The sequence below is a fragment of the Psychrobacter sp. CCUG 69069 genome (assembly GCF_021023115.1).
GTDB classification, from domain to species: Bacteria; Pseudomonadota; Gammaproteobacteria; order Pseudomonadales; family Moraxellaceae; genus Psychrobacter; species Psychrobacter namhaensis.
Genome location: NZ_QQAI01000018.1, coordinates 1 through 50,581 on the forward strand (window position 1 = coordinate 1; position 50,581 = coordinate 50,581).

The following is a 50,581-nucleotide window of genomic DNA, read 5'->3' on the forward strand; positions in this document are numbered from 1 at the left end:
TAAAGTGTGAGACCATTTACCTTGAGAAGCCTCAAAACATTGAGCAGTTAGAGCAACAAATCCATGAGTACATTCATTATTACAACCATGAGCGTATTCAATTGAAACTAAAAGGACTGAGCCCTGTGCAATACAGAACTCAGTCCTTGGGTTAAACTAAACCGTCCAAGTTTTGGGGGTCAGTTCACCGTGCCAGCACAGTTAGGGCTTTCTTTTTTTCAAGATTGACTGTACATATCAAGGATTCACGCATCAGTGGTTTGCTCAACCATGCGACTGAGCTTAAGCGGATTATTGCTCGATACGCTGTAAAAATGCCTGCGTTCTTGGGTGTTTTGAGTCCTCAAACAATTGCTTAGCACTGCCTTCTTCAACCACATGCCCGTCTTCGATTAACACCACATGGTCCGCCACGTCACGGGCAAAGTTGATTTCGTGAGTCACCACCACCATCGTCCAGCCTTCAGAGGCCAGCTGCTTCATGGTTTCAAGGACATCTTGTACCAGCTCTGGATCAAGTGCAGATGTCGGCTCATCAAACAGTAATAACGACGGTTCGATAGCCAGCGCACGGGCAATCCCAATACGCTGCTGCTGACCACCAGACAACTGAAACGGATAGAGATCCGCTTTATCCGACAACCCCACTTTATCCAGCAGCACTAATGCCTGCTCACGGGCTTGCGCTTTGCTCTGCCCTTGTACCACCGTAGGACCAAGCATTAAGTTTTCGATTGCTGTTTTGTGCGGAAACAAATTATAAGACTGAAAAACCATACCCGACTTACGTTGCAGCGCCAGTAAGGTTTTTTTCTTAGGTTTGGTGGCAAAATCAACGGTTAAGCTGCCATCATCAAAGGCAATAACGCCTTGATCCGGAATCTCAAGCGCATTGAGACAACGCAAAAAAGTGGTTTTACCCGAACCTGATGGCCCTAATATGACGACCACCTTCCCTTTATGAATCGTCAAGTCGATGCCTTTGAGCACTTGATTGCTCCCAAAGGCTTTGTGGATATTAGTGACTTTGATCATAAAGGTTCCTGTGCTACAAAGGATACTGAAACTATGGAATAATTAAAATATTGAAAGGTGAGCCATCCGCTATTTTGCCACGTAACGATCAAGACGGGTTTCAAGCTTACCTTGGATAAAGGTTAAGAACAGACAGATACCCCAGTAAATAATCGCCGCTTCGGTATAAACCAGCATAAACTCGTAGTTACGCGCCGTGATTATCTGCGCTTGCTTAAACAGCTCAGTCACCAACACCAATGACGCCAATGAGGTGTCTTTTACCAGACTAATAAACGTATTGGATAAAGGCGGCACCGAGACCCGAAGCGCTTGTGGCAAAATGACATGACGAAAGGTTTGTAGGTACGTCAAACCAACGGTCGAGCCTGCCTCCCATTGACCTTTTGGAATAGACAAAATTGAGGCACGCACTGTCTCTGACGCATAAGCGCCAATATTGAGCGAAAAGGCAATAATCGCCGAAGGAAAGGGGTCAAGCTTGACGCCAACACTTGGCAGCCCATAAAAGATAATAAACAGTTGAACCAGCATGGGCGTCCCGCGAATGGCGGACACATAAATACGCGCCAGTCTGTAAACAATCTCATGAAACCAGCCTGCCCGCGGAACGATACGAATCAGCGCCACTGTCAGCGCAATCACCATACCAATGACAAACGAGATCAATGCCAGTGGTATCGAATAATAGATACCACCTTTGAGCATGGGCCAAAAAGACGAGATAACAATCTGCGCCCGATCAGGGCTCATGAACGGCAATAATGCCAATAAATCCGCAAACCACGACACAGACATAATAGAAGCTGGCATGATAGACCCTGACATTATTTTTGTTGACTTACATCAGCACCAAAGAACTCTTCACTAAGTTTGGTGAGCGTACCATCAGCCGCCAACTCTGCCATCGCTTCATCCAGTTTTGCTACAACGGCATCGTCCCCTTTTATGAGCACCAAACCTGAACCACGCTGCTCACTCGCAGGCGCTGTCAACTTAATCTCAAGCGCCGCAGCTGGGAATTTTTTTAGATAATCCAATACAGCAAGATTGTCGTTCATGGTAAAGTCAGCACGGTCTTGTTTGACCAATTGGATTGCTTGTGCCATACCATCGACAGGGACGATTTCTGCACCATAGCGTTCTGCCAGCTCACCATAGTTACTGCTGAGTGATTGCGCAGTGCGTAGACCTTTTAAGTCCTCCCAAGAGCCATAACGATTGTCATCAGTTGGGGCTAAGACCACCGCGCCGGACCAGCTATAAGCCATGGCTTTGTCATACTTCGCTTTACGCTCAGGCGTGGTCAAGCTGACTTGGTTGGCCACCATATCAAAGCGTTTTGAATCCAAACCTGCCAGCATGGCATCCCACTGGGTTTCTTTGAACTCGACTTCTACGCCTAGCTTATCAGCAACGGCACGTGTCACTTCGACGTCATAGCCTGTGAGTTTTCCACTCTTATCATGATAAGTGAACGGTGGATAAGTCCCTTCTGTACCAACGTTGATGGTGCCACCATTATTGATACGTTGCAGCAAGTCCGAACCGCCTGTCGCAGCACTGTCCGTCGTATTGTTATCGGTATCACTAGTAGACTGGCCACAAGCAGCAAGTAACAGTGTACTGGCAGCTAGGGCTAAAAGAGTACGACGTTTCATAAGACGTCCTTATAAGAGTGAATGAGTAAATCGGCGTGTATAAATACCAGCTAATAAGGAGAAAACCCGCCCAGACAGATATTAAAACACATATTTGTCCCACAATATTTGGCTTTGGCTGCCCGATTTGAGGATACACAGCCTATTTTTCAATGCTATTTTTACATTAATTGTGAACTTTTAGACTGCTTTAGGCAGTCTTTTACCTTTAGCGCCAGTGAATTAGAACGTCCTAAACACTCGGCCAAACAGAGGCTGCGAACCATTCGTCTCAGATGCACGGTATTGTTCTTCACTTAAAACGACTATAGCGCACTTAAGTGAGAATAAACGTACAAAAACCGTGAGCGTGCGTCAGGTGCTTACAGTTCGCCTGAGAATTGATAACGATCACCAGCATGCCACATTTTGACAAAGGTCAACACTTGACCTGCCGAGTAGGTTTGGCGACGCAACACTAGGGTCGGCGACTGCGGTGCGATTTGTAAAAAACGGGCGATCTCGTCAGGTGCTGCTATTGCTCGAATGGTATAGCTGCCCCGCTCTAATGGACTTTTGGCAATTAAATACTCACTGGTATTGACCACGCTAAAATCTTGCGCCATAAATTCTGGGACTTTATGGGCGTCGACCCAGCGCTCTTCGAACTGGATGGGCTGACCATCCGCAAAATGGATGATTTTTACCTCATATAGCACCGGCGCATGACTGCTGTTATCTACGCCATGATCTTTATCTATATCAAATTTACGTCGCAGCTCCTCATCGAGCATATCAGCCGTCACCGCACGCTTGCTCACAACCTTCGCTTCGTAGTCACGATTGGCCGACTTTAAGTCTTGCGCGATATTACGCACCTCCACAAAGGTGTGATTGAACTGTTGCTGTGCGACAAATGTCCCCGACCCTTGCCGACGCTCCAGCACCCGCTCCTCACTCAGCTCTTTTAAGGCGCGGTTGACCGTCATCCGCGACACCCCGAACTCCTCAGCCAGAGCCATTTCTGTAGAAATCGCATTGCCCGCTTGCCACTTACCAGAGTGGATATTGTCTAGTATGGCGTTTTTTATTCGTTGATACGCCGGTATCGTTTTTTTCATATCCGTCTTTAACCGTCAGTTCTGCTAATAAGAATAGCGCCATAATATCATGAGACTACGCCACAAGCCTCAGCCAATACCCCAAAGCGCTCGGTATTTGCTAAATCGATCACAAAAATAATGAGGGTATCAATAAAAAAATCCTTGCATGAAAAAATAATCTTTGATAATTTGTATATACAACTTATTCATTGTACCAAATAACCTTCCTAAAAACTGTGTAAACAACCCCTATATAAACAATCACAAGGACCGAGCATGACTACCAAAAACGGAATGAGTAACAACGCTGAATTCACCCGCCGTGATGAGAGTCGTGATATTGCCGCCCCCACTGGCAGTACACTTCACTGCAAGAGCTGGCTGACCGAAGCCCCTTATCGCATGCTACAAAATAACTTGCATCCTGATGTCGCTGAAAACCCAAAAAGTCTGGTGGTTTATGGCGGTATCGGACGTGCTGCGCGTAACTGGGAAAGCTATGACCAAATTTTAGCGTCTCTCAAAGAGCTAGAAGACGACGAGACATTATTGGTACAGTCAGGCAAACCGGTTGGTGTCTTCCAGACTCATGAAAACGCGCCGCGTGTCTTGATTGCCAACTCCAACCTTGTACCGCGCTGGGCGACGTGGGCGCACTTCAACGAGCTCGATCGCAAAGACTTATTTATGTACGGTCAGATGACTGCTGGCAGCTGGATCTATATCGGTACGCAAGGCATCGTTCAAGGTACTTATGAAACCTTTGTTGAAGCGGGTCGTCAGCACTATGATGGCAGCTGGGAAGGACGTTGGATTTTGACCGCGGGTCTTGGTGGCATGGGCGGCGCGCAGCCACTAGCCGCGACCTTTGCTGGTGCGACTTCTCTAAACATCGAATGCCAACAATCTAGTATCGATTTTCGTTTGCGCACCGGTTACGTCGATAAGCAAGCGGATGATCTTGACCACGCCTATGAGTTGATTAAACAGCATACGGCTGCTGGTGAATCCATATCCATCGCGCTACTTGGTAATGCCGCAGATATATTGCCTGAGATGGTCAAACGCGCCCGCGCAGGTGAAATCAAGCCTGATTTGGTCACCGATCAGACCTCAGCCCATGACCTGATCAATGGCTATCTGCCAAGTGGTTGGACGGTTGAAGAATGGAAAGCCGCTCAAGAAGACCCTGAGCAACACGCAGCCCTCACCAAAGCAGCCGCGGCCTCTTGTGCCACACACGTACAGGCGATTTTAGATCTGCAAGCGATGGGGGTTCCTGCAACCGACTATGGCAACAACATCCGTCAGGTGGCGTTTGATGAAGGGGTTAAAGACGCCTTTAATTTCCCCGGTTTTGTCCCCGCTTATATTCGCCCGCTGTTTTGCCAAGGCAAAGGCCCGTTCCGCTGGGTGGCGCTGTCAGGTGATCCAGAAGACATTTATAAAACCGATCAAAAAATCAAAGAGCTGTTCCCTGAAAACACCCATGTCCATCGTTGGCTTGACATGGCAAAAGAGCGTATTCAATTCCAAGGTTTGCCTGCGCGTATTTGCTGGTTGGGTCTAGGTGAGCGTGACAAAGCAGGCCTCGCCTTTAACGAGATGGTCAAAAATGGTGAGCTAAAAGGCCCTATCGTCATCGGTCGTGACCATTTAGACACAGGCTCGGTTGCTAGCCCCAACCGCGAAACAGAAAGCATGAAAGATGGCTCAGATGCAGTATCTGACTGGGCGCTATTGAACGGCATGCTTAATGTCGCAGGCGGTGCGACTTGGGTATCATTGCATCATGGTGGCGGCGTTGGGATGGGTTACTCGCAGCACTCTGGCATGGTCATCGTCGCTGATGGTACGGACGCCGCCGCCAAACGCTTAGCACGCGTACTGGTCAATGACTGCGGCTCAGGGGTCATGCGTCATGCAGATGCAGGTTATGAGCTCGCCATCAAAACCGCTAAAGAGTATGGTCTAAACCTGCCGATGATTAAGTAGATCATCTAAAACCGTTTATCAAGGAGGATAACATGATCGAGCAAAATACGGCTACCACGATCGGCGCTGCGGCAGCGCCACCCCCACCAGAAAAACTACTGTCCAAACCTGTGGCGCTGATACAGCTCGTTGTGTTTAGTGCCATTGGCTTAATTATGTTTTTCGTGCCGTTTACCATTGGTGAAAAAAGCACGATCTTGTTCGATCATGGCGCGACCTACTTAGTGACTCAGCAGCATACATTATCTGTCACCTTGCTATTTTTATTGATGCTTTATGGGGTCAGTAAACCATTTATAGATGGCTCATGGCACAAAAACATCACCCATATGATTATGACTGTGTTCAAAGTCATCGGTCTCATACTAGCAGTGATGTATATTACCGGTACCGCGCCTGCCGTTATGATGGAAACCGACATGCTGCCGTTTTTATTTGAAAAACTGGCCTTACCCGTCGGCATGATTGTGCCGCTTGGGGCGTTAATTTTGGCCTTTCTCGTCGGTTTTGGCTTGTTAGAGATGGTTGGCGTTCTTATGCAGCCCATTATGAAACCTATCTGGAAAACGCCAGGGTCATCGGCAATCGATGCGGTGGCGTCTTTTGTGGGTAGCTACTCTATTGGTCTACTGATCACCAATCGCGTGTATCTGCAAAAGCAGTATTCAGCGCGTGAAGCCATTATCATTGCAACGGGGTTTTCGACCGTCTCAGCCGCGTTTATGGTGATTGTGGCAAAAACGCTCGGTCTGATGGAATTTTGGAATGTGTTCTTTTGGTCGACATTGGTGATTACATTTATTGTCACTGCCATTACCGCCCGTATTCCGCCGATCAGCCTTTTTGATGACGAGGTTGAGCGTCCCGACCTCGATCATACACGTGGCACACGGCTGGCAGCAGCGTTTGATTTGGGTTTATCGACGTCGCGTCGCGCAACAGATCTCAAACAGATTTTATGGTCGAACTTTCGTGACGGTCTCACCATGGCAGCGGCGATTGTGCCTTCCATTATCGCTGTGGGTTTAACAGGACTATTATTAGCCAAGTACACGCCAGTGTTTGACGCATTAGGTTTGCTACTCTACCCCTTTACATGGCTTGGCGGGTTACCAGAGCCGCTGGTGGCTGCCAAAGGTATGTCAGCAGGGTTGGCGGAGATGTTCTTGCCGGCCTTATTACTCAGTGAGGCCGATATATTGACACGCTACGTGGCAGGCGTTATCTCCATTAGCAGTGTGCTGTTTTTTTCTGCCATGATTCCGTGTGTACTGGCAACCGAAATCCCAGTCTCTGTTGGCAAAATGGTCATCATTTGGTTTGAGCGCGTGGTTCTCAGTATCTTACTGGCTGCCGCATTTGGACAGCTGGCCATGTACCTAAATTGGATTGGATAAGAAACACCAGATTGGACAAAAAACTGAGATCCCATACCTGCAACCACTTTATAGATAGCAAATCACTACTATCGCTTATAAAATTAGGATTACCCCCATGACTGATATCAAAAAATTCACACTACACCCGCGTAGGCTTAGCTTTGAGATGCTACGCGATATCTATGAGCAGCCTGTGGTACTGACCCTACCTGATAGCGCTTATGAGGCGATAGATGCGTCCCATGCAGATGTACAGACCATCATTGCGCGTGACAAAAGCGCGTATGGTATCAATACTGGTTTTGGCCTGTTAGCAAAGACCCGTATTAGTGATGACCAGCTTGAGCTGCTGCAACGTAACCTGATCGTGTCGCACTCAGTGGGTACGGGCGAGGCGCTGCCAGACAGTGTGGTTCGCCTCATTATGGTGATGAAAGTTGCCAGCCTAGCGCAAGGGGTGTCTGGCGTACGACGCGCGGTGGTCGATAGCTTACTTGGCTTAATTAATAACCAAATCACCCCCAACATCCCTGCCAAAGGCTCAGTCGGTGCGTCTGGTGATTTGGCGCCTCTATCACATATGACGCTTGCCATGATGGGTGAAGGCCATGTTTACGTTGATGGTAAAAAAGTCCTCGCAGCCGACGCCTTGGCCCAGCACGGACTTGAACCAATCACTCTAGCGGCCAAAGAAGGTCTTGCCCTCATCAATGGTACACAAGTCTCAACGGCGCTCGCACTACGTGGCTACTTCTTAGCGCGCGACCTGCTTGAGACAGCGACCATCGTCGGCTCCATGTCTATTGACGCGGCCAAAGGCTCAGACTCGCCATTTGATGCCCGTATTCATGAAGTACGTGGTCATCATGGTCAAATTGAAATCGCCAAAGCACACCGCCAGCTCATCAAAGGCAGTGCCATTCGTGCCTCGCATGATGGCGAGCAAGACGATAGAGTACAAGATCCTTACTGTTTGCGCTGTCAGCCGCAGGTGATGGGCGCTTGCCTTGATATCATCAATCAAGCCGGCAAAACCTTACTCATTGAATCCAATGCCGTGACCGATAACCCACTCATTTTTAATAATGAAGACGGCCCTGTTGCCATCTCAGGGGGTAACTTTCATGCTGAACCCGTTGCCTTTGCCGCGGATACTTTAGCCTTAGCAATCGCCGAGATTGGTTCTATGTCTGAGCGCCGTGTGGCCTTGCTGATTGATGCAACTTTATCCGGTGGACTACCGCCATTCTTGGTTGATAATGCTGGGGTGAACTCAGGCTTTATGATTGCCCATGTCACAGCAGCCGCGCTGGCCTCAGAAAATAAATCCATCGCGCACCCCGGCAGTGTCGATAGTATCCCAACCTCGGCCAACCAAGAAGACCATGTATCGATGGCGACCTATTGCGCGCGCCGCCTATACGAAATGGCGCAAAACACCGCCACTATTATCGGTATTGAGCTATTGGCGGCTGGACAAGGGATCGACTTTCATCGCGGCCTAGAAACTTCAGAGATGTTGACGACCGCGCATCAAAAACTGCGCGCGCAAGTGGCTTTTTATGATAAAGACCGCTACCTAGCGCCTGATATCGAAGCGGCCAAACAGCTGGTATTAGATGGCACGCTGACTGAGCACTGGCAAGCACTACGCAGTAATTGGTATGAGTCAAAATAAAGGCTCATTGAGCTTATGCTAAGGAGATCGACAATGACCATCGCAACTGTTAGCCACACTGTCGCCGATATGACTCGCTGGACAGGGCGCGCAGAGCCGTTTGAGACGGCGCGCGCCCGCTACTGGTATCAGCTAGCTCAGCCTTATGAGCAGCAACCTGTTGGGCTGATTGGTTTCGCTTGTGACCAAGGTGTCAGACGCAATCAAGGGCGCGTGGGTGCAAGAGCAGCTCCGCCTTTGATTCGTCAAGCATTTGCTGCGCTACCTGTCATCAAAGAGTTACAACAACGCTTTGATGGTCAATTGCCAACCTTACTGGGTGATGCAGGCGATATCCACTGCCTTGACAATGATGATTTTGCGGCGAGCATCCTTGAGGCGGCTCAAACCACGTATGCCGATAAGGTCAGCCACATTATTAAGCAAGGCGGCCTACCCATCGGACTTGGCGGTGGTCACGCCATCGCTTATGGCAGTTTTTTAGGGTTGTGGCAGGCGTTAACGAAAACGCATGATGACACGAATGTTAGCGTCATAAATAGTAAAACCGTCACGAGGACAACACCTACGATCGGAGTTATTAATTTTGATGCGCATCTCGATATTCGCCAGTCGGATGTAGCCACCTCTGGAACGCCGTTTCGCCAAATTGCTGAGCACCTGGATACCCATGATCAGCCGTTTCATTATTGCTGCATTGGCGTTAGTCGGTTTTCGAATACCGCCGCCCTCTTTGATCGCGCCGAGCAACTAGGCGTACAGGTCATCAGTGACGAGGACTGCCATTACCAGCCTTGGGAGAGCTTGGCTAAGCAGATTGATACTTTTATCAGTCAGGTAGATGTGCTTTATATAACTATTGATATGGATTGTCTCCCCTCCAGCGTCGTCCCGGGTGTCAGTGCGCCAGCCGCTTATGGTATTGAGCTCAGTTTCGTTGAGCGCATGGTCAAACGTATCATGGCATCAAACAAAGTAAAAATGGCAGACATTGCCGAGATTAACCCTACCTTTGATGTTGATAACCGCAGCTGTAAAGTCGCTGCTCGTTTATTGGCAACTATTGTAGAACAGCACTTACTTGTCAGCTAAACGCACTGGCAAAATAATCAGGAGCATAGTATGACGAATACGACAAACCCAATGACGCCACACACAATGGAACACACACCTATCGACGACATCAGTGTCGCATCGTTTGATCACATCATTATCAATGCCAATATCGCAACCTTTTCAGCACAGTATGGTTTCGATATTTATGCAAATGATCGCACTGATAGCAGTCCATACGGTCAGCTAGAGAATGCAGCCCTCGGCATCAAAAACGGCAAGATTGCGTGGATTGGCGCACATGAGCAGATCACTCCTCACCTGTCTCAATACCAAGACCAGCAAATCACAGATGGCAATGGTAAATGGCTAACACCAGGGCTTATCGACTGTCACACTCACATCGTCTATGGCGGCAACCGCAGCAATGAGTTCGAAGCACGTCTGCAAGGGGTCAGCTACCAAGATATTGCTGCACAAGGCGGCGGTATTGTGGCAACCGTTAGCGCCACACGTGAGGCGAGCATCGAGACACTGTTTGCCCAAAGTGAAAAACGTCTGCTCGCGCTCATACAAGAAGGCGTCACCAGCATCGAAGTCAAATCCGGTTATGGCTTGGATTTAGACACTGAACGCAAAATGCTCACGGTCGCTCGTAAGCTTGGTGACAAACACGGGATTCATGTGAGCACCACCTATCTGGCCGCACATGCTCTACCGCCTGAATATAAGTCTCACATGCAGGACCGTGCGGATGAGTATATCGAACAAGTCTGCGCGTGGCTGCCAATACTACATTCAGAAGGTTTAGTCGATGCGGTCGATGGCTTTTGTGAAAACATTGCCTTTAACACCGCTCAGATCAAGCGAGTGTTTGAGGTTGCACGCTTATTGGATTTGCCAGTCAAACTGCACTCTGAGCAGTTGTCTGATATAGGCGGTAGCGCCTTGGTCGCCGAGTACCAAGGTCTATCAAGTGACCATCTAGAGCACTTATCAGAAGCAGACATCAAAAAAATGGCCGCAAGCAATACCGTGGCGGTACTATTACCGGGCGCTTTTTATACCTTACGTGATACCAAATTGCCACCGATTGACGCCTTGCGTAAGTACCAAGTCCCGATGGCGATTTCAACCGATTGCAATCCTGGCACTTCACCACTCACGTCATTATTATTGGCGATGAACATGGGCTGTACGTTATTTTACTTAACGCCTGAGGAAGTATTGGCGGGGACAACGCTACATGCCGCACAAGCATTAGGGTTGTCAAATAAAGGTAAAATAGAGGTGGGCTGCGATGCGGATTTGGCCCTATGGGATATTACTCGCCCTGCCGATCTGGCCTATCAGATAGGGCTTAATCCTATTGAAGGTATTATGTCGCAAGGACAATGGCGTAAGGCCGTATAGACCAAGCAAAAAAGGCAGGCAAGCAAAAAAATAGGCAAAGCAAAAAAGCCCCAATCATCATAGGATTGGGGCTTTGCTATTGGTAAGCATAAAAGACTTTGTCGCCGCTAAGCACATAGTTTGCGATTAGGAACTTAAGCCGCGTATTTTTGATGGACGGTATGCGTCATCTCGACCATGTTGCGTAGCTATAAGCGTACCTTATTCCAATGACGTGTTTTTAGACACCATCTGGGTTGATCCATCAACGCTCAATCGGACAGTATTAAAAATACCGCGCCTACTCATTTTAGTAGACGCGGTATGATGTCGTGGTAGTTATATCATGCTCAAGATTATATGCTGCTTAGTTTAAAATACCATAAGCGACCAGTGCATCGGCCACGCGTTTAAAACCTACAATGTTTGCACCCGCCATATAGTTGATATAGCCATTCTCGGTTTGACCATACTGTTCTGAGGCGTCGGCAGCACTATCATGAATATTTTTCATAATGTTTTTGAGGCGCAAGTCTATCTGCTCAAAGGTTTTATATTGGCGTACTGAGTTTTGTGACATCTCAAGCGCAGATACAGCCACCCCGCCTGCATTGGCGGCTTTGCCTGGCGCATAGTGAACGCGGTGCAAACGAATGTAGTCAATCGCTTCAGCAGTCAGGGGCATATTAGCGCCTTCGACCACGTATTTGATGCCATTTTTGACCATGAGCTGAGCATCGTCTTCATTGACTTCATTTTGCGTCGCTGATGGGATGGCAATATCCCCTTTAATTTGCCACGGTTTTTGTTTAGCAAGCCACTCACCGCCATAGACATCCACATAATCAGCCAATGGTTTACTTTTTGCTTTTTGCGCTTTAAGCCAATCAATTTTCTCTTGGTTCAGCCCTGCTTCATCGTACAAGGTACCTTGTGAGTCTGAAACAGTGACGACTATGCCGCCAAGCATGTGAGCTTTTTCCGCTGCGTGTAAGGAGACGTTACCCGCCCCTGAGATTAGTACTCTTTTGCCTTTAATGTCTTCGTTTTGCACGGCTAGCATGTTCTCTAGGAAATACACAGCACCATAGCCTGTCGCTTCCGTACGCATCAAACTACCACCGAAACCAACGCCTTTACCCGTTAATACACCGCCGTATTCGCGTGTTAAATTTTTGTACATCGCAAACATGTAGCTGACTTCACGTCCACCCACACCAATGTCACCTGCGGGCACATCAATGTCTTTATTCACGTAGTGATGCAGCTCACGCATAAACGCATAACAAAAACGGCGGATTTCACTGTCCGTTTTGCCTTTTGGATCAAAGTCAGAGCCGCCTTTACCGCCGCCCATTGGCAAGCCAGTCAAAGCATTTTTGAATATTTGCTCAAAACCTAAGAACTTGAGAACAGATTGATTGACGGTAGGGTGAAATCTAACCCCGCCTTTATAAGGACCTAAGGCATTACTGAACTGTACGCGCCAGCCACGGTTGACTTGAACTTCGCCTTTATCATCCTCCCAGTTAATACGGAAGCAAATAATACGGTCAGGCTCAACGAGGCGCTCGAATATTTTAAAAGTATCGTATTCTGGATGTGCGTCATATAGCGGCGCTATAGTAATGGCAACTTCTTTTACCGCTTGCACAAACTCAGGTTGATGGGCATAACGTGCTTCGACTTTTTCGATGGCCTGACTGATACTCATATATCTTCCTTAAGGTAAAAATGGTGAACATGTTTACTTACATCAACGTCGTCTCGTCTAACAGACAACGAGAGGATTGTGGACGCCAATATAAGACTGGATTTGCCTCTACACGCTATTTAGTACAGAGACGATGGGATTGATAAAGCTGATTGGTGCTGGGTCTTATAACTCTAAAGCGATGATGGATTGGCTTGTATCCATTTAGCCTGACGGTACTGTAGAGCTCTTTTTAATCATTGAGCCTGTTTGAACGTATACATAGCATCTACCTTTATACATGAAAAACGGACGAGCGGTCAATAATCCAACTCGAACGGTATAAAAATCCAAAAACTTAGCTTTTTGTCTGTCTCAATCTATATCAATATTAACAGTAAGGGTTTATAATAACGAACTTAGTCAACATTATTTCCACCCTTATTAACAGTTATTTTATCAACTGAATAACCCGTCATAGAGAAATCGATATGCGTACAGATTCGTTCCAGCAAATTTTGGAAGACCTAAACAGCTCATCAGCGGATGTAGAAGCATCTGCCCTCATTTCTAACGATGGCCTTATGATTGCCTCAGCACTACCGACCGGCGTTGATGAAGATCGCGTTGGTGCTATGTCAGCGGCTTTATTGTCATTGGGTGACCGTGCAGGTCGTGAGCTGGCACGTGGTGGTATCGATCGTATTATGATTCAAGGTGAAAAAGGCTATGTGATCATGACCTCATCGGGAGATGAAGCGGTGCTCACTATTATGGCGAAGCCAAATGCGAAGCTTGGTTTGATATTTTTGGACATCAAACGTGCCTCAGAAGCCCTTGCCAAACTTATCTGATTGGTAACGTCAGATTTTTGTCGATAGCACACTAGTATTAGGCGCTATGTCACCTGACTGAATCCGTACTACTTTAAATCAAAACTGTGTGACTGTCTTATAAAAACTATTTAAGGTAACGCACACTATTTATGTCAGATGAACAGCGAATGTGTGCTGAGGGCTGCTAGTCACTAAACACCCGATTCACAATAAGTGATGTTATCGACGAGTACCATACCAGATTGGTTTTTTAATCATTGTGAATATAACGATAAATGAAGGAGATTACGATGGGTTCTCCAATCCCTGATGCACATAAACCTGAGTTGCCAGCTGAACAGATTACCTTGACTTACCATGATGGTACGTCACGGACTGTCTACGACACTGGTATTGAACGCGCCTATCCTGATGGCAAGCTGATTGTGTCACGTACCGACTTGAACGGTGTCATCACACACGTCAACGATGCGTTTGTCGAGATTAGCGGCTACCATGTTGATGAGCTGATCGGTCAACAGCACTATATCTTGCGTCATCCTGACATGCCCAAAGCCGCTTATAAAGATTTGTGGGACACTGCCGCCGCTGGACAAAAATGGCACGGCTATGTCAAAAACTTGTGCAAAGATGGTAGCCATTATTGGGTCTATGCGACCGTCGTACCAAATATTCGTCGCGGCGAAACAGTAGGTTATACCTCTGTACGCCGCAAGCCATCACGCAGTAAAATTGAAGCTGCGATGGCTCAGTATGCCCAAATGAAACAAAATGAGGAAGGCTAAATCATGACGACACACAATATGTTAATCGCCCCAGATTTTTCGCCTGAGCGTTTTGCAGGCTGGCACATGTTTAATACGTTGATTCAGAAACGCGCTAATCTAAATATGCACCTGAACATCCCAGCATCACATGCCGAACAAGAGCAAGTCATTAATGCAGGCGATATTCAGGTCATTTACGCCAATCCGTTTGATGCCGCAACCCTGATCCGTGAGCAAGGATACCGCGCCGTTGCACGCCCCATCGGAAAATCAGATGAGATGGTCATTGCAGCGGGGGCAAACAGCGAGATCAATCGCCTAGAAGATATTCAGGCTGGTGCGACCGTAGCAATGGCAGATAACCGTGATGTTAAGCTGATCGGTTTGCGTCTATTAGAAGCCGTCGACATAGAAGAAGCCGACCTGCAGTGGGACGTCACTGAAACTTATCAAGCCGCCGCCCGTAAAGTCATCAAAGGTGACGCCCAAGCCGCCTTTTTCTTGGCAGAGATTTTCCACAGCTTCTCCCGTCTCACCAAAACCCAGCTAACCGTCCTCATCGAAAGTGATTTGGCTGATATCAGCCACGTGCTTTTGATCAAAGATGGGTTTTCTGATACACAGATTTTTATGGATGCCATTCTTAATTTGCACAACGATGACGAAGGCAAAGAAGCCTTGGCTGAACTTGGTATGCCTCAAGGGTTTGAAGCAATGACGGAAGAAGATGCTGAATTTATGATAGATTTGATGCAGACCTTACTTGATTAGCCATCAGTTAACATTTTGCCGCATCTTGTTTAGTTAGGTCATACCCTACAGCAGCTCAATAGTGGCTATATAATATTAGCGATAGCATAGCCACTGTGACTTAAAGGACACTATTATGTCTGATTTGGACCTCATCAAAGAAAATGAGATGGAAGCGCGCCGAGTGTTTCGCTTGTACTCGCGTAAAGTGTTTTTGGCACCCAATAACCGTCATTTTCATGAGCAACGTATCAATGCAGCCTTACTGTTAACAGAAAAAGAGCCACTGCAAGGGGCTGTCGCAGACTTTTTTTATGGCTGCTGGTATGATATTCCTTATGATGTAAACAATCTGTTTACCCGTATCAAGGATCGCCTGTTTCCTCATGTTCAGCAAGGGTTTCGCGATTGTATTGCTAAAAAAAGGTATATCCAGCGCAACAGTATGCTGGCAACTCGCTGGAGTGTATTGGTATCCCCTTCGCTCAATGAACAAAAACAGCGCCTACGGATCAGTAGTGACGATGCCAAAGAAATTTCTAAAGATATCGCCACCGAGCTGATGCAAGCGCGTGATGATAAAGACTGGGGCACGATTGAGCATATCGAAAATGAGTTCTTTGCTCACTGTATCGCTCGTAATGATCGACTGGCCTTCTCCTTAGTATGGTTTCGCTTGGGCAAAAGCGACTGGCAATTCGATGAGCGTTGGAACAACTGTCAACAAAGCCTTGATCAAACCGTCAAACCTTAATTTATCGCCTATTTATAACTTTCATCACAATGGTAGCCGCTATGTCCTCTTACTTAAATGCTGATAAAACGTATTTGACCCTAACTCCAGCCGGTATTTTTGAGGCATTTTCACAAAGTGAACCCACTGATGAACAGCTGTCCTTACAAGACTTATTGTCCTATGAGCAGACACTGCTTGCCGCCAACTGGCTTGAGCGTTATTCTGACGAATGGCTACAGAGCTTTATAGAAAAAGGCTGGGTTGAAAAGCTGTCTTTATTTTTACCTGCCCCCAACCTGCCCCTAGACCAGTTTTTGCCTTATGTAGTAGCCAGTCTGTCTGGTAAGCGCCGTGCCGCCATCGGCTCTGATGAAGGGTTCTGCCTCGCACGGATTGGCTACAGCCAAGAAGAAGCGGACATGCTAAGTGTGGCGGCTGCCGATTTTTCAGGCTTTATGCTCCGCCAAAAACAACGGGGCTGGGCAGTAGAAAGCCAAGCGATTTCGTTTTTTCAGCAAGTCGATTTGCTCATTCCTGAGACCAGTTTTGTATTTTTATGGATTGACGGTTCAGGTTACGTATTGATCATCGATGGTGAGCCTTTGACCAACAGTCGTGCCTTTGTGGAATTGGTATGGGCACTAAAAACGTCTGGCTTAAGATTTCTCAATTAAACCAAGCGAGGGCTTTACGCGCGCTTCAATGTCACCTCACCCCCTTTATCAATCACCATAGCAAGTGCGCCTAACTTTAAAATAGGCGCATAACCCTCCTTACCCTCCTTTAAAATCCTGTGCTCTATCGTCTATCCTATTTAAAACCGATACAGTGGGCGACTGACTCACAGTAATAAGAATACCCTGAGAATTAACAACAACTTATCACATGTTAGGTCATACTGTTATGACCGTGTAAAACCCACCCCTTCCCTTGCATTAAATTTTCAACGTTACATGACTTTATTTAGAAACAAACCTTTTTGAAAGTGGCAACTCTTGCCAGACCTTGCACTCTTGCTTCTTTTTTAGGACAGTTTATGACTTCGCTGACCACTGTGCGCGTGCGTTATCAAACGATTGAAATTGGTAACACTGATATCCACCTCTGTACCCTGCGTGACAATCAACAATTTAGTGACCCTGATGATGAGGCATTAAAGCTGGGTATTTGCTCGGCTTCTTGGCCGATGTTTGGGGTCATATGGCCATCAAGCTTGGTGCTGGCCAATCATATGCTTGATTATGACATTGCAGGCAAACGTATTTTGGAAGTGGGCTGCGGTATGGCGTTATCGAGTCTGCTCCTTAACCACCGACATGCTGATATCACAGCGACCGACTATCATCCAACGGTTGAATACTTTCTCGATCGTAACACCACGCTAAACAATAATAAAGAGATCAGTTTTGAGCGCCTAGATTGGGCAGAAGACAACAGCCACCTTGGTCAATTTGATATCATTATCGGCAGCGACTTGCTCTATGAAGACCAACATATCGATATCTTGGCCGAATTCATCGCGCGTCATGCGCGGCCAACCTGTGAGGTCATCGTGGTAGATCCTGGCCGCGGACGCAAAAACAAGCTGACCAGTAAGATGATAGAATTTGGTTTTAGCAGCATGCACGTCAAACCTGAAAATACCACGTATCTTGATTTACCGTTTAAGGGGCACATTTTGACATTTTCGCGGGATCATACTAACTAAATACCGTAAAAGGCACGTGTGAGTAAGTTTACATTGCGGCAGCGTCTTGCCACTCTTGCCGCGTTATTTTATATAGCACATGCGCAGCAAGCGGATGCTTGGCATCAAGCAGAGGGTGGTAAAAGTTGCCCTGTGTGTTGGTCATACCAATACGCTGCATAATCAATTGTGAACGCTTATTGATGACGGCGGTAAATGAGACAACCTCATCAAGTGCCAGCTCGGTAAAAGCAAAACATAACGCCGCGCGTGCCGCTTCGGTCGCGTAGCCTTGTCCCCAATAAGCTTTATGGAGTCGCCAAGCGATCTCAACCGCAGGGGCAAAAGCCATATCCGCATGCGTTTCATTCAAGCCCACAAAACCAATAAAAGCATCACGTGGCTCTGTACCGTCTTTTAAGCTGACCGCCCAAAATCCCCAGCCCTTGTCTTTAATAAGCTGCTGACACTTTTTGGCAATGGTGTTGCTCACAGTAGTCGGTAGTACCTTAGGAAAGTAGTGCATCACCTCAGGGTCGGCATTCATCTCAGCGAATATCGCAAAGTCGCTTGTGTGCCATTGTCTAAGATAAAGGCGATCGGTTTCTATCACAGGCATTGTTTTCCCTTAAGGGTTGATATTGCTTTGATACAGGTAGGGCTGTTTATCTAGCCAGCCTTTTTGCTGCGCATAAGCAAGCTGTGCTGGCGTATCAATATCATAGCTCAGCTGCGCATTGGTCACTGTATTTATTTGACTGGGCGGCAAGCTTCTAATCAAATGACGCAAACCCTTATCTCCTATCAGTGCTGGCTGCCATTTTTTTAGTAGCTCATTATCAATTACTAAAGGCAATCCGATGATGTCTTTTTTAAGTATGTCGCTAACACCTGCCTCATCTGCATGAGGCCAATTGTGATAACCGCTCGCCACTACAGATGTTTTACCTGCCAGCAACTTCATTAGATGGCGCGCATCGAGCAATATTTGATCGACACCCATGATTAATACTCGATCAATGGCTGAGCTTGTGTCCATTATCGCCGCAATACCCAGAGACAAGCTGTGTGCCATGCCAGTTTGGGGTATTTTATTTACCAATATTTGACTTGCTGGATGCTGAAGCATCAAGTCAGCAATGGCATGAGTAATAGCGGGATGGTCATCAGGAATGACGACAAAGACTCCTTGCGGATTTGTGGTCACTGCCAGTTTGGTCATATAACGTATTAATGGCTCACCATCTTTGTAGAGGAGCTGTTTAGGTTGACCAAGACGCTGGCTGAGACCACTCGCCAAAACAATAACAGCGTGATTTGATGCTGGTTGTTTGTCAGGTATCTGCATAGAAGGGTTACTAATCATGCGAGACTTGTTGCCGTATCACTGCTAGTAGCTGCCCTACTAGCAGTGGTTGCATTTGCGACCTTTTCACTGATAGGGTCAGTGTCTAAAAACTCTGCGGGTGCCGTCTGCTGATACATGACTGCGTTTATCTGTGCCATGATGCCAAGTGCCAGTGCTTCAGGCCCGTCTCCACCTAACTTATAGCCTATAGGATAATGCAGTTTATTAATACCCTCAGCCAAAGTGGTCGGATCGGCTTTGCTCGCGCTGATCTCATTAATCAAGCGTTCCGTGCGATAGCGGGGGCCCAATTGTCCCATATATCTATAATGCTCAGGATGCTCTAGCAGTACGGCGAGACGAGCACGGTCTTGACTCAGACTGTGCGACATCAAAGCGACGGCAGCATTACGACTCAGTTTAAGTAGTTGTTCCGTACTCGGCAGCGGTAGATGTATCACCCTATCTGCTTGCGGAAAACGCGCGCGCGTCGCGTATTGTATGCGACTATCTACTACCGTCACGTGCCAGTCTTGCAGCCTTGCCATGGTGACGAGTGGTACTACGTCATTGCCAGCACCGCAAACCAACAAGCGGGGTTGTGGGCGCAGTCGTTGTATTAGCCACTCGGTAGATACAGCCGCGTCGCTTAAGACAACATACTCAGCGTTGTTATCAAACAGCTCACATTCCAGCAGTTTTGCCCCCACATTATTCAGATTGGTGGGAGTATCAGACTCCGCTGGAGTGAGAGCATTGTCAGACGTAAACGCCGCTATCTTTCCTGAATGACGATAGTCGTCTAGATTGATACGCGTGCCAACTTCTAACTCAGAAGTCTGATCTTGACTACCATTAGAACGAATTAAAGTGGCTATTGTGACTGGCTGCTGCGTTTGACGAACTTGGGTGATGGTATCCAACAGTGGCTGTGCAGTCGCCAACCGCTCGAATAATACATGAACCCGTCCATTACAGCCTAGCCCAAAATTCAACTCGTCTAACTCGCTATCCCTGTTATCCCCTAAGCCATCATATAATTCTGTCTCTTCATGCTCATTTTTATGTTTTTCATTGTCCTGAGCAGCTTCTTTTGGGTCGCCATTTTCCGTGTACTCAATGTCCTCGCCCGTTTGGTAGACTTGTACATTAGCGCCATGACAAGTGAGCCAAAAAGCACGCTTAATGATATGTGGCTCCAAGCATCCCCCACTAATCATCCCAACTGAGCGGCCATCTTCACAGATAAGCATCATGGCACCAGCACGACGATACGCTGACCCGTCCGTACGCACGACAGTCGCCAGTACCGCATCAACGTTTTGTTGCTGCGCTTCACTGGCCAGCTTAAGAATGTCAGCTACTTGGTTCATAACGCCTCTCATTTTAATGATGGGTGACAAATATTTAGGCTATAAAAACCCGCCAAGTAAGCGGGTTTTTATAAAATAACAGGGATCGAAAATCACTCTGGCATCTCGTAAAGCAGCTTGTCGAGGGTAATAGGAAAGTCATAGACCCGAACACCCACAGCATTGTAGACTGCATTCGCAATAGCAGCGGCAGCACCCGAAATCGCCGTCTCCCCAATGCCTTTAATATGCATTGGGTTGGTATAAGGATCGTCTTCTTCTACTAAGATCACTTCTAGTTGCGGCACATCGGCATTAACTGGGACATGATATTCAGCAAGATCATGGTTACATATGCGGCCGTCACGCTTGTCATGAATGATCTCCTCCATCAAGGCTGAACCAATCCCAAACACCATACCACCGTAGCACTGCGAAGTCGCTGTTTTGTGATTGAGAATACGTCCTGCTGCAAAGGCACCTGTCATACGTTTAATACGTATTTCACCAGTGACTTTGTGTACCGCAACTTCAGCAAAGTTGGCACCAAAAGACGATTGGCGATGGCTCTTGCCATTTTTGCCCGGTTTGATTTGTCCTTTAGCACTGAGCTTTTGCTCATCATATTCAGCGACGATATCTGCTAAGGCATAGGATTGAAAATTGCTAAAGTCGTATACTCTTGTGGCAGGCTCTGGTAACGCGATGCCCGTTTTTTTATTGACCTTCTGCTTGAACCCTTCTGTCTTATCTTTAACCGCCTCAACAGCCGCTTCTGTGTTACTCAGATGGTGCTCACCTGATCGTTTAATCTGGCCTTTATCAAGCTGAATGGTATCGGGGTAAAGACCGACTTTTTCTGCCAGCATGTCACGCAGCTGCTCACACGCAAGATAAACCCCACTACCTGCACTGGCAGCGCCCACACTACCGCCCGAGCCTGAAGCAGGAGGAAAACTACTATCACCCAGTTTCATCTCGATATGGTCTATCGGTAGGCCCAATATCTCAGCCGCTACCTGCGAAAACACGGTATAAGAGCCGGTACCAATATCAGTCATGTCCGTTTCAATAACGGCTTTGACACCCAGATCTTTTGTTTCATCGACTTGTAAGGTTGCTCGCGCCTCTGAAGGTTTTAATTGGTTACCGCGCGCAGATGCTGCCATCCCCGTCCCTATCCACCAATCGCCCTCTAGCTGACTGGCGGGCTTAGGATTGCGTTTCTCCCAACCAAACTGCTTGGCCCCTTGCTCCATACAGGCAATAAGCTGCCGGGTCGAAAAAGGAATATCTTGAGTTGGGTCTTTTTCAGGCTCGTTACGGCGGCGCAGCTCAATGGGGTCGATATTCAACTGTGAGGCCAATTCATCCATCGCACACTCAACCGCAATCATACCTACCGCTTCACCGGGGGCGCGCATAGAGCCTGATAGCACTTGGTTGACATCAACTTGTTTGTAGTTTACTCGGCGATTTTCACCGCGGTATAAATACTTAGTCGATAAGGCAGTGGGTTCAAAAAAAGCCTCCCCTGGCAAGTTGCTGCTAACAGTATCGTGAATCATAGTGTTGATAATACCGTCTTTATCACAGCCAATCGCGATACGCTGACGAGTGTTTGAACGTCTGACGGTTGCTTCCATGACTTGCGAGCGAGCCATACAAATCAGTACAGGACGGTCCAGCTCTTTCGCAGCAATAGCCGCTGCAATCGATTCAGGCGCAATGCCCAGTTTACTGCCAAAGCCGCCACCAACATAATACGATATCAGTTGCACCTGATCTTTATTTAAGTCTAAAGCGTCCATGACTTGTTGCTTACAAGAAGCAATCATTTGATTGGACGTATACATGATGAGCTTGTCTTCTTCCCAGTAGGCTAAGGTCGCATGCGGCTCCATAGGAGAGTTGCTCTGGCTTGGGGTATGATAGAAGCGATCGAGCGTCACCTCAGAGTCTGCCAGTCCTTGCTCTGGATCGCCATTTACGGCGTTTTTATCCGAGCCTTTTTTTTCATTGACCTCATGCGCATTAGGCAACTCTTTGGTAAAGTTTAATGCCGCTTGCTCTGTCTCGTCTTTATAGCTGACCTTGAGAGCGTGCGCCCCCTCTGTTGCCGCCTCAAAAGTCTCCGCGATGACCACGGCGATCGGCTGACCATGATAAAAAATTTCGCTAACACCTTGCGTTGGCGCTTTGGTTTCGCCGCCCTGCTGGGGGTTACGCAAAAACTGTTTTGGATCCGTCACAACTTTTATGATGCCAGGAATATCCTCTAAAGCACTGCTATCGATATTTTCAACTTGCCCTTTGGCAATCTTGGCACTCACCAAAACGCCATAAACTTGATTGTCTCGATGAATCTCTGCTGAATAAGGCGCTTGACCACTGACCTTTAGGGAGCCGTCCACACGATTAATGGGTTTGCCAACCAAATTGCTTGCCGTCTCGCTAAACAAGGAGCCAACAGGCTCATTCATCATCATTTTTTTGGTAGGTTCTGATGGAAGTACTGAGTCCAATAATGACATGATTATGCTCCTTCGCCGGCTAATGCGCGCTGAATGACTTGCTTTAATAAACGTCGCGTCAGTGGTATTTTAAAATCATTTTGGCCATTACCTTTGGCCTCTTTTAATAGCAAATCTGCTGCCTGTCTAATAACATCAGTGTTGCCATCTGTATCCGTTAGTAGTGCCTCAACCTTTTCATTACGCCACGGCTCCGTACCAATGCCGCCAAATGCCAAACGGATGGTGGTTAGCTTGCCACTGTCATCCACGTCTATTACGGCAGCACAAGACACTAGCGCAAAGGCATAAGACGCGCGGTCTCGGACTTTGTCATAAGTGTGTATCCCTTTGATAGGCGCTGGGAGTACCACATGAGTAATGAGCTCGCCGCTCTCCAGGACGTTTTCGATATGCGGGGTGTCTTTTGGGAGACAATAAAAATCTTTAATAGGAATGGTGCGAGTACTGCCATCTGTTTTAACAGTCTCAATCTTCGCATCGAGTAACCGCATGGCGACAGCCATATCAGAGGGGTGCTGGGCGATACACGCCTCACTCGTACCTAAAATAGCCAGAGTTCGGTTCTCGCCGTTGATTGCGGGGCACCCGGTTCCCGGTTCCCGTTTGTTACAGGGACTGTCTGTCTGATAAAAATAATAGCAACGAGTGCGCTGTAAGAAGTTACCGCCGGTAGTCGCTTTATTACGCAGCTGCCCTGTGGCACCAGCCAAAATCGCTCTTGATAACACCGGATAGTTGGCCACAATATCAGGGTGGGCCGCCAAATCACTGTTGGTCACCAGCGTACCGATACGCAAACCACCGTCAGCAGTAGGCTCTATCTGCTCTAGTTCTAAGCGTGTCACATCCACCAGCTTGATAGGCGTCTCAATCTCATACTTCATTAAATCTAACAGATTGGTACCACCAGCGATAAATGCGGCTTCCTTTGGACTCGCTGAAGTGGCAGCTTGTATTGGTGTGTCAGCACGGCTGTATTCAAAGCGTTTCATGAGCGGCCTCCTGCTACCTTCGTGTGGGCGGTATTCTGCGATGAACTGCTTAGCTGCGCTTCACTAGGCGGCGGTGACCAAATGCCCGTGACTTCTGACTCTTGCATTGAGCGAGTCTCAGAGCTTGTAGACTGATCGTTGACTTGGTTTTCAAGCACTTGTGAGATGGCCTTGATAATATTGGGATAAGCGGAGCAGCGACAAATATTGCCACTCATACGCTCAGCGATTTCTTGCACCAGCAACCCATTAGGATTTTGCAGATCAGTGGTCACATAGCTTGGCCAGTTTTGCTTGACCTCTTCTATCAACGCGGTCGCTGAACAAATTTGCCCAGGCGTACAGTAACCACATTGGAAAGCATCATGATCTTTAAAGGCTTGCTGCAACTCCGATAACGACTCCGGCATACCAATACCTTCAATGGTCGTAATCTCATCGCCCTCATGCATGACCGCGAGTGTCAAACACGAATTGACCCGTCGTCCATTGATGAGAATGGTACAGGCCCCACATTGGCCGTGGTCACACCCTTTTTTGGGTCCAGTGATTTGTAGGCGCTGACGACAGACATCGAGCAGTGTCGTGCGCGTGTCGAGATTATCGAGCTGATAATCTTGCTTATTAATGGTTAACGTCAAAGTAGACATGCTGGCTTCTCGCTGGCAGATAAACATAAAAGAATGGTGATAAACGCACCTCAACAGATGCGCTGATCCATTTATTATGACTGAACAAAAAGGGGGTTTTGTTTTTACTTTGTAGTCCTTAAGGTGTAGTTTTTAATCTAAAACGTCCCTAAAACAGGAGACTTTTTGTCCGCTGATTTATTATTAGGCAGACTTTCAATGAGTGAGTACGCCTATTAATGGCGGCTTAAAGCATCGCTATTTTCACAAATAAAAACTTTGGAGACGCGGCTTATCAGCGTCTCTTTACTGGTTACATTTGCACTACTTAAGTCGTAACTTAGAGGGCATTGTAATAGTCTGCACATTCTCTTAGGATGGCTTAATAACACTTTAAATAGAGATCACTTTAGACAGAAGTACTAGACAAAAAACAAATAACAACACCTGCGAGGAATTATGAAACAGTCAGAAAAGCCACTCCGCATAGACATTGTCTCAGATGTCGTTTGCCCATGGTGCGTCATTGGTTATCGTCAACTGGCAAAAGCACTTGAGCAAACCAATACGGCTCATACCATTCATTGGCATCCGTTTGAATTAAATCCTAATATGCCAAGCGAGGGTCAAAATCTGCGTGAACACATCATTGAGAAGTATGGTTCAACCAAGCAAGAATCAGACGCCAGCCGAGAGAGAATGACTGAAGCCGGTCAAGAGGTTGGTTTTGAGTTCAACTTCACTGACGACACGCGTATGCACAACACCTTTAATTTGCATCAGCTTCTACATTTCGCTGATCAGCAAGGACGCATGCATGATTTGAAACAAGCGTTATTTGCGGCGCATTTTACCAATAATAGAGATATCTCCGACATCAACGTGCTTGCCGATATTGCAGCAGAGAACGGCCTTGATCGTAGTGAAGCGCTGGCAGTGTTAGAAGGTCAGTTTTTTGCTAAGGAAGTACGAGCGGCGGAGCAGCATTGGCAACAGCAAGGCATTCAAAGCGTACCAGCAATCATTTTTAATGAGCGCCATTTGGTCAGCGGGGCGCAAGGGGTCGATAATTACATTAATATTTTAGAGCAGCTGGCCAACATGTCTGACTAAAACATCATTTATGATAAAAAGGATTTTTTATGGCCTCTGACCACTCTCCCTCTATTCACGCCCCATCGATTATTGTGTTCGATGTTAATGAAACGCTACTTGATATCAATACGCTTGCGCCTTTATTTACACGTGTCTTTGGTACTCAGACTGTTCTTAGAGAATGGTTTGCGCAGATGGTGCTTTATTCACAAACCATGACCCTATCCGGTTTTTATACCCCTTTTGGTGAGCTTGGCGTCGGCGCATTACGCATGACGGCTGACATTCATCAGACGATGCTGACAGAGGACGACATTGCTGAGCTAAAAGAGCGCATGAGCAGTATGCCCGCTCATCCCGACGTAATACCAGCACTGACTCGCTTGCGTGATGCGGGGTTTCGCTTGGTGACGTTGACCAACTCAGCAAGCAGTCCCTCCCCAACGCCTCTGGAAAAAGCGGGACTGAGTGAGTTTTTCGAGCAGTCTTTTAGCGTTGAGACGGTCGGTAAGTTTAAACCTGCAGCTGACACGTACCAACTGGTCGCCAAAGCGTTGTCTGCTGAAATGTCCGATTTGTGTCTTGTGGCCTGTCATCTATGGGACACCATCGGCGCACAAGCGGCTGGCTGCTCTGCCGCTTTTCTGACGCGGCCGCATAATGCCATGCTTCCGGCAACCAATGTGCCAGTGCCTGACTTTACGGCAGCAACTTTGACCGCACTTGCCGATGAGATCATTGCTAAAAAGCAAGGTTCAGCATCAGCCAGCGTTAGAGACTGACTAAAAAGGTCTGTAAAACGCGCCGCTGTACTCTCACAACAACACAACAACGTTCTCTTAAAACAAAAAAATGCTACCCCAATGATAGGCGTAGCATTTTTATTTTATGGCGTTGATGCTGTAGTGAGCGCTTACTCTGTAAAATGAACCACAGAGCGAATACTCTCACCTTTGTGCATGAGTTCAAACGCTTCGTTGATGTCTTCTAATGGCATGGTGTGGGTAATAAAATCTTGAAGTGGAATTTCACCCGCTAAATAGCGCTCAACATAGCCCGGTAATTCGGTGCGACCTTTGACACCGCCAAATGCTGAACCTTTCCAGACGCGACCTGTGACCAGCTGGAATGGACGAGTAGAGATTTCTTGCCCCGCACCTGCGACCCCGATGATGATCGACTCGCCCCAGCCTTTATGACAGCACTCAAGCGCTGAGCGCATGACATCGACGTTACCGATACATTCAAATGAATAATCAACACCGCCATCGGTTAGATCCACGATGACTTCTTGAATCGGCTTGTCATAATCTTTCGGATTGATGCAATCAGTGGCGCCCAGTTTTCTGGCCAGCTCAAATTTGCTTTCGTTAATGTCAATCGCAATAATACGGCGCGCTTTTGCCATCGCAGAACCAATCACTGCTGATAGTCCAATACCGCCTAGTCCGAAGATGGCAACCGTTGCGCCCTCTTCAACTTTCGCTGTATTCATGACCGCGCCCATGCCTGTGGTGACCCCGCACCCTAGCAAGCACACTTCTTCTAACGGCGCTTCTTTGTTGACTTTGGCCAAAGAAATCTCTGGTAAAACGGTGTACTCTGAGAAAGTTGAGCAACCCATGTAGTGATAGATTGGCTCACCGTCTTTATAAAAACGCGTGGTGCCATCTGGCATGAGTCCTTTACCTTGCGTCTCACGTACCGCAGAGCACAGGTTGGTTTTACCTGAGCGGCACATTTTGCAGACGCCGCATTCAGCTGTGTACAAAGGAATGACATGATCACCGACTTCAACGCTGGTCACGCCTTCGCCGATTTGCTCAACGATACCGCCGCCTTCATGACCCAAGATCGCTGGGAATACGCCTTCTGGATCTTCGCCAGATAAGGTAAAGGCATCCGTGTGACAAACGCCACTGGCTACGATTTTTACCAATACTTCGCCTTTTTTGGGCAGCATGACATCCACTTCTTCGATCGATAGTGGTTGCTTTGGGCCCCATGCAATAGCGGCTTTGGATTTAATAAATTTATCTGACATATCAATGCTCTCTTTTTTTAATGGATTGTTTTTATGGGATATAGTCGTGTCACTTTAAAAGGGCTACAAAGCGACTGGCTCAATTGATAATAATGCTAGCTTATCTTGCTTACCAAGCACAGGCAAGTGTAGGCAAGCTGCCAGGCAGTAGCGTTTTGTGCTTTGCTTTAATAGTGACCATTATAGTTTTTTCTGTGAGGATAACAATATGCTATATTTGCAAATATCTTTTACATAATGGTAATAATCATGCGCTGGGATGGTATTAGCGAGTTCGTTTATGTCGCGGAGTACGAAAGCTTTACCCGCGCGGCAAAAGAGTTGGGGGTGTCTACGGCGCAAGTCAGTCGGCAGATAAGTGCGTTAGAGAAGCGACTCAATATTAAACTGCTATATCGGACAACGCGCAAAGTCTCACTCACAGAAGAAGGCCGCGTGTTTTATCAACACTGCCGCGGGGTGCTCGATGGCTTAGACGCGGCCGAGCAAGCCGTCGGTCACTTACAATCAAAACCTCAAGGTCGGATTAAACTGACCGCGCCTGTGACGTATGGTGAGCAGCAATTACTGCCGCTGATAAATGACTTCATGAGGCAATATCACGATATCGAAGTGACGGCTTTTTTAAGCAATCAAAAGATTGATTTGGTTGAGGGCGGCTACGACTTAGCGGTTCGCATCGGCAGATTAAGCGATTCGACCCTGATGGCCAAAAAGCTCAGTCATCGCACCAACTTTGTCTGCGCAGCGCCTGCTTACCTTGAAAAACATGGTACTCCGCATACGCTAAGCGCACTGAGTCAGCATAACTGTTTGTTGGGTACTCGTGACTATTGGCATTTTATCGACACAGCTAAAGGCACAAGTCAAAAAACAGATAAAGAAAGGAACCTACGGGTGACTGGAACCGTGCAATATAACAGCGGTCATAGTCTGGTTGATGCGGCGCTAAAAGGTTTGGGGATTGTGCAACTACCTGATTACTATGTGCAAAAGTATATCGCATCCGGCGAGCTGGTGAGTGTGTTGGATCGCTATAGGGAGCCCGAGGAAAGTATTTGGGCCGTTTATCCGCACAACCGTCATCTATCGCCAAAGATTAGAGTACTCGTTGACTATTTAGCAGAACATTTAGATTAGACATTTTTAGGAAAATCTTTAGACAATAATTAGACAATCGTTAAAGCTGATTGCCAATTTAAGCGAAGCCGTATTACCGATGTCTCGCAGAATAGCTGCCCTCAGAAAGCTCGGATAGCCCTGTTTAACCCTTTAATTCTACCTTTAGCTTCTTGGCACACTCGATGATCTTGTGTCTATCGGCTGGGATAGCACCGTGCGCAATCGCTATTTCGCGCATTTGTACCGTAATATCATAATGTGGATAACTGGCATTGCGATGAAACAAACGCTTATCGACGTCAATCCATGCCGCAAAGTCATGCAGTTCTTGTAACGTATCGGCCAGCATATGACACCACTTAAACCCCCTAAACTCTATACGGACAAAATCCACATATATCGCCATAACACAGCCCCTCATATACATCTTATTTAACGTCAAAAACACCCTTCAACTGTGTTTCGGGATAGCAAATATCTGGTCATAAACCCAGTTATAGACGAAGGCATAGACTAGGTAAAAGGTTGCCATTGCGATATCCATCTTAAATGCCTCCCAGAGGCTAATATTTAAATACCAAGCGATGACGGGTAAAAATAACAGTAGTAGCCCACCTTCAAACAGTATCGCATGCAGCACTCTAATTAGAACCGTCTTCTGTAGCGTACCACATAGTTTGAGCATGGCGCGGTCAAACAAAATGTTATAAAAATAATTCCAAATGGTAGCCACGATAGAACCCACCAAGGCCATCATTCCCATTAGATGTAACTCAAACCCAAACACCAAGCTTGCTAATGGTGCAAAGATCAGCAGACCTATAATTTCGAACCCTAAGGCATGTCGAATTCGGTCTTTAGTGGTACGCATAAAACTTCCTAATGGGTTTATTGGCTCACATTATTGATTACATACAGTCATCACCAGCAGCTGTTTATGATCTAACGTAAAACAAAGCGCTTAGCGTAAGTCGCGTACATTTTTCTTTAGCTGCTTTAGCGCTTTTTGGTACTCACTGTGACTGATTTCAAGCAGGCTTAGACGCCCATAGCGTAACTGTCGATAGTCTTGTTGAATGCGCGCAATTTTTGCTTGCCTGTCTTGTGGATTAGCCCGTTTTTCTGACTTATTAACGGCATCATTTTTAGTATTCGCATGACTGTCGCGGTTATCAATCGTTGCTATCAATCGCTCAAGCCACGCCAATTGCCCTTCGTTATCCTCTCGCGCCAGCAAAGTATCACGCTTACTCAGACGTTTAGAGAGCTGCACGAGCGGCTGGTCTGCTGGATGCCAACGTTTGCGTCGACGTTGCCAAATGATGAATATCAAAACCACCATGACGATAATTGCGCTAGCAGCCAACCAGATAACTTGCTGCATGATTGAGCGGATATTGAACCACTTTAACAACGAATCTGCCTGCCTATCCTGATCATAGCCGACCACGTCTTTTTGCCAATAATAGCTGGCCTGATCCGATAAACGCCGCAAGGATTGGAGCATTTGATACTGCTGATAGCTGATTTGGGCCCCAGCGCCATCCCCAAACATGGCGGCTCCTTGTGACTGAGTCACCGCATCCATACCCTGCTCCACGCGCTCAGGCGCAACGAAAGCTGTCGGGTCTACCCGCGTCCAGCCCTGCCCCTCAAGCCAGACCTCCGTCCAAGCATGCGCATCCTTCTGTCGCACTTCCCAGACATTGCCGCCGCGGCTCAGCTCACCACCTTGATAGCCCGCGACTACTCGTGCTGGGACACCCGCTGCCCGCAACATAAAGGTAAAGCTGGAAGAATAATGCTCACAAAACCCCGCTTTGGTCTCAAACAAAAACTCATCGATACGGTTGGTATTTAGTCGGGGCGGTGATAGCGTGTAGCGAAAATCCGTTTGATGAATCCAGCGCTCAATAGCACTCATATAGCGAACTGGATCTGACCCTGACTGGGCAAAAAGCTGCTTAGCCAGTGCTCTTGCTTGTGGATTACCATCGGCTGGTAGTGCAAGATTTAGCTGCCGCGACTCGCTATCTAGAATGGGATCGATACGCATTGGCGCAAACTGTAAGACATCATAGCGAAGTTGCTGGGTGACGGGTTGATCTTTGAGCAAGGTAAAGTTTGAGGTGATACTGACGTCCTGCCTCTGAGTAAAAGGATAGTCGAGTCCAAATAGCCAGCTTTGTTGCGTGGGCTCTAAAATAACCTTGTAACTGGTAGGGGCGGCTTTTACCTCGTCAGGGACGGTCGTCAATGCACTCTCAATCCAAGTAGGCGCTGGCCGTGAAGGTTGCCACTGTCGTGGCTGCGAGCTTGGGCGCCATGTGACGCCATCGAAATCACTAAAGACCAACCCTCGCCAATAAAGCTGCTGCTGCGGTGGACGGTCATCTGCAAACGCTACGCGAAACGCCAGCTCCGTTGATTGACCTAAGCTGGCAAAGTCACCAGGCGACATGCTATCGGACACACCCGTGGTCGCTTGCTGTCCTGATAATTGTACTGACCATAGCGGTGGCAAGCGCGGGAAGAACAAAAACAGCACGACCAACAATGGCATTGCCCCGATACCCAGTACGCCTAAAGTACGCAAGCGACCCTCGCCGCGAGTATTGCCGTCGTCGTTTAGCGCAATGAATGCTAGCAACACAATCACCACACCGACTACCACTTCTAGCGTGGTCACCAGACCTTGATCCATCAAAAACAGCGCAGCAAGCACAAACAGCGATAAATTCAATATGACATAGGCATCACGGCGCTTATAGAGCTCCCAAAGCTTACTGATAAGACATAGCACCAAAAACGCCACACCCATGTCCAGCCCAAATGACGTGTTGTAGGTCAGCCACAAGCCTACCAAGCCCAATAAAAATCCAAGCATTTGCATGCCTTGATACACACGTTTTAAGTGGTGTATTTCTCTAAACCGTGCCTTCGCCTGTGGCATTTGAGCAATGATACTGACGATCGCAAACCCCATTAGCCATAATGGCAAGTGAGCAGCATGAGGTAGAACAACCACAACTTGAGTAATTAGCACCCAATAATAGGCAGGCAACGCCAATAGTTTGCGATACCATTTGTCTTCGCTAGCAAGGTTGCTTCGCTCAACAGGGCTTTGACCCAGTGCCAAACGCTCAAAACCCGCCGTGCTGACAGCCAAGACTTCTCTAGATGCGTTTGTAGCAGGCATATTTATGAAACGTTGAGAGTCCGTCATGGTACTTTCGCCAATCGTAGCAAACAAGCTTGCGCAAAGCCGTCGCCTTCACCCATCGGTACAGCAGAGGGTCCGTCATTCGGTAAACGCACTGTAAATGGGACGCCTAGCTGTCCTAGTGTTATCACGCCATAGGCCAGTTGTGACAGTTTTTGCTCATGGTGCGCTGCGGGCATATCAACATAATCTAAGGTTTGCTCATGACCGATAGGATCAGCAAAATGCTTGGTGAACATGCCCTGACCGCGCGCCACATGCCCCCAGGAAACACGAGCCAACGACTCCCCTTCGACATAATTGTCTAGACGCTCAAAATCATCTTGCCCTTGCCGATACTGTCCGCCAGTTGGCAAATCCTCTAAGTGTGCCACGGTGTGCGGCGTTTGCCAATCAAAGGCTTCTGGCTTTGGGTAGACCCAAGCGGTACGCGCAAAATACACATAGGACCACGCACGCATGATACCTAAAGGATAAACCGTTTTTATGGTTAACCGTGGTAATTCAAGCTGCCCCCGACTATGAGTCGGCACAGACAAACGAATCACTTGCTCACCTTGTAGCTGTGTCACCAAGACAGAATGCTGACTATCCTCATTATTCTTAGTCTTTTTCTTAACCCTTTTATCAGTCTTATGATGGGACTGCTCGAAACTGAACAACAACTGTCGTCTAGGCTGCCGGCTATCGCTACGTATTTGCAAAGTGACCCAGATAGACGCACCTGCTTCAGCCATCGTTACTTCTAACAAGCGTACTTGCACGCCTGAGATATGCGCAAAGGTCACATGAAAGCTGATGAGCCAAACACTGACAAGATAAAAACACAAACCCAGCACCAAATTATTGCCATAATTGATACCTGCAATAAAGGTGATGACCAATAACACCGCAAACAGCATACCTTCACGGCTAAAAAATATATAGACATTACGCAAATTGAGCGTCGCACTGTCCTTTTTGGGCGCACGCGAGGCAAACCAACGACTTAATGCTGAGGAAATGGGGACGGTTAAGGCTTTTGGTAAAAAGTTCATGACGACCCTACCCTTACCCTAGAATTGACGATAATTATGATATGTGGCGACAGTTTTTAGACAACAAGCTTTTAGATAACAAGCTTTTAAACAACAACAGGCACTTCTGCCAAGATACGTTGCGCAATGGTCTGCGGTGCTTGTCCACCCGTTACATGCGCAGGGACAAAACGCTGTCCCAAACGATGGTCAGTGACCGCCGCGAATACCGCTTGAATGTCTTCAGGCGTCATCTCCATATGCCCCGATACATAGGCATATGCCTGGGCGGCACGCTGCAGGGACAACACACCGCGCGGTGATAAGCCATGATACTCTTGGCTGGTGCGCGTTTTGGCGACCAGCCTTTGTAGATAGTCCAATACCACATCCGCAACGTACACTTGCTTGACCCCTTGCTGGGCTAACAAAACAGCCTCTGTATCAAGCACAGTGTCCAACTCTTTTAACAGTTCACGGCGATCTTGGCCTTTTAACAGTTCGCGCTCCGCCGCAGGTGACGGATAACCTAATGATAGGCACAGTAAAAAACGATCAAGTTGCGATTCAGGGAGCGGATAGACACCCGCTTGCTGCAACGGGTTTTGCGTCGCTATCACAAAGAATGGCTGCGGCAAACGATAGGTTTGTCCGTCTTGCGTCACTTGTCGCTCCTCCATGGCTTCTAGCAATGCACTTTGCGTCTTTGGACTAGAGCGGTTAATCTCATCGGCAAGCAGCAGCTGCGTAAAAATAGGCCCAGGACGAAACTCAAATTTCAGTTTACTTTGGTCATAGATACTCATGCCTAAGATGTCTGCAGGCAACATATCATTGGTGAACTGCACTCGGCTAAAACTCAAGCCCAGCAGCTGTGCCAATCCTTGCGCTAAAGTCGTCTTACCCATCCCTGGCAAATCTTGCAGCAACAGATGCCCCCCTGCCAGTATGCCACTGAGCGCCAACTTAACCGCCTGCGGCTTATCTAGCACAATTTGATTTAACTGTGCCATTAGCTGTGCGATTTTTTGCTGATTGTGGTGGTAGTCGGTCGCTGCATGGGTCATAGTCAATTACTGGCTCATTTATTTATGGGAATCAGGAGGATCAATTAAAGGTTACTTTGTACTGTCTCCTACGATCGGCGGCGCAGCACGAAGCGAGGACAGATAAGCGATCACATCGGCACGCTCTTTGGCATCAGGCATAGGGTTTGACAGCATTTTTGAGTCTGGCATGACTTTTTGGGCATCGGCAATGTAAGGATCAAGGGTTTTTGCGTCCCAGACCCAACCTGATTGTTCTAAACTTTGACTATAGGTAAAATCCTCTAAGTCAGCGGCTGGCGCTCCGTATATGTTCATCAGCTGTGGCCCTTTTTTATTGAGACCCGCATTGAGCTGATGACACTGTCCACAGGCGTCTTGATAGATGATCGCGCCATTATCAACATCACCCTCAGTATATAGAGGCAATGTCACAGGAGCACGGTGATCAGGGGGCACACGCTCACAAGCAGTGAGTAATAAAACAGCGGCAAAAAGAGCGCTTACTTGACAATTACTGATCTTAAACATTTTTGGCAATCTTTGGTTGAGGAGTGTCAGTCATGAGTGAGCGACATAAATCATGATGCCATGAGCAAGCACGCAAAAAGCAAAATCATTTGTCACTTATCAATAACTTTTTATAAAAATACAGCGTTATTTATCAGTGTTTACACCAACAAATAACGCTTAAACGATAGCAGTAATAATGGTTGGCTGTACCTGATCACCAAACTATTAGGCAATATTTAGTTTAATTTACAACCTTTATGGTGCTGCTAGGCTCTTCTAAGTAATACCCTTGCAGATAACGCGCGCCCACGCTCCATGAAATGGACATGGTCGCGGCATCTTCAATATAAGGCATCAACACATCGACATTGATGTCGTTGGTACGCACGATAAGGGACTTAACCGCTTCCAAATTATCCGCTGACTCAAGACCTTCTGTATAACTGCGGGCCAAACGCACCATGTCTGGCTGTACAAAGCTGGCGATTTCTATAGATTTGGCCGAAGAACCAAAGTTATTAACACCCATCTGACAGCCAACTTGACTCAGTGCGGAAAACTGCGTTTTCGCGACAGTTAAATGATCCGAGATAGCTTTTTCGTTAAACTGAAGGGTTAGCGTCCCAGCGGCACCGCCCACTGCTTTTATCAGCTGACTGACTATATTGGGAAGCTTTTTATCGATTAATGAGGCGCTGGTCAATTGCACCAACAGACGGGCTTCAGGATGGTTCTTACGTACCTCATTGACTTTTTTACACGCATTAATCAACACCCAGCGATCTATCTTTTCGAGCAAGTTATGGGTCTTGGCAACGCCCATAAACTGATCAGGGGTCAAGACTGTGTTGTCAGCATCTGCCAGCGGCAATTTCAGATACACTTCAAAGAAATCACTACGATCATTATTAATGTCATATATTGGTTGAAATGAAAGCTCAAAGCGATTATTGGCAATGGCATCAATCAAAGACTCAGCAAGCGCGTGATCATCACTATTGGCATGTTCGCTTGGGTCGTACATATGATAAGTGCCGCCATGATTAGAGGTTTCCACCATGACCTGATGAATAGCATCCATAGCACGCTCGAGCACCACACTAGGCTCTGCTGTATTTTGTTCAATTTTGACAATACCAATACTAACAGTGGTACTGATCGTACGCTTATCCACTTCGATAAGCATGTCGCGGATACGCGAACCAATAACCTCAGCCAGTTTTTTAAGCTCAGCGGCTGTCTTATCTTCTACCAATACAGTAAAGCCAGTGTCGCTAAAACGGCTCACATGTCCGTCTGTTATCAAGTCGTCTAACGTGTAGGCGACCTGCTTCACGGTCGCATCTATTCCTTGCAAACCCAAGCTACTGCTAATCTTACCGATATTATCGAGCTGTATATATAATAGTGCCGCCGTCAGCAGACCTTGCCGCGCTTGCTGGTGTACTCTTGCCATCTCCTCTTCAAAGCCGCGGCGATTGTCAATGCCAGTCAAGCTGTCTTTACGCTCAGCCTCTGCCAACCGCTTAGCAACCTCAGCACTGTTAGTGTTATTCTGTTGAATAATGACCTGAGTCACCGGCTCGCCATCTAAGGTCGCAGCGGCCAGCTGTAATTTCGCCTCGAAGGTACTACCGTCCGTCCGCACGCTTTCAAACTCAAACTCGACTTCTTGACGGCTGCCTTTATCGAATTGACGTAAGAATTTTTTGAAACCCTTAACGTTGTCGCCACCAGCAATCAGATCAATAATAGGCACGCCGATGACATCATTCATCGACTCAAAACCAAAAAGCTGCAGATAAGGGTCATTGGCAAAGATATGGATACCTTGGTCTATGTAGGCAACCGCACTTTTAGAGTTTTTAATCAAGACATTCGCACGCTGCTCTGCTTCAGAGAGTACACGCCGTAACATTTTGAGCTCGCGGCGACTACGTAAGTTGTCGTGCTGCAAACAAATAGACATCACCACGGCCATTTCTTGCTCTACTTTAAGAGCCTTGACCATCGTACCGCTAATAATATCAGGGAACCCTTCGTCATCATTAGCACTCACTGCCATCTCTTCATTCATCAGGCAAATCATCGGCAGATCAACACCTTGCTCTTGTACGATGCCCACGACATCCGTAAAGCTCATATCATAAGCGTTGCCAAATACCAGTACATCCCAAGGTTGCCGCAGCAGCTTTAACAGCTCCTCTTTATCGTCCAAAAATCCCAAGTTTATGGTGTCATAATAACCATCTAACAAGTGCACAAGGCGCTCAGCGTAGAGCTGATCGTCATCGATGACTAATAGATTTAAGACGGACTGAGTGCGCATAAGAAGCCTTTTGAATCTTGTGATCTTTTTTATGTCTGACTGTTGAAACCGGATACCTTTGGCAAAAATCAAGCAAGCACTATGGGAATTAGGCTAAGCGACTTTTATCATGGGGGCATGCTTGTTGAGATTAGGATGCCATGCTGGTCAGCCAAAGGCAACACATAGACTGGCGTAATACTACCAGTCATTATAGACAATAATCCAACGGGTTGCAGGTTAACTTATCATCATTATCTAGTGGGAGAATATAAAAGAAAATCTAAGGAGTCACTTCTTTATATCACTACGTGGCTGTTTTTAATAAAACCATAAACAGTCTATAGCCTGACCACCTCATACTGGCTAAATTCGTCCGTGACAAACAACCTGTGCCCCAGACGCAGCGGGGTTTGTTTCGTGTTAACGCGCATGATGACTCTATCATCCGTCTGAAAGTAGGAGGTCGGCACTATCAGGGTACCCGTGGTTTGTAGCTGCTCGTTGCTACCAACAATAAACGCTGGGACAAAATGACGACCACGCGTTTTTCTACCTTCTAAACGCACTCCACAAGCCACGAGCTTATGTCCCAGCACTTGCCACTCAATCATTGGACGCTTAGTATCAAGATTCAACCAGCGCACGACCCCCAGTGTCCAATCAGTTGGTGTGATCGGGTCAGATCGGCAAACTAAAAACAGACTCATCATGTATAGTGGTGGCGGTGCCGTCGTAGCCCCATCATTATCAACCACCACAGCATTAACCTTTTCGTTGCGGCGCGGCTCTTTATTCAGCACACCTGTGTCACCCACTACGACATCAGCACAACTTGATATTGTCTGTAATACCCCTTTTTTAACAGCCAATCCCCTGTCTGATGTTTCTGATAATTGTAGGGTACGAAACACGGAGTTATCACCGTGACCATCAACAGCTTCGCTGATGACTACGTCAATACTGGCTTGTTTCTGACTAACGGTATCGTAACGAGGGCGCTGTTCTTCCGGCAGCTGCTCCGTAGCAATCAAGCTTGCAAAGCTGGGCGAACAACTCACACGGTAATGAATGTTGTTAAAGCCTGTAACCAAAGTAGCCGCTCGTTTGGCCTGAGTCTTAGCCGCTTGCGTGAATGGTCGCTGTAAATATCGATAAGCGATCATCATCGATATTTTATTTAACAAATAACACTCAACCCCTTCGCTGTTCTCACTACATAAGGCCTTTATACGGGATTCAAAATACTCAACCATCGGTACCAAGTCTATAAATAAACAGTGGCAGCAATCGTCGTATGGATTGATATCGGAATTGGCGGTCAGATAGGTGGGCGGATGATTACCTTGCAAGTCTACAAATACCCGTGTCTCAGTTTTTGGCTCTATCGTTGCGACGAGGTGCTTGGCCCAGTCAGGTAACAAACGTTGTGCGAGTAGGATATGCGGACGACGCATGGCACACATATTTAACAAGCTGTGCAAACAAATTTGGCAGTATAACTGATGTATCGTGTTAGCAGCGTGGGTGACTATGATCCCAGTTGCTCTCACATCAATGTCAGCTAGATGGTACTGATAAGCAAGATGGTACAGCTGATTGATTTTTGACCATAAGTAAGGTGAGGCGGCTTGATAGCAAATCGCATCTTCACCCAGTAGTTTTTGGTACATTAGCAGTGTTTGGTAAATAGCAACAGCAAGCGTCATTGATGCCGGCTTATCGGTCTTAAAGTAGCGCTGCCAGCCTTTGTTTTTGGAGGGTTTGCGCTGAGATTTTAGCCGTGCTGTTTTATGGCGTATCACTGTGTCATAGACCATAATAGTGAGATAGTACAATGACTTTGTCTGAGCCACATACGCTAACTGAGCATCACTGAGCGCTCCTGTTTCGTAAATATAGTACTGCCGTAGCGTGGCAATCAGTTGGTCTGAGGCTGCGATCACCGCCGCTGTGAGTTTAAGACGTTGCTGCTCGTCTATATTGGTCCCGCGTAATATCGTGAGTACTTTTTCTAAGTGCTCAGCTTGTCTCGCTTGTGTTTGTGAAGGTAAGGTGGTCAACAACTTGAGCAAATAATGCGCTTGGCCATTGACCGACTGATTCGTGGAAGGGGATAGGGATTCTGGAGCAGATAGATACGCTTGCAACGTCGATAAAGTGATCATCAGTATTCCTAGTAACTAGGGCGTGACCTCATTTTAACCTACAAATGAGACAAATTTTAGTCATAACATAAGGTTTGGCTACTCGTAGAGAATACTACTGTTGAACCCGCGCGCCTTACAACCAAACTGATCTACCTACTTTCTAATAACCACTCTTTGTTTACTAATTTTCCAATATAACACAGCGCTCTTATTAAGTGTCACTGTAAATATCAATCGGCACCTTAAAAGGTCTATTGGGCAGCTCTCTTACCAGCTTAGGTACTAGATAGCCGGGCAGTGCCGCCAGCAATGACCAATAGAGCGCAACTGCCGAGCGCACCTCGTGATCAAAGTGAGCTGCACCCGCCACTTTGTCTAAGACGTGCAAATAATAAGGCAGCACCCCAGAGGCAAACAAACGCTGGCTCAATTGTGTTTGAGCCTCAACGCTGTCATTGACCCCTTTTAATAAAACTGCTTGATTGAGCAGAGTAACGCCAGCTGCCCGAGCGCGCTGTAGGTACTGTGCCGTCATGACATCGATTTCATTGGCATGATTACAGTGAATCACCATCACAATATGACAGCGGCTTTGAGAGAGGCGCTCCAATAGTGCCTCGTCTAAACGCGCTGGAATGACCAGAGGCAGACGAGTGTGTAGCCGAACTGTGGTGAGTTGCGGAATGGCCTCTAGCGTATCTAACCAGGCAAATAAACGCCTGTTTGTTACATTTAATGGATCGCCGCCACTTAAAATCACTTCATTAATCTCAGGATGGGCGGTAATGTAGTTAATGATATTCTCTTTCGCATCCGCCGTTGGCATATTGGCACTGTAGTCAAAATGCTGACGAAAGCAGTAGCGACAGTGAATCGCACAAGCGCCCGTAATAGTCAATAACACTCTCGACTGGTACTTATGAAGCATCCCTTTTACTGGGTTTTGCGTGTTCTCGCTTAGGGGATCCGCCACATAGCCCGTCACCTTGATTTGCTCACGTTGGTCTGGCAAAACCTGTTTTAATAAAGGATCATTACGATCACCAATGGTCATTTTTGCCACAAAATCGCGCGGTACTCGCAGCTCAAAATGCTTAGGCACATAAACCTCTGCGCGTAGGGATTCGAGCTGTAGGATGCTTAGCAGCTCATCAACGGAGGTAATGGCTTCGGATAATTGCGTTTGCCAGTTTTTTTGTGTGATTAAATGGTTTATCATGACAGCCTACTATCTGTGCCTAAAAGGCGTTATTATACGCCCTTACGGTGTACCCTATCAAAGTATAGCCGTTACCTTCTAAGCACTTGGCGTAACCACAGCATTTTGTACAGTAAGCACGACCTATCATCATATTTACAACCCCTAGGAGTTTCTTGTGGCAAGTTTTTCTACGAATGAATTTAAAGCTGGTCTAAAAGTTATGCTCGATGGCAATCCTTGCGCCATCCTTGAAAACGAGTTTGTCAAACCTGGTAAAGGCCAAGCCTTTAACCGCGTCAAGTTGCGTAATCTTCGTAGTGGTAAAGTATTGGAACAAACGTTTAAATCAGGCGACAGCTTAGAGGCTGCTGACGTGATGGATACTGAAATGAACTATCTATATAATGATGGTGAGTTTTGGCATTTTATGCATCCAGAGAGCTTTGAGCAAATCCAAGCGGACAAAAACGCGATGGGTGATGCGCCGCAATGGCTAAAAGAAAACAGCAATGCCCTATGCGTTATTACCTTATTCAACGGCACGCCTTTATCAGTCACCCCGCCTAATTTTGTTGAATTACAAATCACGGAAACGGATCCTGGCGTGCGCGGTGATACCTCTGGCGGTGGCGGTAAGCCTGCTAAGCTAGAAACCGGTGCGGTAGTACGTGTACCTTTGTTTGTACAGCAAGGCGAAATTGTACGTGTCGACACTCGCACTGGTGATTATCAAACTCGCGTCAACTAATCACCTGTAAACTATAGCATCGCCTTTAAACAATAAATGGCTGTTCTCTAGTTCTCAATAAAAAAGCGGAACCACGTGATAAGTGGTTCCGCTTTTTTTGTACGTGGGGCGGTCACTATGGACGCCTCTTATTAAGAGCACTTTGCCCCTATTCTTCTGCTGAGGATTGTTTTTGGATCAGCCAGTATTGAACCAACGCATTCAACTGTTCTTGTTTAAAAGGCTTGGTGCAATAATCCTGCATGCCAACGTTTAGATATTTTTTGCGCTCGCCATCCATCGCATTGGCAGTCAAAGCAATAATGGGCGGTAGTGTCTGGGGATCGTAGAGTTCATGCAGTTTGATTGTGGCCTGTACACCATCCAAAATTGGCATGTGATGGTCCATTAAAATAAGGTCATAGCGCTCAGGAGACAAAGCAAAAATCTCAATGGCTTGTTGTCCATCCGTGACATGAGTGACGGTATGACCACTGTTGTTTAGCGCTTTTTTAGCGATAATCGCATTGACCGTATCATCTTCAACCAATAATATGTGCCCCGCACGCTCATGGGTGGGCGCAATGATGGACAAGTCGTTTAAGCCTTGCCACGCCTCATATTGATGCTCATCGATAGAAGGTAGCGGCAATAAAACACTAAAAGTCGTACCGACCCCAACTTTGCTATCTACATCAATATATCCCCCCATCAAATCAACCAACGATTTACACACAGACAGCCCAAGACCAGTACCGCCATAGAGCCGGTGGGTGAATTTATTTGCCTGATCATAGGCATCAAATATCGCCTCCAATGATTCGGCTTTGATACCCACCCCCGTATCTGTGACTTCGATACATAAGGTCATGGCTTCGTTAGGCACACTAGTAGTCGTAACTTTACCCGAACTGCTTTTTTGAGCGCTCGTAAACTCATACTCTTTAGAACGTTGATCATCATGATCTTCACAGTGGCAGTTGGGCACGTGTTTGACATCGATACTCACTCGCCCACCTTCACGAGTAAACTTAATGGCATTATTGACAAGATTTGCTAGGATTTGTTTGAGGCGTACTGGGTCTCCTTGCACATAAGTCGATAACGACTCAGTATAGTGGTAGTCTAAAATCAAACCGCGCTGACGGGCTTTGACCGCAAAGAGGCTGACCACCTCATTGCACAATGCAGACAAATTAACTGGCACAGAATCAATGGTCATTTTTCCCGACTCTACTTTCGATAAGTCTAAAATCCCATTGATAATGGCCATCAAATGCTCATTAGACACTTTGATATTATCCACGTACTCTTGTTGTTCACTGCTAAGTGTAGTCTCCCCTAGCATCTCTACCATACCAATAATACCGTTCATTGGGGTGCGGATTTCATGACTCATATTGGCCAAAAAATCTGACTTCATCTCATTGGCATGTTTAGCTTCGCGCTGCTTATCCTGTAATTGCAAGGCATCGGCTGCCATCATCGCAAATTGAGCCAACACCTGCGCTTGTTGGTCATCAAAGTGATGGTTCGGCTTCATATCCATCACACATAAAGAGCCTAAACGGTAGCTTTTATTGTTCTCATGCAAAATGATGGGCGCGCCCGCATAAAACCGCAAATAAGGAGAGCTTGTCACTAACGGATTTTGGCTAAAACGACTGTCTTGTGCTAAGTCTGGTACTATAAAAACCTCGTTAGAGAGTACCGTATAATTGCAAATAGCGATTTCACGCGTCGTTTGGCACACCCCATCAAGTCCGAGGGCAGATTTTAAATATTGGGTATCTTCATCCATGAAGGAGATGGCAACGACTGGCGTGTCAAAAAACAGCTTTGCCAGCGCAATAAGGCGCTCAAAAGCAGGCTCATCATTGTTATTGAGTACCCGATACTTCCTCAGCTTATTAATGCGTTCTTCTTCATCTACCGCTACTGGGTAACTGTGTGTAGGTGAGTTAAACATAGACAAGATAGACTCCATTAAATAATATCAGGCGCGCAGCCTCACACCGTCTGTTTTATCAGCAACTGTAACGCTTCACTCACCATCATCATCGCTACCACGGACGTAACAACGACTGCTGAGCCATAACCGCCACAATGCAGGCCACCTGTTTGGCAGTGTTTATCTACGCGCGGCGGCTCTACAGAATACACACATTTGATACCAAACTTTTCCTTTAGCGTGCTATTGATGCCTTTTTCATGGCGTAGCTTATTCCGTAGTTTGGCAAGCAGTGGATCTTGGTAACTCTCGCGTAAATCGCTGACCCTGATCTGAGTCGGGTCTGTTTTGCCACCAGCCCCGCCGGCGCAGACCAGTTTTAGTTTATTAAAACGGCAATGCAAGGCAATGGCGAGCTTAGCATGCATATCATCGACACAATCTAGCACCACAATAGGCCTGCCTTCTGCTGCAGCGGATTTTGCTTCATGACGACTGGGCAATAGTCTCTCTATATTGTCTACCGTCAAAAAATCATCAATTAAGTTTAGGGTTACCTTTGGGTTAATCTCACGCATACGCGTTGCCATCGCTGCAATTTTGCTTTGGCCAAAAGTACTGTCTAGCGCTGGTAGCTGCCGATTGACGTTAGAGGCCACCAACACGTCCAAATCAATCAACGTAACCGTACCGACTGCCGTTCGAGCCAACGCTTCAGCTGCCCAAGAGCCAACGCCCCCTATGCCAATAACATAGACATGGGCGGCGGCAAAAGTATCCACTGTAGAGGCGCCGTAGAGTGTCCGTGTTCCTTGGAAACGGCGTTCATACTGCTCACTTTCTGCAGTTGTATTGGTATCTTGCATGACAGAAGCGTCAGTGTCGACAGGTTCTGTCATTGGTTGGTCAAATGGCTGGGTTTTACTCATCACAGATTATAGGCTCTTTTAGATTGTGTTGATTACTCTGGTTCTGGTTGTGAGGGCTTTCGTTACTACTTCATTCGCGTTTCAATGACTCCAAACAAGTGGCTCCTAATACATCACGTTTGGTAGTATCCGTTATTGATAGTGATAGCAACGCCTAGGGAGAATAAGCCCATGTCGTTTGCAAAGCGTTGCAACTGTTGTGCCATAATTGTTCAGCCAGAGTAGACGGTGGTACATCAAGTAACTCACTTAGGCTCAGCACCACCCACGCTAGATTGGCTGGTACATTTCTATTATGTACTGGCGTAGCTCGCTCCTCATTGGCCGGACTGCTGCCAAGCACTGATGAATCCTCCTCTTTTGTCTGACACATGATAGGCGTCATATCCGGACAGTCGGTTTCTATCACCAAGCACTCGATACCATAATTGTCAACGGCTGCTTGAATAGCGCGACGCAGTTTCTTAGCGTTTGGGTTGGTGACTTGACCAGTAACCCCAAGCTTAAAGCCCAACTTCACAAACGCCTTTGCTTCTTGCTCGCCGCCACTAAAACTGTGAGCGATCCCGCCCAGCTTATGGGCATCATAGTCATGTGCTTTTAGTATGGCCAATGCTTCTGCGTGGGCCTTACGAATGTGCAACATCACTGGCAGCTGATAAGTCACTGCCATATCCAACTGCGCCTTAAAAAAACGCTCTTGCTTGGCAAACATCTCCGGCGTTTTCATAACATCAGTAAAGGTGTCTAAACCAATCTCACCGATTGCGAGCGGCCGCTGCTCAGCAATCATTTTTGCCATCTCTGTTAAATGGTCTTCGCGATGCTGTTCAATATAAAAAGGATGTAAACCCAGCGCAATATGAATGTTGGTATGGGTCTGATCTTGTCTGTTAGCTTCTAGTGTAGAAGATGGCAACCGCTTATTCAGTAATTGCTTCGTATCGTACATACGCTCAAAATGCCGATATAAATAACCGACTAATACAAGGTGTCGCACACCCTGCTTATAGGCCTGCTGTATGAGTTGCTCTCTATCATCGTCAAACACTGGGATATCCAAATGAGTATGAGTGTCGATGAGAGGATAAATATCAGGCGGCGTCTGTGTAGACACGGTAGATAAATCGTTAGGGGTCATGGTTAGACTCCAAATTAATATTTTTTCACAAGGTGAGGCGTTATGTGAACCACAAAACCGTCACGGTCACTAAAGGCGTTTTTTCTACGCCGCTATTTAGCTGTTCTTTGCTCACTATTAATGATGTTACTTTTGGTTTTTACAGTGTTTTTGTCAGATAAGTTGATATCAGCTTTTTGGCTGCTACGCCGAGGAATCACCAATAAACCTGTGGCAATCACCCCTAAAATCAACCACTTTTTTGTATTAGGATGGCTTGTCAACGTCTTCACCTCTACCTTTATATCATTATCTATAGGATTTATCAGCAAGTGTTCATCATCAATGCCTAACTAGTAGCTAGTATACGGGGAAATAAAAAGTACTGTGTTTATCTGTGTTATCAATACGCAAATCAAGACGCGATATCACTTACGTTCAAGGCGCCTTGTCACATTACTCCGTACTTTCAAAGGTGGTGGCAAGAAGAGACGGTCATTTAATTAAGGTAGCATGAAACAGCCATTTGTTGAGGTATTAACGATTCAAAGGATAAGTGGTTATGCCACTACTTGGGCTATCCACTTTCGTGAAGCCCTGAGGGGCGGCTTTTGGTGTCTGATCGCGCTTAGGAATAAGCGGGTTAAGCGGCATCAATTCATAATCCGCACTGATTTTACCATCCCAGCCTTCTGTACCACTCAATGGCAGTTGTTTGATCGTACCGTTTTTATCAATGACCAACTGCAGTACGCGCATCTGATTGAACTTGCGCTCAGTGACACTAGCGACCGCCCCGCCATCTCGAAGGATGGTTGGCTGTAAAAAGATGATTAAGTTGCTTTTTTGCGTCGTATCATTGTCAGAGCGAAACAGGCGGCCAATGACGGGTACATTACCCAAGCCCGGAACTTTTTGTTGACGTGTGGTGGTGTTGTCACGCATCAACCCCCCGAGCGCAATGGTCTGCTGATCATCGGCTAAAATCGTTGTGTTAATAAGGCTTTTATTGGTGATCAAACCACTCGCGTTGCCCGTACTGCCAGGGACAACCGACGAGACTTCTTGCGAGACCTCCAAACGAACTGTGCCATTGTCACCAATGTGCGGTATGACATTTAGGTTAATACCAATGTCTTGACGGTCAATGGTCTGAAACGGGTTATTTGAATTGTTGCCACTGGTGGTAAAAGAGCCAGTAACAAAAGGCACGTTTTGCCCAACCAAAATGCTGGCTTTTTCGTTGTCCAACGTCAAAATCGATGGCATAGACAACAGGTTTGCACTGGTAGAAGAATCAAGCGCCTGCAAGATAGCCCCATAAAACTGGGTATTCCCTTGGCTGTCTTTGCTGCTATCACCGATACCAATTAACGCCCCAGCTATCGAGCCTGCTGCTGCGCTGATGCCGGCTGTACCTCCACCTGATAAGGCAGCGGCGGCAAGGGAGGCGGCACTTGCCCCCACATTGTTAAAGTTTATCACCCCATAGCCACTATTGGCATTGCCTAGCGCCCATTGCACGCCAAGCTGGGTTGCATCATCACCTGAGACTTCGACGATAGCGGCTTGAATCAATACTTGCGCTCGGCGATTGTCTAACTGATTGACCGCCTCTTCAATCTCAAACATCAGCTCAGGTGCCGCATTGACGATGATGGCGTTTTGCGTTTCATCAGCGATAATACTAAAGGGACGGCCACCCACCCCTGTACCCGTACTATTTGCGCTTGTGCTGGATGTCGCTGAGGTCGTAGCACTACTATTAAGGGTACTAGCATCATTAGCTAAAGCCGCTCCTGTACTACTCGCATCGTTCAGTGACGCCGACTCTAACGAAGAGGTGGCACCCTTGCTATTAATTGACTGATTGGCAAGCAATCCACGTAGCATTTCTGCAATATGACCGGCACTGGCATATTTTAATCGAAAGACGCGCAGACCACTTAACCGTCTTGTGGGCGTGGTATCTAACTCGTTGACCATTTCTTGAACTTTAGCAATCATCTCAGGACTGCCTTTAACCAACAGCCTATCACTGGCCGTATCAGCAATCACCTTTAGCTGATTACCCCCTTGTGCCTGACCACCAGCAGCACTTGCTACCAGTGAGCTGATCAGATCCATCATACGCTCAGCATCGACATGACGCAGTGGTATCACACGCAAGCTATCATTAACATTACTGTCTAGATCCCGAATAAGTGCTGTCAGCTGGTTAAGACTGTCTGCACGATCGGATAACACCAGTGCATTGACTCCAGGCACGGCAGCGGCATGAGCGGACTGCGGCATCAGTGGTCTAATAACACCCAACACTTCGGCAGCTTGGGTATTGGTCAAATACATAACGCGGGTTGCCAGAGCCTCCCCGACACTGTCACCGCGCAAATCTACAGCGACGCCTGATTGCTTAGCAATATTGTCTGGTACCAGTTTAATAGTGGTTCCCGACTCGATTGCGGCCACCCCGTTCACTTGCATCACACTCAAAAACAGCTGGTAGATCTCATCACGGGACAAGGCTTTATTGGAGATCACCGTGACATTGCCATTGATACGTGGATCAAGGACAAAGTTTTGGTCAGTAATGGTGGCCACCTCATTGATAAAGGCTTTGATATCAGCGTCTTGTAAGTTAACCTTCCAACTCTCAGCACTCGCAAGCCCTATACTGGCGGCCCATAATGGCACGGCTAGGCAAAGAGGGCGACACAGCCGCATCAGACGCTGCAAAACATGGTGCAAAGGCGTGACTGAAAAATTATGAAAACTGACCATATGGATGATTACCTACCGTGATGATGCTTCGTATGTACTGAGTTTATTGTGTGCTGAAATGACTAAGCGCTCGCCCGCTTGCCGCAGCACGAACCCACTGCTTATTTATTTAACATAGGAGCTGTCAGCAGTTTATGGGGTTTAAAACTGCTGACGAATGGTAATAACTTGCTCGCCACGTTGCACTTCTATTTGCGCTTCACCTGCTTGCTGTACCTGTTGGAGTACCCCAGCATCCTGTGCAGGGTTATTACCCACACTCTGCCCATTTACGGTTAGTACCTTATCACCGGGTTCAAGCCCTAGGCGGTTACGCAGTTTAGAGGGCATGGCCGCTGTGACTTGATAACTTTCCCCTGCAGCCATCACCCCCATTCTACTCAGATAACTGGCTGGATTTTCTTGCAATGCCGTGACCGCCTCTTCAATAGCCGATTGCGGATTGCTTTCACTACCTGTCTCGGTCGATTCAGTCCCAATATCTTGCGCGGGCTGAGGAGCGGTCGGTAGCATGCTGGTATCTGGCAAACGCTGGTTACTCACTGCGCCTGCTAGCATCGCACTTTGGTCTAGGGGCATGGCTTCTGGCATGCTAATGACGGTTTGCTTATCGTTCGCATCAGCGATAATAACCGAATTCCAATCGACAGCGACAAGCGTATAGTGACTGTCTTTTAAGTCATCACCGATGCGATAATTTTTTACCTCACCATTGACGTCTAATAATGCTGAAGACAGGCTCTCTGGTATGGCCAATAACACCCCTTTTAAACCCACGTTAGGCGGCGGCTGCACAGCCGCCGTGACAGGATCGGGATCAGAAAAAATAGCGAACAAGCCACTGTAGTCTTTGTCAGAGGCAGAGCTGCTTTGTAAAGGCGCTAATGGCAATGCGGGGGCTAATGGCGCAGCCAACAATAACCATAACAAACGCGCTGCGGTCCAGCATAACCAAGCAATGGCTAATAACAGCAACCAGCCTGAGCAGCGGTTAAGGATATTAATCAGGGGTTTTACACTGGTGGCAACATTCATCATCTAGCGTGTCCCCAGCCCACTTAGTAGCGGCTGCCGGACACTGACGACTGGCGTATCTTGCGGCGCTTGTCCTTTATACTCAAGCATATTTTCTAACAGACGCTGCGTCAAACTGACATCTAGCATATTGTCGCCGTCGATATATAAGTCTCCTAAGCGCTTATCTTGGTTATTTAACAGATTGATATGCAACAGGTTTTTATGGTTCTTTTGTTCCACGCTAAGCTCAGCACGCATCGTAGGCATCGTGATATAAAAGACCTTATTACCGCTAGGATACCCCATTTCACCGCCAACCCATGTCAACTGACCATCCGCTTGACTAAATTCAGCGATTTTTTTGTCTGCGTCGTTGTTTTCTGCATTTGAGCCAGACTGGCGTTTTAGCGCGACGTTATTGACCTGAATCGGCGTATTGGGCAATTGCCAATCAACCACACGGGCTAACGTCTCAGGGGCAATTTTTCCGCTCATGTCATCTACTTGCCACGAATTAAACCCTATTTTGACTTGGCCATTGAGACGGGTTTGTCCTGAGTGGATATCGACTTTTGCCCCCAACTTACCTAATAACAGCTGCCATGGCTGCCACGACCACTCAGCCGTACCTGTAAGCGCTGTCGCTGATAAAGGTACCTGCCAAATGACTGAGCCTTGCCACACATTACCAGACACGTGCTGTACATAAGGCGTATTTGGCGCATACTTCTCAAGGAGCCACACCGCTGGCATCTGTAACACGACAAATAGCGCAAACAATACAAACCCAACTAGCCACCACAGCTTACGAGGGCGCTTATGAGACGACGCAGATATTTGAGGCACGATGGCACAACTCTTATATAAGACAAAAACGTCATTATCATAACAAACAATGGCCTATAGATGACAGAAAAAAAGCCAGTATCTTTTTACCAAAATACTGGTAATAAAGATACTGGCTTCTGTCTACTGATAAGCGCTGGGGCGGATTACAATACCGCTTAATACTTTTAAATAAATCCCTAGATATCAGCCTAAAAAGCAACGCAGCATGTGCAATCTTGCACGGCTAAATAAGCCGTGTTAGACAGCAAAATCTTCAAGATCACGACCGGCTGCTAGAGCGTCGACCAACCACGTTGGCTTGCGACCACGGCCAGTCCACGTCTCTTCGTTATTATTGGTATTACGATATTTAATACTGCGTTTTTTCTCTAGCTTTTCACCAGCTTTTAAAATCTCTTCGATAGTCGCATTGCTGTCTTCGGCAATTTGTTCAAACTGCATGTAAGCATCATACAAGCGCTGATGTTGTTTTTGAGCGATAAGCTGCTGGGCATTTTCGGTGATGGCGCGTAGCTCATCAACGTTTAGACTGTCTAAATCAATTGCGTTATTTTTGCTCATAGTGAATCCAACTGTAAAATAAGAGAGATAACCTTAATAGGCATATTGTTAACTATTAAGAACTAAGAATTGCTCATTCATCATTCATTAAACAGAATGATAGATTTTGTGAATGAATGTCTTTTTTGTGGATAAAAATAGGATCAATCCTAGTATTCGTAGGCGCAGACAATATAAACAAAAACAGATATTAAAACAATAACCCCACTCTCAACTTCGAAAGTGATTGAAAAAAGAAGAGCACCTCACTAATCTATTGTTTTCGACCAAGAATACAATGGAGTTGTGAGATGCCCATAGACGAATTTATCATCAATATCTATTTA

The 50,581-nt window shown here is 47.0% G+C and carries 45 protein-coding genes; 16 read left to right on the forward strand and 29 right to left on the reverse strand.

The window, feature by feature from the left end; translation table 11 throughout:
- The coding region (locus tag DVY93_RS10550) for an IS3 family transposase (protein WP_230710252.1) at positions 1-155 on the forward strand (155 nt) is incomplete at its 5' end.
- 136 nt (positions 156-291) lie between these two features.
- On the opposite strand, the gene DVY93_RS10555 is transcribed toward DVY93_RS10550, so the two are convergent.
- From DVY93_RS10555 to DVY93_RS10570, 4 genes are all read right to left on the reverse strand, one after another.
- A complete protein-coding gene (locus DVY93_RS10555) occupies positions 292-1,035 on the reverse strand; it encodes an amino acid ABC transporter ATP-binding protein (RefSeq protein WP_198333953.1) in 744 nt (247 codons plus the stop codon).
- A gap of 69 nt (positions 1,036-1,104) precedes the next feature.
- Positions 1,105-1,848 (reverse strand): amino acid ABC transporter permease, encoded by a 744-nt coding sequence (locus DVY93_RS10560; RefSeq protein WP_286739657.1) that lies wholly within the window; start codon positions 1,846-1,848, stop codon positions 1,105-1,107.
- Positions 1,849-1,862: 14 nt separating this feature from the next.
- Positions 1,863-2,696 carry an amino acid ABC transporter substrate-binding protein gene (locus DVY93_RS10565; protein ID WP_230710689.1) on the reverse strand — a complete coding sequence of 278 codons (834 nt, stop codon included), beginning with the start codon at positions 2,694-2,696 and terminating at the stop codon, positions 1,863-1,865.
- A 362-nt stretch (positions 2,697-3,058) separates the two neighbouring features.
- Positions 3,059-3,796: a UTRA domain-containing protein gene (locus tag DVY93_RS10570; protein ID WP_230710690.1), complete on the reverse strand. Its 738-nt coding sequence runs from the start codon at positions 3,794-3,796 to the stop codon at positions 3,059-3,061.
- 276 nt (positions 3,797-4,072) lie between these two features.
- Here DVY93_RS10570 and hutU point away from each other — a divergent pair, with 276 nt between their 5' ends.
- The 5 genes from hutU to hutI all read left to right on the forward strand — a co-directional run bounded on the left by hutU (position 4,073) and on the right by hutI (position 11,296).
- Positions 4,073-5,773: a urocanate hydratase gene (gene hutU, locus DVY93_RS10575; protein ID WP_230710735.1), complete on the forward strand. Its 1,701-nt coding sequence runs from the start codon at positions 4,073-4,075 to the stop codon at positions 5,771-5,773.
- Positions 5,774-5,805: 32 nt separating this feature from the next.
- Positions 5,806-7,170: a YjiH family protein gene (locus DVY93_RS10580; protein WP_230710691.1), complete on the forward strand. Its 1,365-nt coding sequence runs from the start codon at positions 5,806-5,808 to the stop codon at positions 7,168-7,170.
- A gap of 97 nt (positions 7,171-7,267) precedes the next feature.
- Complete coding sequence (gene hutH, locus DVY93_RS10585; RefSeq protein ID WP_193005417.1) at positions 7,268-8,830, forward strand: histidine ammonia-lyase; 1,563 nt, start codon at positions 7,268-7,270, stop codon at positions 8,828-8,830.
- A gap of 33 nt (positions 8,831-8,863) precedes the next feature.
- On the forward strand, positions 8,864-9,922 hold the full coding sequence (gene hutG, locus DVY93_RS10590; protein ID WP_230710693.1) for a formimidoylglutamase: 1,059 nt from the start codon (positions 8,864-8,866) through the stop codon (positions 9,920-9,922).
- Between the two features lie 51 nt (positions 9,923-9,973).
- Positions 9,974-11,296, forward strand: a complete 1,323-nt coding sequence (hutI, locus tag DVY93_RS10595; RefSeq protein WP_442966520.1) for an imidazolonepropionase — start codon at positions 9,974-9,976, stop codon at positions 11,294-11,296.
- A 346-nt stretch (positions 11,297-11,642) separates the two neighbouring features.
- Here the strand turns inward: hutI and gdhA are convergent, their stop codons facing one another.
- On the reverse strand, positions 11,643-12,989 hold the full coding sequence (gene gdhA / locus DVY93_RS10600; protein WP_230710694.1) for an NADP-specific glutamate dehydrogenase: 1,347 nt from the start codon (positions 12,987-12,989) through the stop codon (positions 11,643-11,645).
- Between the two features lie 470 nt (positions 12,990-13,459).
- On the opposite strand from gdhA, the gene DVY93_RS10605 reads away from it, so the two are divergent.
- The 6 genes from DVY93_RS10605 (at position 13,460) to DVY93_RS10630 (ending at position 17,765) form a co-directional block, all read left to right on the forward strand.
- Positions 13,460-13,822, forward strand: coding sequence for a roadblock/LC7 domain-containing protein (locus DVY93_RS10605; protein ID WP_179797756.1), 363 nt, complete (start codon positions 13,460-13,462; stop codon positions 13,820-13,822).
- A gap of 272 nt (positions 13,823-14,094) precedes the next feature.
- The gene (locus tag DVY93_RS10610) at positions 14,095-14,589 is read left to right on the forward strand and encodes a PAS domain-containing protein (protein ID WP_193005421.1); all 495 of its coding nucleotides are present in this window, start codon (positions 14,095-14,097) and stop codon (positions 14,587-14,589) included.
- 3 nt (positions 14,590-14,592) lie between these two features.
- Complete coding sequence (locus DVY93_RS10615) at positions 14,593-15,342, forward strand: PhnD/SsuA/transferrin family substrate-binding protein (RefSeq protein ID WP_230710695.1); 750 nt, start codon at positions 14,593-14,595, stop codon at positions 15,340-15,342.
- A 115-nt stretch (positions 15,343-15,457) separates the two neighbouring features.
- The gene (locus DVY93_RS10620; RefSeq protein WP_230710696.1) at positions 15,458-16,075 is read left to right on the forward strand and encodes a hypothetical protein; all 618 of its coding nucleotides are present in this window, start codon (positions 15,458-15,460) and stop codon (positions 16,073-16,075) included.
- Positions 16,076-16,116: 41 nt separating this feature from the next.
- Positions 16,117-16,731, forward strand: coding sequence for a hypothetical protein (locus DVY93_RS10625; RefSeq protein WP_193005424.1), 615 nt, complete (start codon positions 16,117-16,119; stop codon positions 16,729-16,731).
- A gap of 362 nt (positions 16,732-17,093) precedes the next feature.
- Positions 17,094-17,765: a class I SAM-dependent methyltransferase gene (locus tag DVY93_RS10630; protein ID WP_230710697.1), complete on the forward strand. Its 672-nt coding sequence runs from the start codon at positions 17,094-17,096 to the stop codon at positions 17,763-17,765.
- Positions 17,766-17,793: 28 nt separating this feature from the next.
- Here the strand turns inward: DVY93_RS10630 and DVY93_RS10635 are convergent, their stop codons facing one another.
- The 6 genes from DVY93_RS10635 to DVY93_RS10660 all read right to left on the reverse strand — a co-directional run bounded on the left by DVY93_RS10635 (position 17,794) and on the right by DVY93_RS10660 (position 24,623).
- Complete coding sequence (locus DVY93_RS10635; protein WP_230710698.1) at positions 17,794-18,363, reverse strand: GNAT family N-acetyltransferase; 570 nt, start codon at positions 18,361-18,363, stop codon at positions 17,794-17,796.
- Positions 18,364-18,372: 9 nt separating this feature from the next.
- Positions 18,373-19,110, reverse strand: a complete 738-nt coding sequence (locus tag DVY93_RS10640; RefSeq protein ID WP_230710700.1) for a nucleotidyltransferase family protein — start codon at positions 19,108-19,110, stop codon at positions 18,373-18,375.
- Positions 19,107-20,465, reverse strand: a complete 1,359-nt coding sequence (locus DVY93_RS10645) for an XdhC family protein (RefSeq protein WP_230710701.1) — start codon at positions 20,463-20,465, stop codon at positions 19,107-19,109. Before DVY93_RS10645 ends, DVY93_RS10640 begins: the two co-directional genes overlap by 4 nt.
- A gap of 92 nt (positions 20,466-20,557) precedes the next feature.
- A complete protein-coding gene (locus DVY93_RS10650) occupies positions 20,558-22,978 on the reverse strand; it encodes a xanthine dehydrogenase family protein molybdopterin-binding subunit (protein WP_230710703.1) in 2,421 nt (806 codons plus the stop codon).
- Between the two features lie 2 nt (positions 22,979-22,980).
- On the reverse strand, positions 22,981-23,973 hold the full coding sequence (locus DVY93_RS10655; protein ID WP_230710705.1) for an FAD binding domain-containing protein: 993 nt from the start codon (positions 23,971-23,973) through the stop codon (positions 22,981-22,983).
- Positions 23,970-24,623 (reverse strand): 2Fe-2S iron-sulfur cluster-binding protein, encoded by a 654-nt coding sequence (locus DVY93_RS10660; protein ID WP_230710706.1) that lies wholly within the window; start codon positions 24,621-24,623, stop codon positions 23,970-23,972. Before DVY93_RS10660 ends, DVY93_RS10655 begins: the two co-directional genes overlap by 4 nt.
- Before the next feature lie 438 nt (positions 24,624-25,061).
- Between DVY93_RS10660 and DVY93_RS10665 the strand changes: the two genes are divergently transcribed.
- Positions 25,062-25,715, forward strand: coding sequence for a DsbA family oxidoreductase (locus DVY93_RS10665; RefSeq protein ID WP_193005432.1), 654 nt, complete (start codon positions 25,062-25,064; stop codon positions 25,713-25,715).
- 29 nt (positions 25,716-25,744) lie between these two features.
- On the forward strand, positions 25,745-26,479 hold the full coding sequence (locus DVY93_RS10670; protein ID WP_230710708.1) for a haloacid dehalogenase type II: 735 nt from the start codon (positions 25,745-25,747) through the stop codon (positions 26,477-26,479).
- Positions 26,480-26,610: 131 nt separating this feature from the next.
- On the opposite strand, the gene DVY93_RS10675 is transcribed toward DVY93_RS10670, so the two are convergent.
- A complete protein-coding gene (locus DVY93_RS10675) occupies positions 26,611-27,741 on the reverse strand; it encodes an S-(hydroxymethyl)glutathione dehydrogenase/class III alcohol dehydrogenase (protein WP_230710710.1) in 1,131 nt (376 codons plus the stop codon).
- A 249-nt stretch (positions 27,742-27,990) separates the two neighbouring features.
- Between DVY93_RS10675 and DVY93_RS10680 the strand changes: the two genes are divergently transcribed.
- The gene (locus tag DVY93_RS10680; protein WP_193005434.1) at positions 27,991-28,881 is read left to right on the forward strand and encodes a LysR family transcriptional regulator; all 891 of its coding nucleotides are present in this window, start codon (positions 27,991-27,993) and stop codon (positions 28,879-28,881) included.
- Positions 28,882-29,005: 124 nt separating this feature from the next.
- On the opposite strand, the gene DVY93_RS10685 is transcribed toward DVY93_RS10680, so the two are convergent.
- The 9 genes from DVY93_RS10685 to epmB all read right to left on the reverse strand — a co-directional run bounded on the left by DVY93_RS10685 (position 29,006) and on the right by epmB (position 40,338).
- A complete protein-coding gene (locus tag DVY93_RS10685; RefSeq protein WP_193005435.1) occupies positions 29,006-29,269 on the reverse strand; it encodes a DUF4031 domain-containing protein in 264 nt (87 codons plus the stop codon).
- Between the two features lie 45 nt (positions 29,270-29,314).
- Positions 29,315-29,734 carry a PACE efflux transporter gene (locus DVY93_RS10690; RefSeq protein WP_230710712.1) on the reverse strand — a complete coding sequence of 140 codons (420 nt, stop codon included), beginning with the start codon at positions 29,732-29,734 and terminating at the stop codon, positions 29,315-29,317.
- Positions 29,735-29,824: 90 nt separating this feature from the next.
- Positions 29,825-32,062 (reverse strand): transglutaminase family protein, encoded by a 2,238-nt coding sequence (locus DVY93_RS10695; RefSeq protein ID WP_230710714.1) that lies wholly within the window; start codon positions 32,060-32,062, stop codon positions 29,825-29,827.
- Positions 32,063-32,085: 23 nt separating this feature from the next.
- Positions 32,086-33,123, reverse strand: coding sequence for a DUF58 domain-containing protein (locus DVY93_RS10700; protein WP_230710716.1), 1,038 nt, complete (start codon positions 33,121-33,123; stop codon positions 32,086-32,088).
- 86 nt (positions 33,124-33,209) lie between these two features.
- A complete protein-coding gene (locus tag DVY93_RS10705; protein ID WP_230710738.1) occupies positions 33,210-34,169 on the reverse strand; it encodes an AAA family ATPase in 960 nt (319 codons plus the stop codon).
- A 51-nt stretch (positions 34,170-34,220) separates the two neighbouring features.
- The gene (locus DVY93_RS10710) at positions 34,221-34,679 is read right to left on the reverse strand and encodes a c-type cytochrome (protein WP_230710717.1); all 459 of its coding nucleotides are present in this window, start codon (positions 34,677-34,679) and stop codon (positions 34,221-34,223) included.
- A gap of 223 nt (positions 34,680-34,902) precedes the next feature.
- Positions 34,903-36,990, reverse strand: a complete 2,088-nt coding sequence (locus DVY93_RS10715) for an EAL domain-containing protein (protein WP_230710719.1) — start codon at positions 36,988-36,990, stop codon at positions 34,903-34,905.
- Positions 36,991-37,310: 320 nt separating this feature from the next.
- On the reverse strand, positions 37,311-39,137 hold the full coding sequence (locus DVY93_RS10720; RefSeq protein ID WP_230710720.1) for a hypothetical protein: 1,827 nt from the start codon (positions 39,135-39,137) through the stop codon (positions 37,311-37,313).
- Between the two features lie 193 nt (positions 39,138-39,330).
- Positions 39,331-40,338, reverse strand: coding sequence for an EF-P beta-lysylation protein EpmB (epmB, locus tag DVY93_RS10725; protein ID WP_230710722.1), 1,008 nt, complete (start codon positions 40,336-40,338; stop codon positions 39,331-39,333).
- Between the two features lie 157 nt (positions 40,339-40,495).
- On the opposite strand from epmB, the gene efp reads away from it, so the two are divergent.
- The gene (gene efp / locus DVY93_RS10730) at positions 40,496-41,068 is read left to right on the forward strand and encodes an elongation factor P (protein WP_193005443.1); all 573 of its coding nucleotides are present in this window, start codon (positions 40,496-40,498) and stop codon (positions 41,066-41,068) included.
- Positions 41,069-41,216: 148 nt separating this feature from the next.
- On the opposite strand, the gene DVY93_RS10735 is transcribed toward efp, so the two are convergent.
- The 8 genes from DVY93_RS10735 to DVY93_RS10770 form a co-directional block, all read right to left on the reverse strand.
- A complete protein-coding gene (locus DVY93_RS10735) occupies positions 41,217-43,016 on the reverse strand; it encodes an ATP-binding protein (RefSeq protein WP_230710725.1) in 1,800 nt (599 codons plus the stop codon).
- Between the two features lie 41 nt (positions 43,017-43,057).
- Complete coding sequence (locus DVY93_RS10740; RefSeq protein WP_230710740.1) at positions 43,058-43,864, reverse strand: tRNA threonylcarbamoyladenosine dehydratase; 807 nt, start codon at positions 43,862-43,864, stop codon at positions 43,058-43,060.
- A gap of 217 nt (positions 43,865-44,081) precedes the next feature.
- The gene (locus DVY93_RS10745) at positions 44,082-45,068 is read right to left on the reverse strand and encodes a TatD family hydrolase (RefSeq protein ID WP_230710727.1); all 987 of its coding nucleotides are present in this window, start codon (positions 45,066-45,068) and stop codon (positions 44,082-44,084) included.
- A 92-nt stretch (positions 45,069-45,160) separates the two neighbouring features.
- Positions 45,161-45,331 carry a hypothetical protein gene (locus DVY93_RS10750; RefSeq protein ID WP_230710729.1) on the reverse strand — a complete coding sequence of 57 codons (171 nt, stop codon included), beginning with the start codon at positions 45,329-45,331 and terminating at the stop codon, positions 45,161-45,163.
- 253 nt (positions 45,332-45,584) lie between these two features.
- Complete coding sequence (gene gspD, locus DVY93_RS10755) at positions 45,585-47,828, reverse strand: type II secretion system secretin GspD (RefSeq protein WP_230710731.1); 2,244 nt, start codon at positions 47,826-47,828, stop codon at positions 45,585-45,587.
- Between the two features lie 141 nt (positions 47,829-47,969).
- On the reverse strand, positions 47,970-48,866 hold the full coding sequence (locus tag DVY93_RS10760) for a type II secretion system protein N (RefSeq protein WP_230710732.1): 897 nt from the start codon (positions 48,864-48,866) through the stop codon (positions 47,970-47,972).
- A complete protein-coding gene (gspN, locus tag DVY93_RS10765) occupies positions 48,867-49,691 on the reverse strand; it encodes a type II secretion system protein N (protein WP_230710733.1) in 825 nt (274 codons plus the stop codon).
- Between the two features lie 240 nt (positions 49,692-49,931).
- Positions 49,932-50,255: an H-NS histone family protein gene (locus DVY93_RS10770; RefSeq protein WP_198333923.1), complete on the reverse strand. Its 324-nt coding sequence runs from the start codon at positions 50,253-50,255 to the stop codon at positions 49,932-49,934.
- Positions 50,256-50,581 lie beyond the last annotated feature (326 nt).

Bases quoted from the DNA above. Each gene is read 5' to 3' on its own strand.
- DVY93_RS10665 (WP_193005432.1), top strand. From the start codon at position 25,062: ATGAAACAGTCAGAAAAGCCACTCCGCATAGACATTGTCTCAGATGTC.
- DVY93_RS10760 (WP_230710732.1), bottom strand. From the start codon at position 48,866: ATGATGAATGTTGCCACCAGTGTAAAACCCCTGATTAATATCCTTAAC.
- DVY93_RS10650 (WP_230710703.1), bottom strand. From the start codon at position 22,978: ATGTCATTATTGGACTCAGTACTTCCATCAGAACCTACCAAAAAAATG.
- DVY93_RS10625 (WP_193005424.1), top strand. From the start codon at position 16,117: ATGTCCTCTTACTTAAATGCTGATAAAACGTATTTGACCCTAACTCCA.
- gdhA (WP_230710694.1), bottom strand. From the start codon at position 12,989: ATGAGTATCAGTCAGGCCATCGAAAAAGTCGAAGCACGTTATGCCCAT.
- DVY93_RS10675 (WP_230710710.1), bottom strand. From the start codon at position 27,741: ATGTCAGATAAATTTATTAAATCCAAAGCCGCTATTGCATGGGGCCCA.
- DVY93_RS10670 (WP_230710708.1), top strand. From the start codon at position 25,745: ATGGCCTCTGACCACTCTCCCTCTATTCACGCCCCATCGATTATTGTG.
- DVY93_RS10630 (WP_230710697.1), top strand. From the start codon at position 17,094: ATGACTTCGCTGACCACTGTGCGCGTGCGTTATCAAACGATTGAAATT.
- DVY93_RS10660 (WP_230710706.1), bottom strand. From the start codon at position 24,623: ATGTCTACTTTGACGTTAACCATTAATAAGCAAGATTATCAGCTCGAT.
- DVY93_RS10605 (WP_179797756.1), top strand. From the start codon at position 13,460: ATGCGTACAGATTCGTTCCAGCAAATTTTGGAAGACCTAAACAGCTCA.
- DVY93_RS10635 (WP_230710698.1), bottom strand. From the start codon at position 18,363: ATGCCTGTGATAGAAACCGATCGCCTTTATCTTAGACAATGGCACACA.
- DVY93_RS10680 (WP_193005434.1), top strand. From the start codon at position 27,991: ATGCGCTGGGATGGTATTAGCGAGTTCGTTTATGTCGCGGAGTACGAA.
- gspD (WP_230710731.1), bottom strand. From the start codon at position 47,828: ATGGTCAGTTTTCATAATTTTTCAGTCACGCCTTTGCACCATGTTTTG.
- DVY93_RS10580 (WP_230710691.1), top strand. From the start codon at position 5,806: ATGATCGAGCAAAATACGGCTACCACGATCGGCGCTGCGGCAGCGCCA.
- DVY93_RS10620 (WP_230710696.1), top strand. From the start codon at position 15,458: ATGTCTGATTTGGACCTCATCAAAGAAAATGAGATGGAAGCGCGCCGA.
- hutU (WP_230710735.1), top strand. From the start codon at position 4,073: ATGAGTAACAACGCTGAATTCACCCGCCGTGATGAGAGTCGTGATATT.
- DVY93_RS10720 (WP_230710720.1), bottom strand. From the start codon at position 39,137: ATGATCACTTTATCGACGTTGCAAGCGTATCTATCTGCTCCAGAATCC.
- DVY93_RS10715 (WP_230710719.1), bottom strand. From the start codon at position 36,990: ATGCGCACTCAGTCCGTCTTAAATCTATTAGTCATCGATGACGATCAG.
- DVY93_RS10700 (WP_230710716.1), bottom strand. From the start codon at position 33,123: ATGAACTTTTTACCAAAAGCCTTAACCGTCCCCATTTCCTCAGCATTA.
- DVY93_RS10555 (WP_198333953.1), bottom strand. From the start codon at position 1,035: ATGATCAAAGTCACTAATATCCACAAAGCCTTTGGGAGCAATCAAGTG.
- DVY93_RS10705 (WP_230710738.1), bottom strand. From the start codon at position 34,169: ATGACCCATGCAGCGACCGACTACCACCACAATCAGCAAAAAATCGCA.
- DVY93_RS10610 (WP_193005421.1), top strand. From the start codon at position 14,095: ATGGGTTCTCCAATCCCTGATGCACATAAACCTGAGTTGCCAGCTGAA.
- DVY93_RS10770 (WP_198333923.1), bottom strand. From the start codon at position 50,255: ATGAGCAAAAATAACGCAATTGATTTAGACAGTCTAAACGTTGATGAG.
- DVY93_RS10640 (WP_230710700.1), bottom strand. From the start codon at position 19,110: ATGATTAGTAACCCTTCTATGCAGATACCTGACAAACAACCAGCATCA.
- DVY93_RS10695 (WP_230710714.1), bottom strand. From the start codon at position 32,062: ATGCCTGCTACAAACGCATCTAGAGAAGTCTTGGCTGTCAGCACGGCG.
- hutG (WP_230710693.1), top strand. From the start codon at position 8,864: ATGACCATCGCAACTGTTAGCCACACTGTCGCCGATATGACTCGCTGG.
- DVY93_RS10740 (WP_230710740.1), bottom strand. From the start codon at position 43,864: ATGCAAGATACCAATACAACTGCAGAAAGTGAGCAGTATGAACGCCGT.
- DVY93_RS10560 (WP_286739657.1), bottom strand. From the start codon at position 1,848: ATGCCAGCTTCTATTATGTCTGTGTCGTGGTTTGCGGATTTATTGGCA.
- DVY93_RS10735 (WP_230710725.1), bottom strand. From the start codon at position 43,016: ATGTTTAACTCACCTACACACAGTTACCCAGTAGCGGTAGATGAAGAA.
- hutH (WP_193005417.1), top strand. From the start codon at position 7,268: ATGACTGATATCAAAAAATTCACACTACACCCGCGTAGGCTTAGCTTT.
- DVY93_RS10690 (WP_230710712.1), bottom strand. From the start codon at position 29,734: ATGCGTACCACTAAAGACCGAATTCGACATGCCTTAGGGTTCGAAATT.
- DVY93_RS10745 (WP_230710727.1), bottom strand. From the start codon at position 45,068: ATGACCCCTAACGATTTATCTACCGTGTCTACACAGACGCCGCCTGAT.
- DVY93_RS10565 (WP_230710689.1), bottom strand. From the start codon at position 2,696: ATGAAACGTCGTACTCTTTTAGCCCTAGCTGCCAGTACACTGTTACTT.
- DVY93_RS10615 (WP_230710695.1), top strand. From the start codon at position 14,593: ATGACGACACACAATATGTTAATCGCCCCAGATTTTTCGCCTGAGCGT.
- DVY93_RS10645 (WP_230710701.1), bottom strand. From the start codon at position 20,465: ATGAACCAAGTAGCTGACATTCTTAAGCTGGCCAGTGAAGCGCAGCAA.
- hutI (WP_442966520.1), top strand. From the start codon at position 9,974: ATGACGCCACACACAATGGAACACACACCTATCGACGACATCAGTGTC.
- DVY93_RS10710 (WP_230710717.1), bottom strand. From the start codon at position 34,679: ATGTTTAAGATCAGTAATTGTCAAGTAAGCGCTCTTTTTGCCGCTGTT.
- DVY93_RS10655 (WP_230710705.1), bottom strand. From the start codon at position 23,973: ATGAAACGCTTTGAATACAGCCGTGCTGACACACCAATACAAGCTGCC.
- DVY93_RS10570 (WP_230710690.1), bottom strand. From the start codon at position 3,796: ATGAAAAAAACGATACCGGCGTATCAACGAATAAAAAACGCCATACTA.
- epmB (WP_230710722.1), bottom strand. From the start codon at position 40,338: ATGATAAACCATTTAATCACACAAAAAAACTGGCAAACGCAATTATCC.
- DVY93_RS10685 (WP_193005435.1), bottom strand. From the start codon at position 29,269: ATGGCGATATATGTGGATTTTGTCCGTATAGAGTTTAGGGGGTTTAAG.